Origin of the sequence: Pseudomonas sp. FW300-N2A2 (assembly GCF_017351735.1) — a bacterium.
In the GTDB taxonomy this organism is placed as follows: Bacteria; Pseudomonadota; Gammaproteobacteria; order Pseudomonadales; family Pseudomonadaceae; genus Aquipseudomonas; species Aquipseudomonas migulae.
In genome coordinates this window covers 57,672-113,773 of sequence record NZ_JACNDU010000017.1, presented here as the reverse complement: position 1 = coordinate 113,773, position 56,102 = coordinate 57,672, and the positions used below count along the sequence as shown (strand labels likewise).

The following is a 56,102-nucleotide window of genomic DNA, read 5'->3' as shown; positions in this document are numbered from 1 at the left end:
GCAGACTTCCGCACAAGGTGCGATCGGCCGAGCCGCCCAGCTCCAGCTGACGGGTCACCAGATGTACCCGCACTTCCTGGCAGGCGAACAGATCCAGCTGTTCGTCAGGCTCGATCAGTTGATAGGCAAAAAGTGACCAGGCGGGACGCGGCATCGGGGGCTCCAAATCGGGGGCGCCACCTTAGCCGAAACACCGCCGCTAGAAAAGCGTCAAAGCAGCGGTTTCAGTGTCGGCCAGACATTTTCCAGCAACTTGTCCTGAGCGCCCGCAGCCGGGTGCAGGCCGTCTGACTGCATCAGCTCAGGATGCCCGCCCACGCCCTCGAGGAAAAACGGCACCAGCGGGATTTTTTTCTCGGCGGCGACGTTGCTGAAAGCCTCAGCGAAGACCTTGTTGTAGCGCGCACCGTAGTTGGGTGGCAGTTGCATGCCGAGTAGTAGCACTTTGGCGCCACTGGCCTTGGAGCTGTTGATCATCGCTGCAAGGTTTTGTTGCAATTGTGTTGGCAGCATTCCGCGCAGCCCGTCATTGCCGCCCAACTCGAGGATCACCAACTCCGGTTTATGCTCTGCAAGCAGCGCAGGCAGGCGCGCCCGGCCTCCGGCGCTGGTGTCGCCGCTGATGGACGCATTGACCACCTTATCGTCGAAACCTTCGCGCTTGAGCCGTTGCTCAAGCAGCGACACCCACCCCTCGCGGGTATCCAGTCCGAAACCGGCGCTGATACTATCGCCAACGATCAGGACAGTACCCGCCGCTGCGTTCTGGGCCATGCACATCAAGGCCAGGCCAGCACTCAAAAACCACACTCGCATCGGATTCTCCATGGGCGCAAGCATTCTCACCGCGAAGGACCTCAGCAAAGTGGTTCCCAGCGCGGAAGGTGATCTGACTATCCTGCACGAACTCAGCCTGGAACTGAACAAGGGCGACAGCCTGGCCATCGTTGGCGCGTCCGGCTCGGGAAAATCCACCCTCCTCGGTCTGCTCGCCGGCCTCGACTTGCCGAGCAGCGGTGAAGTCACCCTCGCAGGCCAGGGCCTGAGCAATCTCGATGAAGACCAACGCGCACGCATTCGCGCCGAACACGTCGGTTTTGTCTTTCAATCATTCCAGCTGCTCGACAGCCTCAACGCCCTGGAAAACGTCATGCTGCCGCTGGAACTCGATGGCCGCAAAGACGCCCGTGAGCGCGCCACCGAATTGCTGCAACGGGTCGGTCTGGGCCAGCGCCTGACCCACTCGCCCCGCCAGCTCTCCGGTGGCGAGCAGCAACGTGTGGCGATTGCCCGTGCGTTTGCCGCCGAGCCCGACGTGCTGTTCGCCGACGAACCCACCGGCAACCTCGACAGCCACACCGGCGAGCGCATCAGCGATCTGTTGTTCGAACTGAACAAGGAACGCGGCACGACCCTGGTGCTGGTGACCCACGATGAACGCCTGGCACATCGTTGCCGGCGCCTGATCCGCCTTGAAGCCGGCCTGCTGGTCGCCCCTCTGGAGCCTTGATGGCACGCCTGCCGCTGTTGCGCCTGTTCAGTCTCGCCATCCGCCAACTGCTGCGCGACGCCCGCGCCGGTGAGCTGCGGGTGTTGTTCTTCGCTTTGCTGGTAGCGGTGGCGGCGAGTACCGCCATCGGTTACTTCGGCGCCCGCCTGAATGGCGCCATGATGCTGCGCGCCACCGAGTTTCTCGGCGCCGACCTGCTGCTCGAAGGCAGTTCGCCGGCGCGACCCGAACAGATCAAAAGCGGCGCGGATCTGGGCCTCGAACATGCGCAGGTGGTGGAGTTCTCCAGCGTAATCGCCACCGACAATGGCATTCAGCTGTCCAGCATCAAGGCCGCCGACGACGTCTATCCACTGCGCGGCGAGCTGAAAAGCGCCGCCGCGCCCTTCGCTGCGGAAGAATCCGGAGGCGGACCGAAACCCGGCGAAGCCTGGGTTGAAGCGCGACTGCTGACCGCGCTGGACTTGAAGATCGGCGACAGCATCGACGTCGGCATGCGCACCCTGAAACTTGCGCGTGTACTGACCTATGAACCGGATCGCGCCGGCAACTTCTACAGCCTGACGCCACGGGTGCTGATCAACCTCAGCGATCTCGCGGCGACCGGCGTGGTGCAGCCCGGCAGCCGCGTCAGCTACCGCGAACTCTGGCGCGGCAAGGCCGAAGCGCTGGAAACCTACCGTCAATTGATCAAACCCGGCCTCGCCGCCAATCAACGCATTCAAGACGCCCGCGATGGCAACCGGCAGATCGGCGGCGCACTCGGCAAAGCCGAGCGCTACTTGAACATGGCGAGTCTGGTCGCGGTGCTGTTGTCCGGTGTCGCGGTGGCGCTGTCGGCGACGCGCTTCGCCACCCGCCGCTTCGATGCCAGTGCACTGTTGCGCTGTCTCGGGCTGTCCCGTCGGGAAACCATGGTGCTGTTCAGTTTGCAGCTGACGGTTCTCGGACTGTTGGCCAGCATCAGCGGCGCCTTGCTCGGCTGGCTGGCGCAACTCGGGTTGTTCGCGCTGCTGCATGATTTGTTGCCGGCCGATGTTCCACCGGGCGGCCTGCTTCCGGCCATCGCCGGGATCGGCACCGGACTGGTGGCGCTGGCCGGTTTTGCCTTGCCGCCACTGGCTGCGTTGGGTCGGGTCCCACCTCTGCGCGTATTACGTCGCGACATGCTGCCGATTCCTTCCAGCACCTGGATGGTCTACGGCGCTGCACTGGGCGCTCTCGGGCTGATCATGTGGCGCCTGAGCCTGGATTTGGTACTGACCTTCGCCCTGCTCGGCGGCGGCGTGATCGCGGCGCTGGTGCTGGGCGGCCTGCTGTTGCTGCTACTGAAGAGCCTGCGCCGGATGCTCGCGCGCGCTTCGTTGCCGTGGCGTCTCGGCCTGGGTCAACTGCTGCGTCATCCACTGGCAGCAGCCGGCCAATCGCTGGCCTTCGGTCTGATCCTGCTGTCCATGGCGCTGATCGCTTTGCTGCGCGGCGAATTGCTGGACACCTGGCAAAACCAGTTGCCGAAAAACGCGCCGAATTACTTCGCGCTGAACATCCTGCCGGCGGAAAAACAGGCATTCACCGATCGCCTGATCGAACTGTCGGCACAATCGGCGCCGTTGTACCCGGTGGTGCCGGGGCGATTGATCAGCATCAATGGCGAACCGGTGCAGGACATCGTCAGCAAGGACTCGGCCGGTGATCGGGCGATTCAGCGCGACCTCAGCCTCACCTGGGCGGCAGACCTGCCGGCCGGCAACAATCTCACCGCCGGCAACTGGTGGGGCGATCAGGCGCCGGACGACGTTCCCGGCGTGTCGGTGGAAGGCAAAGTCGCCGAGAGCCTGAAGCTCAAGCTCGGCGATCACTTGGTCTTTACTGTCGGCGGGGTCAATCGCGAAGCGAAGGTCACCAGCCTGCGGGAGATCAACTGGGACAACTTCCAGCCGAACTTCTTCATGATTTTCCAGCCCGGCACATTGAAGGATCTGCCAGCGACCTACCTGACCAGTTTCTATCTGGCGGCGGGCCACGACCAGCAGATCGTCGACCTGTCCCGCGCCTTCCCGGCGGTGACCATTCTGCAAGTCGAAGCCTTGCTGGCGCAGCTGCGCAGCATCCTCGCCCAGGTCACCCTGGCGGTGGAGTACGTGTTGTTGTTTGTGTTGGCGGCGGGGATGGCGGTGTTGTTCTCGGGCCTGCAAGCCACGCTGGATGAACGCATTCGCCAGGGCGCATTGTTGCGGGCACTGGGGGCCGAGCGCCAGTTGCTGGTCAAGGCCCGACGGATCGAGTTCGGCCTGCTTGGCGCGGTCAGCGGGTTGCTGGCGGCACTGGGCTCGGAGCTGGTAAGCCTGGTGCTGTACCGTTACGCCTTCGACTTGCCGTGGCACCCGCATCCGTGGCTGTTGGTGTTGCCACTGATCGGCGCCTTGCTGATCGGCGGTGCCGGCGTGTTTGGCACCCGACGTGCCTTGAACGCCAGCCCCCTGACAGTCTTGCGCGAGGGTTGATAGACTCAACCCTTCTCAACCACAAGAAGTTGCCATGAGCCGTTATCGCCCTCCCCGCACCGCTGGCACCGCGCTGATCACCCCTGAAGGTGAAGCGCGGATGCGGGCCGAGTTCCATGAACTCTGGCATGTGCGCCGACCGCAGGTCACGCAATCGGTCAGCGAGGCCGCGGCGCAGGGTGATCGCTCCGAGAACGCCGAATACACCTACGGCAAAAAGATGCTGCGCGAAATCGACAGTCGCGTGCGCTTTCTCACCAAGCGCCTGGAAGCGCTCAAGGTGGTCAGCGAAAAACCCAGCGATCCGAACAAGGTCTACTTCGGGGCCTGGGTCACCATCGAAGACGAGGACGGCAAGGAGTCGCGCTACCGCATCGTCGGGCCGGATGAACTGGACTTGAAACTGGGCCTGATCAGCATCGACTCACCGCTGGCACGCGCCCTGATCGGCAAGGCACTGGACGCCGAAGTTCGGGTCCAGACGCCTACCGGCGAACAGTGCGTGTATATCGTGGCGATTGATTACCCATAAGCCTTAACGGCGGGTGATCAGCCCTTGCCGGGCGACGCGGGTCAGTTGCCTGATCATCTCTGGCGCGTCTTCGAGGGCGGGCGACTGAATCACCGCCAGGTCGAAACTGTCGCTGGCAAAACGCGCCAGTGACTCACCGTCTTCGACGAACTGGATCAGGAAAGCTGCGGGCCCACCGGTACGACGTGGCCAACCATCGAGGTAACGCAGGAGCGTCGGCTGATGTTTGCCGCCAAGCAGGATTTTTGGATTGCGCTGGGTCAGATGTGCCGTGATCGGCGCGGGGCGTACAACGGGGTTTAGTGCATTCATCGTGTCGTGTCTCTGCCTCAAAAGTCTGCATGGCAGGTGAGAGGCAACACCGAACCAGCGCTTTAGCGGTATTTCGAAGCCTGTTTCAAGCTTCTATCGGCAACTGAATGAGTCACCTGGCGCCCCGCAAGTAGCTGTTTAAATCGGCGCATGGCAGCATCCTAGAGAAGCTGACCGGACAGTGTCAAGAATGACGCACAACAAAAAAGGCCCGCGCAATGCGGGCCTTTTCGTTGAGCCAGAGCGATCAGCCAGCGATGGCACGATCAACCGACAGCTTGCCGGCGCCTTCGAACAGCACCGCGATGCTGCCACCCAGCAGGGCCAGGGCGAATTCATAACCGTTGTTGGCCATGAACAGACCGTTGCTGATATGCACGCTGAAAATCGCGACCAGCGACAGGAACGTCAGGCCAAGTGCCGCCGGGCGGACCAGCAAGCCGATGATCAAGGCCAGACCGGCGAAGAACTCGGTACCACCGGCCAACGTGGCCATCAGGTAACCCGGTGCCAGGCCGATGCTTTCCATGTACTGCGCGGTGCCCGCCAGACCGTAGCCGCCGAAAGCGCCGAAGAGTTTCTGCGAGCCGTGGGCAGCGAAGATGATGCCGACGAAGATCCGCAGGACAGTCAGGCCGTAGCCAGCGCGGGTAAACAGTACCTTGTTGATCAGTGAGCTCATGCTGTGTCATCCATTGTGTGTTTGTGTGTTGGTTGGCCGCTATATTAATCAATAAATTAAATGCTAAAAGCGCAAATTTTTCGCCATAACAATCAGTTTATTCGATCACTTCCTTAAGGCTACTTTCTGCCCCTGGGGCTCCAACGACTCCCGCTCCCGATCGAACGCCAAGTAATACTTGTTCACGCTATTAACATAGCTGACAGGCCCCATTCCCACCTGCTCCATGGCGATGCGCTCGACCTGGAAGAACCATTGATTGGGATTCAAGCCTCGCCGACGCGCCTCGGCGCGCATGCCCTGAACCCGCTCCGGCCCGATGTTGTAAGCCGCCAGCACGAACGCCATGCGCTCACGCTCGTTGAGTTTGGGGCTGGCAAAAAACTTGCGGCGGATCATCGCCAGGTATTTGGCCCCGGCCTGCACATTGGCATCGAGGTCCTGAATGTTGTTGACCCCTACCCGCTGGGCAGCGGACGGAGTGATCTGCATCAGGCCAGTAGGGCCACCGCCGCTTCGTGCGCTGGGTTGCAGCGCGGACTCCTTGAAGGCCAATGCCGCCAGATTCAACCAATCCATGCCTTGGGCATCGGCGTGTTTCTGCAATACCGGTCTGAGTTTTTCCAGGCGCTGGCGATCAGTCTTGGCCAGTGGGTAATGAACTTGATAGAGACGACGATAGATGCGCAGGAACGCCGCGTCCTGATCCGAAGGCTTTTTGTACCCGATCAGGAAGCGATCGATGCTCGCCCGCAGCATCGAGGCATCGCGACGTACGAACCAGAACTCTTCCCCCGGCTCGCTGATCAGCACCTGCCGATCGAAGCGCAACTTGGGCAGGATCTTGCCCCAGCGTTCGGCAATCGGCTGCTCGACGATGGTCAGGTGAAAAATCCCGCCCTGAACCATTTCCAGCACGTCTTCGACCGCCAGGCTCGGATCGACCCACTCGATCTTCACCGGTGCCAGTTTGTGCAAGGCAAGCTTTTGATTGATCTGATTGATCGCCTCCCCGGCGGCGCTGCCGGTGGGGAGCGCCAGGGTTTTACCGGACAGTTGCTCGAGGCGGGTGTAGCGTTTCTCGCCCTTGATTCCGACCAGGACCAGAGGAATGTCGCTGGCAATCGGTTCGCTGGTGCTGACGGCGTAGCCCGGTTGCAGATCGAGCAACTCGCCCGGCGCAACCAGATCACCCTCCCCGCGCTGCAACGCGCCGAGCAGTTGATCCTTGGCTTTGGGAATGATCTTGAGCGTCACTTCCTGACCGTCACGGGCATGGCCATTGAGGTATTGCTCGAAGGCACGCAAGCGATGGTATTCGACGCCGATGGCCTGGCCCTGGACTTCGCCGGAGCTGTTGCGGCTCTGGTTGACCAGCACCTTCAGCACACGGCTGCTGCGGATTTCCTGCAGGTCGCGCACCTGGGCCGCCGGCACGGCTTGCAGCGGGCCGGCCAGCCGCGCAACCGCCGGCATCGGCAGCAGCAACGAACCACACAGCAGTAACAAAATCGAGGGACGTGTCATCCACTCTCCGGAAAGAATACTGGGCCAATTTCAAAAAAATGTTTGAAATCGAACGACAGAAACAGAGCGCCTTGAGCGCTGGCAAAGTGCGAAAGACTGGCACAGTGATGGCATGCTGACCACCCCAGCTTGTCTCGCGGCATCAAAAGACAGCTTTAACTCGTTGTAGTTCTTGGCTTTTCTTATAAATCTACAGCTCTGATATGCTTTCCGGCCTTTGGTCCGAGGTAGCACCATGCAACTCATCGATATCGGCGTCAACCTGACCAACCCCAGTTTTGCCGACAAACACCAGGCTGTACTCGACCGCGCCTATGCCGCCGGAGTCTGCCAATTGGTGCTCACCGGCACCAATGTCGAAGGCAGCGAACAGGCGCTGGAGCTGTGCCGGCAATTGGATGACACGGCGCAACGGCTGTTCGCCACCGCCGGCATTCACCCTCACGCAGCCAGCGACTGGAACGCCGACAGCGCCCAGCGTCTGCGCAGTTTGCTCAAAGAGCCGAACGTAGTGGCGGTGGGTGAATGCGGGCTGGATTTCAATCGCGATTTCTCGCCGCGTCCGCAACAGGAAAAAGTCCTCGAAGAACACTTGGCGATGGCGGTCGATCTGCAACTGCCGGTGTTTCTCCACGAACGTGATGCCAGTCAGCGCTTGCTGGAAATCCTGCGCGATTACCGCGACCAATTGCCGGCCGCCGTGGTGCATTGCTTCACCGGCGAAAAGAAGGCGCTGTTCAGCTACCTCGACCTGGACTTGCACATCGGCATCACCGGCTGGATCTGCGACGAGCGTCGGGGCACGCATTTGCATCCGTTGGTGAAAGAAATCAAACGCGGGCGGTTGATGCTGGAGAGCGATGCACCGTATCTGCTGCCGCGCAGCTTGCGGCCCAAGCCGAAAAATGGTCGCAACGAACCGGCGTACCTGACTGAAGTGTTGCGGGAAGTGGCGTTGCATCGCGGGGAAAGCGAGGAAGAGCTGGCGGCCCACAGCACCGCGTGTGCGCGGGCTTTTTACGGACTGCCAGTGGTCGACTGAAACGCAATCAACTGTAGGAGCGAGCCCGCTCGCGATGGACTAATGAACACCGTGTTTATCCAATAAACACGCGTTATCGTTGGCGACCATCGCGAGCAGGCTCGCTCCTACAGAGGGGTGACACTCAGTGGCTGCTACGCATCATTTCCTTCGGCACATACTTGCCGATCTCGAACTTGCCGATCGCCGCGCGGTGCACTTCATCCGGGCCATCGGCCAGGCGCAGCGTGCGCTGCATCGCATACATGTAGGCCAGCGGGAAGTCGTTGGAAACCCCTGCGCCGCCATGGATCTGGATCGCCCGGTCGATGACGCGCAACGCCACGTTCGGGGCCACCACCTTGATCTGCGCGATTTCGCTTTTCGCCACTTTGTTGCCGACGGTGTCCATCATGTACGCCGCTTTCAAGGTCAGCAGGCGCGCCATGTCGATTTCCATCCGCGAGTCGGCGATTTTGTCGATGTTACCGCCCAGGCGCGCCAGGGGCTTGCCGAATGCGGTGCGATTCACCGAGCGTTTGCACATCAGTTCCAGCGCACGCTCAGCCATGCCGATCGAACGCATGCAGTGGTGAATCCGGCCCGGGCCAAGGCGACCCTGAGCGATTTCGAAGCCGCGTCCTTCGCCCAACAGGACGTTTTCGTACGGCACCCGGACGTTTTCGAACAGCACTTCGGCGTGACCGTGAGGCGCGTCGTCGTAACCGAATACCGGCAGCGGACGAACGATCTTCACGCCCGGTGCATCCACCGGCACCAGAATCATCGAGTGCTGGGCGTGGCGTGGCGCATCAGGATTGCTCAGGCCCATGAAGATCAGAATCTTGCAGCGTGGATCGCAGGCACCCGAGGTCCACCACTTTTTGCCGTTGATCACCCACTCATCACCGTCACGCACGGCGCGGGCGGCCATGTTGGTGGCGTCGGACGAAGCCACATCCGGTTCGGTCATGGCGAACGCCGAGCGAATCTCGCCGCGTAACAGCGGTTCGAGCCAGCGTTGCTTCTGTTCTTCGTTGGCGTAGCGCACCAGCACTTCCATGTTGCCGGTGTCGGGCGCCGAGCAGTTGAATGGCTCAGGCCCCAGCAGCGAGCGGCCCATGATTTCTGCCAATGGTGCGTATTCGAGGTTGGTCAGGCCGGCGCCGAGTTCGGACTCAGGCAGAAACAAATTCCACAGGCCTTCAGCCTTGGCCTTGAGTTTCAGTTCTTCCATGATCGCAGTCGGCTGCCAGCGGTCGCCCTCGGCAACCTGGCGCTCGAACACGGCTTCGGCGGGATAAACGTAGGTGTCCATGAACGCGGTCACGCGCTCACGCAGTTCTTGCACCTTGGGCGAATAAGCGAAATCCATGAGCAGCTACCTTCTGGGGGGAGGTTGTTTAGGTCATGCAATCGATGCTAGAACAGCTACGAAAATTTACCTAGCCTATTCTCGGCGTGTATTAACATTCATCACCGATATATGATCGGCTGATTGAGAACCAACAATAAGAGTGCAGCGCAATGAATCTGAGCAAGGTCGACCTCAACCTTTTCATCGTCTTCGACGCGATCTACACCGAAGCCAACCTGACCCGCGCCGGACAGATTGTCGGCATTACTCAACCGGCTGTTTCGAACGCTCTGGCCCGCCTGCGCGAGACGTTCAACGATCCTTTGTTCGTGCGTACGGCCCAAGGCATGGTGCCAACGCCGATGGCGCAAAACATCATCGGCCCGGTGCGCAACGCCCTCTCGCTGCTGCGGGTGTCGGTGCAGGAAAGCCGCATCTTCAACCCGTTGCAGGCGGTCAAGACGTACCGCATCAGCATGACCGACCTCACCGAAGCGGTGATCCTGCCGCCACTGTTCCAGCGCCTGCGCCGCCTGGCGCCAACGGTGATCATCGAAAGCTTTCTGTCCAAGCGCCGCGAGACCACCAAGGAACTGGCGGCCGGGCGACTCGACTTTGCGGTGGACGCGCCGCTCAACACCGACCCGCAAGTGCGTCACGTCAAGTTGATGGAAGACCGTTACGTGTGCGCCATGCGCAAGGGCCATCCGCTGGCGACCAAGGAGAAATTCACCCTCGATGACTATCTCTCACTGACGCACATCCATATTTCCAGCCGTCGCAGTGGTCTGGGTCATGTCGACCTGGCGCTGGGCAAGATGGGCATCCAGCGCAAGATTGCCCTGCGCTCCCAGCATTACCTGATGGCGTCGCAGGTGTTGCAGCAGACCGACATGGTCATGACCGTGCCGGAGCGCTTCGCCCGCCGCCATGATTTGTACTCGGTGAACCTGCCTGTCAACGATGTGCCGCCGGTGGAGACCCACCTCTATTGGCACGAAAGCACTGACCAGGACCCGGCCAACCGCTGGATGCGCGAGCAGATGATCGAGTTGTGCCAGCAGGTGACGGCGCATGAGAAGAAGCTCGATAAGGTGTAGGGCATTACACCGGGTTATCGTTCTTCGCGAGCAAGCTTCGCTCCTACAGGATTTACACAGTACCTGTAGGAGCGAGCGGTGCGGCGATCCGACTTGCCCGCGAAGAGGCCCGCAATGACGATGAAAAAACCCGCCCCTTGACGTAAACGTCAACCTGCCATTAGCTTAGCGCCATGACCTTTTTTTGAGCGCTTCCATGAGCAGCCAGACCTATAGCATTTCCGACCTCGCCCGCGAGCTCGACATCACCACGCGGGCCATTCGCTTCTATGAAGAGCAAGGCCTGCTCAGCCCCGAGCGACGCGGCCAGGAACGCATCTATTCGCCCCGTGACAAGGTCAGCCTGAAACTGATCCTGCGGGGCAAGCGCATTGGCTTCTCACTCGCCGAATGCCGCGAGCTGATCGAACTCTACGACCCCACCGGCGGCAATCAGAAACAGCTGCAAACCATGCTGAGCAAAATCGCCGAGCGCCGCGAACAGTTGGAGCAGCAGATGCTCGACATCGAGCAGATGAAGCTGGAACTGGACACCGCACAGGAGCGCTGCACCCAGGCGCTGGAACAAACGATGAAAAGCCAGCCGGTGGTTCAATAGGTTTACACCGTCCCCTGTAGGAGCGAGCCTGCTCGCGATGAGGGCGTGACATTCAATATGGATGTTGACTGATCGTCCGCCATCGCGAGCAGGCTCACTCCTACAGGGTTCCATGAACATTCAGACAGACAGCACAGGTCGATTCCCATGTCCCTTCCTTCCCACGTACGCCTGGTCGAAGTCGGCCCTCGCGACGGTCTGCAAAACGAAGCTCAACCGATCAGCGTTGCCGATAAGGTGCAACTGGTCGATGCACTCACGGCCGCGGGCCTCGGCTATATAGAAGTCGGCAGTTTCGTTTCACCCAAATGGGTGCCGCAGATGGCCGGATCCGCCGAAGTCTTCGCGCAAATCCAGCGCAAACCGGGCGTGACCTACGGCGCCCTCGCCCCCAACCTGCGCGGCTTCGAAGATGCGATCGCCGCCGGGGTCAAGGAAGTCGCAGTGTTCGCCGCAGCGTCCGAAGCGTTTTCCCAGCGCAACATCAATTGCTCGATCAGCGAAAGCCTGGAGCGTTTTGCGCCGATCATGGAAGCCGCCAGGCTGCACGGCGTCACCGTGCGCGGTTACGTGTCCTGTGTGCTGGGCTGTCCTTATGAAGGTCACGTCAAACCCGAACAAGTTGCCCTGGTCGCCCGCGAGCTCTATGCCATGGGCTGCTACGAAGTCTCGCTGGGGGACACCATCGGCACCGGCACGGCGGGCGCGACGCGCAAGATGTTCGAAGTGGTTTCGGCCGACGTGCCACGGGAGAAACTGGCCGGGCACTTCCACGATACCTACGGCCAGGCCATGGCCAACATCTATGCCAGCCTGCTCGAAGGCATCTCGGTGTTTGACAGCTCCATCGCCGGCCTCGGCGGCTGCCCCTACGCCAAAGGCGCCAGCGGTAACGTCGCCACCGAAGACGTGGTTTACCTGCTCAATGGCCTCGGCATCGAAACAGGTATCGACCTGGACGCCTTGATTCTCGCCGGTCAGCAGATTTGCACGGTGCTGGGGCGCCCCACCGGTTCGCGCGTGGCCAAGGCTCGCAGCGCGCAGTAAGTGCGCTGATGTGTCCAGGTGTTACCGCTGCGTCTGGAACGTGGGGGATAAGCGAGTAACACGGAAACAAATTGTAGGGGTTTACCTGAGCGAAAAATCCCACAAAAACTCAAGTCATTGATTTTAAAGGGTTTTTAAAAGTTGGCACGGCTTCTGCTATCTCTATGGCATAACAAGAATAAAAAGCAGCAAACCAATAAAAATAAGACGTAACGACTCTGACATAACAAGAACAACACGGCAGAGACGCAGCTAACAGATTTTTTTGGAGAAGGTGTGCTTTTCAGGGTGCTTTTCGGAGTAACCCGCAACCGGGCAGAGAACAATAAAACTACCTTCAGGTAGCTCCCGAACTGGTTGGATCGCTTAGCGAAAAAGTAGATCAGCGCTCAAAAAAATACGTTTGCTCTTGATCCCGGATGGGGATCGACAAAAACAGCGGTAAAGGGTCACGGTTGCCAAAAACAAAAACAGACCGCCCCTCAATAATAAAAAAAGAGCATGCGCAACGAAAAATTAAAGGGGAGCTTCGGCTCCCCTTTGTGCTTTCTGCGATTCAGGTTTTCCCCATCGCCCCTGTGGGAGCCAGCCTGCTGGCGATTGCGGTGGTTCAGACATAGGTATGTTGACTGACACTCCGCTATCGCCAGCAGGCTGGCTCCCACAAGGGGAAATTTGTCACGCCTTGTTGATGCGCAATTCCTCGATGCTGATCTCGCGCATCCGGAATTTCTGGATCTTGCCGGTCACCGTCATCGGAAACTCTTCCACAAACTTGAAGTAGCGCGGTGTCTTGAAGTGCGCGATGCGCTCCTTGCACCAGGTTTGCAGTTCTTGTTCGGTGGCACTGTGACCGGGGTGGAATTTGATCCAGGCGACGATCTCTTCGCCATAACGCGAACACGGGATGCCGATCACTTGCACGTCCGCCACGGCCGGGTGAGTGAAGAAGAACTCTTCCAGTTCCCGCGGGTAAATATTCTCACCGCCACGGATGATCATGTCCTTGTTGCGTCCGGCAATGCACACGTAGCCTTCATCATTCATGCTCGCCAGATCACCGGTGTGCATCCAGCCGGCCTGATCGATGGCTTCGGCGGTGCCTTGCGGGTTGTTCCAGTAGCCGAGCATCACGCTGTAGCCACGGGTGCAGAGTTCGCCGATGGTGCCGCGAGGTACCAGGTTGCCCGCCTCGTCGATGATTTTGCTTTCAAGCTGCGGTTGGGTGCGACCGACCGTGGTGACGCGCAATTCCAGTTCGTCTGAAGGACCGGTCTGCAACGACACCGGACTTGTTTCCGTCATGCCGTAGGCAATCTGCACTTCGTTCATGTGCATTTCGCTGATCACCCGACGCATCACTTCGATCGGACAGGTCGCGCCGGCCATGATCCCGGTACGCAGGCTCGACAGATCGAATTGCGCACGTTGCGGCTGATCGAGCATGGCGATGAACATGGTCGGCACGCCATACAGTGCGGTGGCCTTTTCTTCGGCGACGGTGGTCAGGGTCAGCAGCGGATCGAAGGCATCGTTAGGGTAAATCATGGTGCTGCCGTGGGTGATGCAGCCGAGGTTGCCCATGACCATGCCGAAGCAGTGATACAGCGGCACCGGGATCACCAGCCGATCATTGGCGGTCAGGCCGAGGCTTTCGCCCACCATGTAACCGTTGTTGAGAATGTTGTAGTGGCTGAGGGTCGCGCCCTTCGGAAAACCGGTGGTGCCGGAGGTGTACTGGATGTTCACGGCCTGGTCGAAATGCAGGCTGTCGCCCCGCTCGCGTAACTGCTCGCTGGATACACCCGCTGCGAGATCGCTCAGTTGCGACCACGGCAGAAAACCTGATGGCGGCTGCGCATCCAGGCTGATCACGCCGCGCAAGTCCGGCAGACGCTCGCTCTGCAACTGGCCGATGGATTGTTCTGCCAGCTCGGGCACCAGGCCTTGCAACATGCCGTGGTAGTTGGAGGTCTTGAACGCGCCCGCGCAGACCAGCCACTGGCAGCCTGACTGCTTCAGCACGTATTCGAGTTCCGAGCTGCGATACGCCGGGTTGATGTTGACCAGGATCACACCGATCTTCGCGCTGGCGAACTGGCTGATGCACCACTGTGCACAATTCGGCGCCCAGATGCCGAGGCGATCACCGGTCTGCAACCCCAGCGCGAGCAGCGCCCGGGCATGAAGGTCCACGGCGTCGGACAGTTGCTGCCAGGTGTAGCGCAACTGTTGATGGCGCACGACCAGCGCCTCGCCCGTCGGATACTGCGCGACGGTGTTATCAAATGCCTGACCGATGGTCATCGCCAACAAGGCTTTGTCCTGAGAACCACGGGTATAGCTGCGCTGCGGGCTTGCACTGGGTTGATCCATGACGACCCCTATTGTCTTTATTAATGGGCTACCAACGGATACCTGCAGGAGCGATGCTTGCTCGCGAAGAGGCCTCTACATTCAACATTTATGTCGACTGATCTGACGCTTTCGCGAGCAAGCATCGCTCCTACAAGTTGGGTCCGCTTTCTATCTTGAACTGGCTCTACTCTCGCTCAAGTTGACGTTAACGTAAAGGGTGATTGACAGCCTTTCGTCACAGGCTTACGTTAACGTAAAGGTGAGAGCCAAATCACGACCCTCCCCGCCCTACAAAAAAGCCAAAAGGTGACCCATGAGCTATCCATCCCTGAACTTTGCCCTCGGTGAAACCATCGACATGCTGCGCGATCAGGTCCAGTCCTTCGTCGCCAAAGAGATCGCCCCGCGCGCCGCTCAGATCGACATCGACAACCTGTTCCCCGCCGACCTGTGGCGCAAGTTCGGCGACATGGGCCTGCTCGGCATTACCGTCCCGGAAGAATACGGCGGTGCTGGCCTGGGTTACCTGGCGCACGTGGTGGCCATGGAAGAAATCAGCCGCGGTTCGGCGTCGGTCGCCCTGTCCTACGGCGCGCACTCCAACCTTTGCGTGAACCAGATCAACCGCAACGGCAATCACGAACAGAAAAGCAAATACCTGCCGAAGCTGATCAGCGGCGAGCACATCGGTGCCCTGGCCATGAGTGAACCGAATGCCGGTTCCGACGTGGTCTCGATGAAATTGCGCGCCGACAAACGTGGTGATCACTACGTGCTCAACGGCAGCAAAACCTGGATCACCAACGGTCCCGACGCCAACACCTATGTGATCTACGCCAAGACCGACCTGGAAAAAGGCCCGCACGGCATCACCGCGTTCATCGTCGAGCGCGACTGGAAAGGCTTCAGCCGCAGCAACAAGTTCGACAAGCTCGGCATGCGCGGCTCCAACACCTGCGAGCTGTTCTTCGATGACGTCGAAGTGCCGGAAGAAAACATCCTCGGCGTGCTCAACGGCGGCGTGAAAGTGCTGATGAGCGGCCTCGACTACGAACGTGTCGTTCTGTCCGGCGGCCCGACCGGGATCATGCAGGCGTGCATGGACCTGATCGTTCCGTACATCCACGACCGCAAGCAGTTCGGCCAAAGCATCGGCGAATTCCAGCTGATCCAGGGCAAAGTCGCCGACATGTACACCCAACTCAACGCCAGCCGCGCCTACCTTTATGCGGTGGCCCAGGCCTGTGAACGCGGCGAAACCACGCGCAAGGACGCTGCCGGCGTGATCCTCTACAGCGCCGAGCGCGCCACGCAAATGGCCCTCGACGCAATCCAGATTCTCGGCGGCAACGGTTACATCAACGAATTCCCGGCCGGTCGTCTGCTGCGTGACGCCAAGCTGTACGAAATCGGCGCCGGCACCAGTGAGATCCGTCGCATGCTGATCGGTCGCGAACTGTTCAACGAAACCCGCTAAACGGAGCTGTCCATGGCTATCCTGCATACCCAGCTCAACCCCCGTTCGGCGGAGTTTGCCGCGAACAGCGCGGCGATGCTCACCCAGGTCGACGCCTTGCATACCTTGCTCGCGCAAGTGCAGCAAGGTGGCGGTCCGAAAGCGCAAGAACGCCACACTTCGCGGGGCAAATTACTGCCCCGCGAGCGGATCAATCGCCTGCTCGATCCGGGCTCGCCGTTTCTCGAAATCAGCCAACTGGCGGCCTACGAGGTGTATGGCGAAGACGTGCCGGCCGCGGGCGTGATTGCCGGGATCGGTCGAGTGGAAGGCGTCGAGTGCATGATCGTGGCCAACGATGCCACGGTGAAAGGCGGCTCGTATTACCCGCTGACCGTGAAAAAACACCTGCGCGCCCAGACCATCGCTCAGCAGAACCGCTTGCCGTGCATTTATCTGGTGGACTCCGGCGGCGCCAACCTGCCGCGTCAGGATGAAGTGTTTCCGGACCGCGAGCACTTCGGGCGGATCTTTTTCAACCAGGCCAACATGAGCGCCATGGGCATTCCGCAAATCGCGGTGGTCATGGGCTCGTGCACTGCCGGCGGCGCCTACGTGCCGGCGATGGCCGACGAAGCGATCATGGTTCGCGAGCAGGCGACTATTTTCCTCGCCGGCCCACCGCTGGTGAAAGCCGCGACCGGTGAAGTGGTCAGCGCCGAAGATCTGGGCGGTGCCGACGTGCACTGCAAAATTTCCGGGGTCGCCGACCATTATGCCGAGAGCGATGAACACGCCTTGGCCATTGCCCGACGCAGCATCGCCAACCTCAACTGGCGCAAGCTCGGCGAACTGCAACAACGCACGCCCATCGCCCCGCTCTACAGCAGCGACGAGTTGTATGGCGTGGTCTCGGCCGACGCCAAGCAGCCGTTCGACGTGCGCGAAGTCATCGCGCGGCTGGTGGACGGTTCGGTGTTCGACGAATTCAAGGCGCTGTTCGGGACCACGCTGGTGTGCGGTTTTGCTCACTTGCACGGTTACCCGATCGCGATCCTCGCCAACAACGGCATCCTCTTCGCCGAGGCCGCGCAGAAAGGTGCGCACTTCATCGAACTGGCCTGTCAGCGCGGCATTCCATTGCTGTTCCTGCAAAACATCACCGGCTTCATGGTCGGCCAGAAGTACGAGGCCGGCGGCATTGCCAAGCACGGCGCAAAACTGGTGACCGCCGTGGCGTGTGCCAAGGTGCCGAAATTCACCGTGATCATTGGTGGCAGCTTCGGCGCTGGTAACTACGGCATGTGCGGGCGGGCCTACGATCCACGTTTCCTGTGGATGTGGCCGAATGCACGCATCGGCGTGATGGGCGCCGAGCAAGCGGCGGGCGTGTTGGTGCAGGTCAAGCGCGAGCAGGCTGAACGTGGCGGGCATAGTTTCAGCGCCGAGCAGGAAGCCGAAATCAAGCAACCGATCCTCGATCAATACGAAGAACAGGGCCACCCTTACTACTCCAGCGCACGGCTGTGGGACGACGGCGTCATTGACCCGGCGCAGACCCGCGATGTGTTGGCCCTGGCCTTGTCCGCGTCGCTGAACGCGCCAATCGAACCGAGCCGCTTCGGCGTGTTCCGGATGTGATCTGACTTTGTAGGAGCGAGCGGGCGGCGATCCGACTTGCCCGCGAAAGCGGTTTGTCAGTCACATCGATGCTGGATGTACCGACGCCTTCGCGGGCAAGCCTCGCTCCTACAAGTACCGTGGAGACGGATGAACATGAGCGACTTCAACACCCTCGAACTGCAGACCGACCCTCGTGGTTTCGCGACCCTGTGGCTCAGCCGGGAAGAAAAGAACAACGCGTTCAACGCCGAGATGATCCGTGAGCTGATCCTCGCGCTGGACAAGGTCTCGACCGACGCCAGCCTGCGCTTTTTGCTGGTGCGCGGACGTGGCAAGCATTTCAGCGCCGGCGCCGACCTGGCGTGGATGCAGCAATCGGCCGAGCTCGATTACCACACCAATCTGGACGACGCCCGGGAACTGGCGGAGTTGATGTACAACCTGGCCAAGCTGAAAGTTCCGACGCTGGCCGTGGTACAAGGCGCGGCTTTCGGCGGCGCACTGGGCCTGATCAGTTGCTGCGACATGGCCATCGGCGCCGACGACGCGCAGTTCTGCCTGTCGGAAGTACGCATCGGCCTCGCGCCCGCGGTGATCAGCCCGTTCGTGGTGCAAGCCATTGGCGAACGCGCGGCACGCCGTTATGCGCTGACCGCCGAGCGCTTCGGTGGACAACGCGCTCGGGAAATCGGCTTGTTGTCGGAGAGTTATCCGGGCAATGAGCTGGAGCAGAAAGTCGAGCAATGGATCGACAACCTGCTGCTCAACAGCCCCGCAGCCATGCGCGTCAGCAAGGATTTGCTGCGTGAAGTCGGCAACGGCGCGCTGACCCCGGCGCTGCGTCGCTACACCGAAAACTCCATCGCGCGCATCCGCGTCAGCCCCGAAGGCCAGGAAGGCCTGCGCGCCTTTCTGCAAAAACGTCCGCCGAGCTGGCAGGCTGAAACCACCCCCAAGGAGCCGCGTTGATGAGCGCACCTGTCATTACCTCTCTGCTGGTGGCCAACCGTGGCGAAATCGCGTGCCGGGTCATGCGCACCGCCAAGGCCCTGGGCCTGACCACCGTCGCCGTGCACAGCGCCACCGACCGCGAAGCGCGGCACAGCCGCGAAGCGGACATTCGCGTTGACCTCGGTGGCAGTAAAGCCGCCGACAGCTACCTGCAAATCGACAAACTGATCGCCGCCGCCAAGGCCAGCGGCGCGCAGGCGATCCATCCGGGTTATGGTTTTCTGTCCGAGAATGCCGGGTTCGCCCGCGCCATCGAACAAGCAGGCCTGATCTTCCTCGGTCCGCCCGCTTCGGCCATCGATGCCATGGGCAGCAAATCCGCCGCCAAGGCCTTGATGGAAACCGCTGGCGTGCCACTGGTGCCCGGTTATCACGGCGAAGCTCAAGACCTCGACACCTTCCGCGACGCTTGCGAACGCATCGGTTATCCGGTGCTGCTCAAGGCGACGGCGGGCGGTGGCGGCAAAGGCATGAAAGTGGTCGAGGACGTCAGCCAGCTGGCCGAAGCCCTCGCCTCGGCCCAGCGTGAAGCGCAATCCTCGTTCGGCGATTCGCGGATGCTGGTCGAAAAATATCTGCTGAAGCCGCGCCACGTGGAAATCCAGGTTTTCGCCGACCAGCACGGCAATTGCCTGTACCTCAACGAACGTGACTGCTCGATTCAGCGGCGGCACCAGAAAGTCGTCGAAGAAGCGCCCGCACCAGGCTTGAGCCCGGAACTGCGCCGCGCCATGGGCGAAGCGGCCGTGCGTTCGGCGCAGGCCATCGGTTATGTCGGCGCCGGCACCGTGGAGTTCTTGCTGGATGCGCGCGGCGAGTTCTTCTTCATGGAGATGAACACGCGCCTGCAGGTCGAACACCCGGTCACCGAAGCCATCACCGGCCTCGATCTGGTGGCCTGGCAGATTCGCGTGGCACGCGGTGAAGCGCTGCCGATGACTCAGGATCAAGTGCCCCTGATCGGCCATGCGATCGAAGTGCGGCTGTACGCCGAAGACCCGGGCAATGATTTCCTGCCAGCCACCGGGCGCCTGGAATTGTACCGTGAATCGGCTCAAGGTCCGGGACGTCGGGTCGACAGCGGCGTGGAAGAAGGCGACGAGATTTCGCCGTTCTATGACCCAATGCTCGGCAAGTTGATTGCCTGGGGCGAGGATCGCGAACAGGCGCGCCTGCGCTTGCTGAGCATGCTCGATGAGTTCGCGATTGGCGGTCTCAAGACCAACATCAACTTCTTGCGTAGAATCGTTGGTCATCCGGCGTTTGCGGCGGCTGAGCTGGATACCGGGTTCATTCCGCGTTACCAGGAGCAACTGCTGCCAGCGCCCTCGCCGCTCAGTGATGAGTTCTGGCAAGCCGCGGCGCAGGCGTTTTCCCAAAGCCAACCGGACACGACCCGCACTGATGACCTGAGTTCGCCTTGGGGGATCGGCACTGGGTTCCGTGCCGGATTGCCGACAGAAATCACCCTGCATTTGAGCTGCGAAGGTCAGGACCGTGCGCTGACGTTGGGCGCTACCCGATCGGCGCAACTCGCGGGCGAGCAACTGCTGACCGAACACAATGGCATGCGCCGCCAGCATCGGGCAATCCGTCGCGGCGGCGTTGTGTATCTGCAATGGGATGGTGAATTGCGCCGCATCGAGTCCTACGACCCGATCAGCGCCGTCGAAGCCAGTCACAGCCATCACGGCGGGCTCACTGCGCCCATGAACGGCAGCATCGTGCGGGTGCTGGTGGAGGCCGGGCAAACGGTCGAAGCCGGGGCGCAATTGGTGGTGCTGGAGGCGATGAAGATGGAGCACAGCATTCGTGCACCACACGCCGGGGTGATCAAGGCGCTGTATTGCCAGGAAGGCGAGATGGTCAGCGAAGGCAGTGCATTGGTCGAGCTGGAAGAAGCCTGAAATGCGGATCGGTCCTACGCCTTGCGAGGACCGATCTGATCAGAACCTGGCCGTTGCCTGAACCACTACGCCGATGATTCGGCAGGCTTCGGTGTAAAGGGCTTTCGGATACGTCGGATTGAGCGGGACCAGGTAACGCTGCCCGCCCTCTTCGATCAGTTTGCGAAACGTCGCTTCAGCGCTGTCCGGCCATTGGGCGATCACCAGTTTCCCGGGCTCCGGCACAATGGCCGGGTCCACCAGGATCATCATGCCCTCGGCGATACTGACGCCGCTCGGTGCCGTCATCGCATCGCCCACCACGGTCAACCAGAACGCCGCGCCCTGAGCGTGGTAGTCAGTCAGTTCGAAACGCGCCGTGTCATAGACCGTCGGCTCACCGTCGCGCACCTCGCAGGATTCACGCCAGTCACTGACCGGGTAACGGAAGTACGGGTTGTACTTGCGCACCAGATCCTGGCTTTCCTCCTTCGCAATGTCCGGCTCGCGGATCACCAGCGCCACCTCGAGAAACTCCATGCCCAGTGCATGCAGCACACGGTTCATGTCATCGATGCCCGGTTGGCGACGTTTGTTCAGCCAATGACCGACGCCGCCCTGGGACATCCCCAGGCGGTCGGCGAGTATTTCCTGAGTGACTTTGAGTTCACTCATCTTGGCCTTGACCAATTCAATCCATTTATCCATGTGCGGCACGATACGTGGGCGCCTCCGGCCAGCAAAACACAACTTGTAGTATTTAAATTCTCGTCACAAATACAGTTCGTACTACGATTGGATCACGGATTTGAATCTAACACGGAGCTTTGCCATCGCCATGACCATCCCCAGCAATGACTTGCCAGACATGCAGATCGACACCTCCCTCACCTCGCCAAAAGGCTCGGCCGCCGCGCAGCGCGCCCTGGACTATTACTTGAAACCAGCTGTGTCCGAAGCGGTGGAAGAGGAGCGTTTTTTTGATGTGAACCGCAATGTCAGCTGCGAGGAAGCACTGGTGCGAGCCTCAGACCTGTTGCGCTGCGCCGCCGCCACGGCGTACGAGTCGGCGAACAATCTGCAGGGCGTGCACCGGGACCTGGCGTTTTCGACGGTGCATATGATCGATATGGCCAAGGCGTTGCTGGACCGATCCCTCGACGGGGATCATCACGCATAAGGCAGGCAGGGATATTTCGCGGGGCGCGGGAAAGAATTTTCCAATCGCGCAGATAAAATCGTTTGACTTGCAAACGAGAATGATTATTATTGCATGCAGCTGGTCGCGAGATCAGTCGATTGTCCAAGTGACCTTAGGTCGGTCTCCTGGACTATCTCCTCATCAGGCTAATCACGGTTTTTGACCCGGCTTTTTGCCGGGTCTTTTTTTTGCCAGTTATTCTGGCTTTACCTTCAGGCTAATGAAGTCTTTGGGTGCTGCAAATTCGATGGCGCGGATAATATCAAAAGAATATCTGTTGGCAAGAGAAGCCCGGCAACATTGGGCCAAACTAATGGAAAATAGCACTTGAGAATCAATCGCACAGTCTCTAAGCTGCGACGGCGTCAAGGAGGACGCCCCCCTTTTACCCCCGCAATTTCCCCCGGTTTTTCCCTTCCCAGCGTGTAAAGTATCAGCCATAAAAATCATATTCAGGAATCGACTATGACCGTGGCTAGATCTTCTTTCGACATCAGCGCCAACTTCGACAGCGGCAACATTGAAGTGCTGGACATCAGCAATCCGTTGCAAGCCCTGCTGGCCATCAAGCCAGACACCCGCAGCCAGCATTTTCAGTGGTTTCACTTCAAGGCCAGCGGTTTGCACGTCGGACAGGAACACTGGTTTCGCCTGAACAATGCCAGCAAATCCTCGTACAACAAAGCCTGGGACGGCTATCAGGCAGTGGCGTCCTACGACCACGTCAACTGGTTCCGGGTGCCGACCATCTTCGAAGGCGACTGCCTGCGTTTCAGCCTCGAAGCCACGGCCACCCACGCCTGGTTTGCCTACTTCGAACCCTACAGCCGTGGCCGCCATGACTGGTTGATCGAACAGGCGCTGACCAAGGCCGGCACTGAACTGCTGGCCACCGGCAAGAGTGTCGAAGGTCGTGACATTCAGTTGCTGCGCAAAGGCACCGGCGCCGAAGGCCGGCGCAAGGTCTGGATGATTGCCCAGCAACACCCCGGCGAACACATGGCCGAGTGGTTCATGGAAGGTGTGATCGAACGCCTGGAAAGGCACGACGATCCAGTGCTGAACAAACTGCTGGCCAGCGCCGACCTGTATCTGGTGCCGAACATGAACCCGGACGGTGCCTTTCACGGTCACCTGCGCACCAACGCCATGGGCCAGGACCTCAACCGCGCCTGGCAGAGCGCCAGCCAGGAGATCAGTCCGGAAGTGCTGTTCGCTCAGCAACAGATGGAAAAGTACGGCGTCGACCTGTTCCTCGACATCCACGGCGATGAAGAAATCCCCTACGTGTTCACTGCCGGTTGCGAAGGCAACCCAGGCTACACGCCGCGGATCGAAAAACTCGAAGAGCATTTCCGCAGTCATCTGAAACACCTGACCAAGGACTTCCAGACCAAGCACGGCTACACCCGCGACGAGCCGGGCAAAGCTAACATGACCCTGGCGTGCAACAGCGTCGGTCAGAAATTCGACTGCCTGTCGTTGACCTTGGAGATGCCGTTCAAGGACAACAACGACAAACCGGATCCGTTGACTGGCTGGTCCGGTAAGCGTTCGAAGCAACTGGGCAAGGATGTGCTGACGACCGTGGCGGACATGGTCGATACCTTGCGCTGATCCTGCGCAATGGCTGCATGCCAAGCATGCAGCCACGCCTCATTCGGCCGCCACTCGCACACAATCCTCCGGCCGCAAAGCTTGATCTACAGCGTGCGCCCCAAAGCGCAAAGCTGGTTAACCGCGGTCCTTGCCCCGCAGCATGCTGTCGAGCACCTCATCACGCCGTACCCAACCGTGAAACAACGCCGCCGCCAGATGCAGCAGCACGGTCAGAAACAGCAGGTATGCCAGATACCCGTGCGCCTTGCGCAGGAACGCAAACACCTGCGCATTCGCCGGCACAATCGACGGTAACTGCAACGAACTGCTGAGCATCACCGGGTCGCCCGCCGCCGAAATCATCGCCCAGCCGAGCAGCGGCAGGATCAACATTAAGGCGTACAGCAAGACATGCGAAGCCTTGGCCGCCAGCGCTTGCCAGCCCGGCAAGTCTGCCGGCAAAGGAGGTTGCCGGGTGGAAAAGCGCACAGCGAGGCGCACGATCACCAGCAACAGAATGGCGATGCCCAACGGTTTGTGCAGATGGATCAGCCACTCGTGCCGCTCAGACACGGAAGCGACCATGCCCGCGCCGATAAACAGCATGGCAATGATCATCAGCGCCATCAGCCAGTGCAGCAGCCGCGCCAGCGGCGCGAAGTGGTTCGGTTGGTTGCTCATTGTTGAGCCTCCTGTTTGGCGGCGGGCAACTGGCTGACTTCACTGGTGCGGCGCAAGTAGGAACTGGCGTAACCGGCGGAGCGCGCGGCGAGCAACGGGTCGTCGGAACCTTCGATACCGGCGGGCAAGACCAGCGGGTCGTAGTTGATGTCCCGGCATTCGCCATTGAGCTGCGGCTGGGTGCTTTCGAGCACCAGCGTGCCGGCGTTCACCACTTTGCGACCGTCGGGCCAGGCCTTGCTGGCGTCGTTGACCGGATCACCGGGGTTGGCCAGCGTGATGTTCAACTGCCAACGCAACGGCCCCAAGGCAATCCGTTGAAGCAGGTCTTTCTCGAGAAAATCGCCACCCTCCGGCGCCGTGGCACCTGCCGCGTCCTGCACCAACGGCACCATGCTCCAGCGCACCGCTTGCTTTTGCCCGGCGGCGTTGACCAGGTAAAACGCATTGACGCTGTTATAGGTTTCCGTCACGTAACTGGCGGACGGCTTGGCGGTTTTGATCCAGGCCAGGAACGGCCCGGCCTCCGGGTGCGCCCCAAAGAACGCCGGCACCGCTGCCGGGTTCGGTTTGCCGGTGGCCGGGTCTGGCGACTGGGCTTGCTGCAATTGATAGAACGCTTCGGGCGTGCCCACCGGGAACACCGGCATGCTGTTCATCCCGGTGCGCCACTGTTGGCCGTTGGCCTGGGTGAAGCGCAGCGCCAGGCTGCGGATCGGCACGGCGCTGTCCGGCGCATAAGGGTTGCCGGCCGGCAAGGCAAAACGCCCGACCACCGGGGTCCGCGCCTCGTTGAACACCTGAGCGCTGGAATAGCTGCGCGCCTCGCCACTGCTTTCGAAATGCCCGATCACGCACACGCCTTTGGAGTGATTGCGCCGGAAGCCCGGGTGCACGCCGTTGTTGGTTTCCAGCACGTTGATCAGCTTTTTCGGGGTCAGTCGCTGTGGGTCAAAGGTGCCGTTGACGTAGGCAAATGCCCCGGCCACTGCAGCGACCACCACGGCAATACCGGCCAGACGCAACGTCAGGCTCGCGGCACTCAAGGGGGGCCGGGTGGGCGGTGATGAGCGATCTACCATGAAAGACTCCAGGGCCATCGGCCACAAGTGAGAAGGATCAAGCAGACGAACCCCGCGAACGTTTATTCCATCGTGCGGTATTTATTTTTTCAGGCGTGGAATAACCTTCAGTGCCGGGCGTCTCTCTAGTCCACAGCGTAGTGACTAGCCAGAACTTCATGAACGAGATCGACGAACAACTCAGAGAAATCATTCCCGGATTGCGCCGATTCGCCGTGTCGTTGACGCGCAACCCCAGCAGCGCCGACGATCTGGTGCAGTCGTGCCTGGAGCGGGCGCTGTCGAGTTGGGGCGACAAACGCCCCGAAGGCGACTTGCGCGCCTGGCTGTTTTCGATTCTGTATCGGCAATTTCTCGACGCTCACCGGCGCTCCCGGCGTTATGCGCGGATGCTCGAATTCTTTACCGGACGGGACGATACCCAACCGTCGGTGGAGCGCACCGTGATCGCCCAATCGACCCTGCAAGCCTTCGATCAGCTCGGCACCGAACAGCGTGCACTGCTGCTCTGGGTGTCGGTCGAAGGCCTGAGCTACAAGGAAGTCGCCGAGATTCTCGACGTCCCCGTCGGCACCGTCATGTCGCGCCTGTCCCGCGCCCGCCAGGCCCTGCGCCAACTCAGCGACGGCGAAATCACCCGCCCTTCCCTGCGGAGACTCAAATGATCAGCATGCCCCCGAGCGAGCGTGACCTGCACGCGTATGTGGACCACCAGCTCAATGATGACGACCGACGTCTGGTAGAGACTTTTCTGGCCGGCAACGTGGAAATCTCTGCACAGGTTCGCGCCTGGCAGCAGGACGCCCAGCAACTGCGCGCGGCCCTGAGCGGTGCGTTGCAGCAACCCGCCAACCCGGCCCTCGACCCGGCGCTGATTCGCCAGCGCCTCAAACGCCAATCACGCCGCCATCTGGCCAGCGCCGCGGTGTTGCTGATTGCCGTGAGCATCGGCGGCTTCAGCGGTTGGAAGGCGCGGGAGATGACCCTCCTCAGCGCGGCGGCGCCGATGGCCGACGCGATGCAGGCTTATCGGCTGTTTGCCCAGCAAGGCATGCTGCCGGCCGATTACAAGGTCAGCGATGACGGTGATATGCAGGGCTGGCTCGACCGCTATTTCACGCAGGCCCATCGCTTGCCGGACCTTTCCGGCGCGGGGTTCAAACCGGTCAGCGGGCGCTTGCTCAGCACTGAGCAAGGGCCGGCGGCGATGGTGGTTTATGAGGATCGTAGCGGGCACAAAGTCAGCTTCTACGTGCGCCCGCCGGGACCGAAAAACTTTCTGCTGCCGAGGGGTAGTCGCAGTGACGGCGGGTTGCAGGCTGAGTATTGGTCCGGCAGCGGCTACAACTACGCGATGGTCAGCCCGAGCGATACGCCGACGGCGCAGATGCTCAAGCAAACCGTGCAGTTCTAAGTCCCCCTGTAGGAGCCGGCTTGCCGGCGATAGCGGTGCATCAATCGATATTGATGTGACAGATAAACCGCTATCGCCGGCAAGCCGGCTCCTACAGGGATTTGCGGTGTGTTCAGCTTTGGCCGAAGACTTGGGACGGCCGCCGCAACAACGGATCAAACGGATTGATCCGCGGCCCGATCAGCGCTGCTTCGCGCTTGAGCATCTCCACCACTGTCGGCAAGCGATCCGGGCCCAATCGGTCACTCACAGTGGCCACGCTCAACGCCGCCACCGCTCGCCCCTCACGATCGAGAATCGGCACCGCCACGCCGGCCATGCCTTGCAGCACGCCGGTGTTGCGCCCGGCATAACCGAGGGCGCGCACGTTCTCGACTTCCGAACGCAGGAACACCTCGTCGTACAGGTGAAAATCCTTCAGCCGCGGCAGGTTGTAATGGATCACCGTGTCGCGCTCCTCTTCCGGCAGGAACGCCAGAATCGCCAGACTGCCCTGGCCCACGCCCAGCGCCACCCGCCCGCCAATGTCGCCGGTAAAGGTGCGAATCGGAAACGGCCCTTCACTGCGGTCCAGGCAGATCGCATCAAACCCGCTGCGCGCCAGTAGAAACAAAGAATCCCCCAGCGAAGCCGACAACCGCAGCAACGACGGCCGCACCAGTTCGCGCAGGTTTCCGGTATTGCCGGCACGCGCCGCCAGCGCAAAAAAATCCAGGCTCAGGCGATAGCGTTTGCTGCGCACGTCCTGCTCGACCATGCCCTCGTCCATCAGGCTGCGCAGCAAACGGTGCGTGGTCGGTTGCGACAAACCGATGCGCTGGGCCAGTTGCGTCACGCGCTCCCCGCCCTCGACGGTGTCACCCAGACTGCGCAGCACCGCAAACAGCCGGGAGACCGCACCGACGCCGACTTCATTTTTGTTTTCATTCCGCTCAATGGAATCAGTCATGCCATTTCTCGACAATTAATTTACTCACCGAATGAAACTGAAAATAGTCATCGCTTCAGTGAAATAGGCCATTGAGCCCATCCTAGTCTTCGTCCTAATCTGCGTCCACAGGGGCGATTCGAACAACAGCGGCAGCCGACCCAAGTCGAGCGCCAACGCACCCCGCAACACCCTTTCGTATCTGCCCATACAAAAAAGCGCGACCTCAGGCCGCGCATAACAATCTCAGGTGGAGCGCAGTTATGGCTTTTGTGCAACTTGAAGGACTCGGCAAACGTTACGGCGACATCGATGCCGTCGTCGCCACCCACCTCTCGGTCGAGAAAGGCGAGTTCGTGTCCCTGCTCGGCCCTTCCGGCTGTGGCAAAACCACCACCCTGCAAATGATCGCCGGCTTCGTCGAAGTCACCAGCGGGCGCATTCTGCTGGACGGTCGCGACATCACCCACGCCAAACCCGCCAGCCGTGGCTTGGGCGTGGTGTTCCAGAGTTATGCGTTGTTTCCGCACATGACCGTCAAAGACAACGTCGCCTTCGGCCTGCGCATGCGCAAAGTGCCCAACGGCGAGTTGCAGCAGCGCGTGGATCGGGTGTTGAAACTGGTGCGTCTGGACCAGCACGCAGAACGTTACCCACGAGAACTGTCCGGTGGTCAGCGCCAGCGTGTGGCGCTGGCCCGCGCCCTGGTGATCGAGCCGCCGGTGCTGTTGCTTGACGAGCCGCTGTCCAACCTCGACGCCAACCTGCGCGAAGAGATGCAATTCGAAATCCGCCGCATCCAGCGCGAAGTCGGGATCACCACGTTGATGGTCACCCACGACCAGTCCGAAGCGCTGTCCATCAGCGACCGCGTGGTGGTGATGCAGGCCGGGCGCATCACCCAGATCGACGCGCCCTACACCCTTTACGAACACCCGCGCACCGAGTTCATTTCCGGCTTCGTCGGCAAGGCCAATCTGCTGCCCGGCGAGCGTGACAGTGCAGGTGTGGTTCAGGTGCGCAGCGGCGGTGAACTGACCCTGAGCCTGCGTCCGGAAAAAATCGATCTGCGGGACAAAGATCACGGCCGCCTGCCAGGCAGGATCGTCAGCCGCTTCTTTCTCGGCAGCCAATGGTTGTACGGCGTTTCGACCAGCCTCGGCGAACTCAGCGTGGTGCGCCGCAACGACGGCTCGGCACCGCTGAACGAAGGCACACCGGTCGGCCTCGACTGGGACGCGGCGCTGCTGCGGGTGCTGAGTGTCGACGAGGTGTCGGCATGAGTACGCTCGTGGCTGTTCGCCAGGGACGTCAGGGCTATTTGTTGTCGGCACCGGCGCTGGCGTTGTACGTCTGCCTGCTGGTGATCCCGCTGCTGCTGACGCTGGTGTTGTCATTCAACGTCTTCGACTACAGCTCGGGCATCAACGGCGACGCCTACACCGTCGACCATTACAGCAGCCTGCTGGGTGATCCGTACTTCTACGAAATCTTTTTGCGCACGTTCTGGATCAGCGCCCTGACCACCCTGCTCTGCGTGGTGATCGGCGTGCCCGAGGCTTACATCCTCAGCCGCATGGGCGCGCCATGGCGTTCGATTTTCTTGATTCTGATCCTCACGCCGCTGCTGATTTCGGTGGTGGTGCGCGCCTTCGGCTGGAGCCTGTTGCTCGGCGCCGACGGCCTGGTCAACCAGACACTGCAAGCCTTCGGCGGCTCACCGATGAAGCTGTTGTACACGCCGTTCGCGGTGGTGATTGCACTGGTTCATGTGATGTTGCCGTTCATGATCATTCCGGTCTGGACCTCGCTGCAAAAACTCGACCCGGCCGCCGAACAAGCAGCGATGTCGCTGGGTGCCAGTCACTTCACGGTGATGCGCCAGGTGGTGTTGCCGCAAATCATGCCCGGTGTGTTGTCCGGCACGTTGATCGTGTTCGGCCTAGCGGCCAGCTCCTTTGCCATTCCCGGCCTGCTCGGCGGGCGGCGGATCAAGATGGTCGCCACGCTGATCTACGACCAGTACCTGTCGGAGCTCAACTGGCCGATGGGCGCCGCCATCGCCGTCGCGCTGCTGTTGCTCAACCTGCTGATCATGCTGTCGTGGAACCGGATGATCGAAGGCCGCTACAAGAAGTCATTGGGATAACTCGTCATGTCCAAGAACGGTCCTTTCGCCCTGCTGTTCCATACCCTGGTGGTGGTGTTCATGCTGGCGCCGCTGGTGGTGGTCTGCCTCGTGGCGTTCACCCCGGAAAACACCCTGAGCCTGCCGACCACGGAGTTTTCCCTGCGCTGGTTCCGTGCGGTGTTCGAGCGTGCCGACTTTGTCGATGCGTTTTACAACAGCCTGATCCTGGCGCTTAGCGCGGCCAGCCTGGCGACGTTGATTGCGGTGCCGGCGGCGCTGGCAATCACCCGTTTCGAGTTTCCCGGACGGGACTTTTTCAACGGCCTGTTTCTGTCGCCGATCATCATTCCGCATCTGGTGTTGGGCGTGGCACTGCTGCGCTTGTTTGCGCTGATGGGCGTCAACGGCAGCTTCGCCTGGCTGATTTTCGCTCACGTGCTGGTGATCACGCCGTATGTGCTGCGACTGGTGCTGGCCTCGGCCATTGGCCTGGATCGCAGTGCCGAACATGCGGCGCAATCGCTGGGTGCCGGGCGCTTCACGCTGTTTCGCCAAATCACCTTGCCGATGATTTTGCCGGGGGTCGCCGGGGGCTGGCTGCTGGCGTTCATCAACAGTTTTGACGAAGTCACGCTGTCGATCTTCGTCACCTCGCCGGCCACGCAAACCTTGCCGGTGCGTATGTACGTGTACGCCACTGAGTCCATCGATCCGATGATGGCGGCGGTGTCGGCCCTGGTGATCGCGCTGACCGCGCTGACGATGATTCTGCTTGATCGGGTCTACGGCCTGGATCGGGTTCTGGTGGGTAAACAATGAGGGCGCCATGGCTCTGCTGAAACGACTGGCCGAAGGCGACCGCCCGGCCGTGAACTTTACCCTCGACGGCGAACCGGCCAGCGGGCTGCTCGGCGACACCGTGCTGACCGCCGTGCTGACCTGCAGCGAACACTTGCGCGGCAGCGATTTCAGCGCACAGCCCCGCGCCGGGTTTTGCTTGATGGGCGCGTGCCAGGACTGCTGGGTTCGCCTGGGCGATGGCCGGCGAGTACGCGCGTGCTCGACGCTGCTAGAAGCCGGCGAGCAAATCAGCCGCGAACCGGGGCGATCGCTATGAACACACATTACATCTCCCCAACCCGGATCCCCTGTAGGAGCGAGCCTGCTCGCGATGGCGGCGTATCAGCCGACATCGATGTTGGATGCGAGGCCGCCATCGCCGGCAAGCCAGCTCCTACAAGGGATCTGTGTCTAGCACAAAATTCGCGACCAACCCCAATCAACTGTAGGAGCCGGCTTGCTGGCGATCGCGGTGCATCTGTCGACATGGATGTTGAATGTGAGGGCCTCATCGCCGGCAAGCCAGCTCCTACAGGGGAGCTGTGTCGAGCACAAAATTCGCGACCAACCCCAATCCACTGTAGGAGCCGGCTTGCTGGCGATCGCGGTGTGTCAGCCGACATGAATGTTGGATGTAAGGCCCCCATCGCCGGCAAGCCAGCTCCTACAGGGGAGCTGTGTCGAGCACAAAATTCGCGACCAACCCCAATCAACTGTAGGAGCCGGCTTGCTGGCGATCGCGGTGGGTCAGCTGACATGAATGTTGGATGTGAGGCCCCCATCGCTAGCAAGCCAGCTCCTACAGGGGATCTGTGCCGGGCACAAAATTCACGACCAACCCCAATCCACTGTAGGAGCCGGCTTGCTGGCGATCGCGGTGCATCTGTCGACATGAATGTTGAATGTGAGGGCCTCATCGCCGGCAAGCCAGCTCCTACAGGGGAGCTGTGTCGAGCACAAAATTCGCGACCAACCCCAATCAACTGTAGGAGCCGGCTTGCTGGCGATCGCGGTGTATCAGCCGACATGAATGTTGGATGTAAGGCCCCCATCGCCGGCAAGCCAGCTCCTACAGGGGAGCTGTGTCGAGCACAAAATTCGCGACCAACCCCAATCAACTGTAGGAGCCGGCTTGCTGGCGATCGCGGTGTATCAGCCGACATCGATGTTGGATGTGAGGGCCCCATCGCCGGCAAGCCAGCTCCTACAGGGGATCTGTGTCGAGCACAAAATTCGCGACCAACCCCAATCCACTGTAGGAGCCAGCTTGCTGGCGATGGCGGTGGGTCAGCCGACATGGGTGTTGGATGTGAGGCCGCCATCGCCGGCAAGCCGGCTCCTACAGGGAATCTGTGCCGGGCACAAAATTCGCGACCAACCCCAATCAACTGTAGGAGCCGGCTTGCTGGCGATGGCGGTGTGTCAGCCGTCATGGATGTTGAATGTGAGGGCCTCATCGCCGGCAAGCCAGCTCCTACAGGGGAGCTGTGTCGGGCACAAAATTCGCGACCAACCCCAATCAACTGTAGGAGCTGGCTTGCTGGCGATAGCGGTGGGTCAGCTGACATGGGTGTTGGATGTGAGGCCGCCATCGCCGGCAAGCCGGCTCCTACAGAGGATCTGCGTCGGGCACAAAATTCGCGACCAACCCCAATCAACTGTAGGAGCCGGCTTGCTGGCGATGGCGGTGTATCAGCCGACATCGATGTTGGATTTGAGGGCCTCATCGCCGGCAAGCCGGCTCCTACAGGGGGGTGGGTATGAAGTCGGTGGTTGTTGTGGGTGCCGGGCCGGCCGGGATTCGTGCGGCGCAGACGCTGGTGGCGCATGGTGTGCGCCCGGTTTTGCTGGACGAAGCCGCGCGCGGTGGCGGGCAGATTTATCGACGGCAGCCGGCGAACTTCAAGCGCTCGGCGGTCAAGCTGTATGGCTTCGAAGCGCGCAAGGCGAAGGCCTTGCACCAGACGATTGATGAGTTGCGCGAGCAGCTCGATTACCGTCCTGAAACCCTGGTGTGGAACGCCGAGGCCGGCGCGCTCGACACCTTGCACGAGCAGCGCGCCGCACGCTTGGAGTTCTCTCGGGTGATTGTCGCCACGGGCGCCACCGACCGGGTTTTGCCGGTGCAAGGCTGGACGCTGCCGGGCGTCTACAGCCTCGGCGCTGCGCAGATCGCCCTGAAATTCCAGGGCTGCGCCATCGGTGAGCGCGTGGTGTTCGCCGGCAGTGGACCGTTGCTGTATCTGGTGGCGTATCAATACGCCAAGGCCGGCGCGAACGTGGTCGCGGTGCTCGACAGCTCGCCGTTCAGCGCCCAGGCCCGCGCCCTGCCCGATCTGTTGGCGCAACCGGCCACATTGGCCAAAGGCATTTATTACCGTAGCTGGCTGACCGCTCACGGCATCCCGGTGCATCAGGGTGCAACCTTGAAACGCGTCGATGGCGAACACCGTGTGCAGTCGCTGCGTTGGGCCAACTCAAACGGTGAACATCAACTGGACTGCGACGCCGTGGCATTCGCCCATGGCCTGCGCAGTGAAACCCAACTCGCCGACTTGCTCGGCTGCGCATTCGCCTGGAACCCGCTCAACCGCGCCTGGCTGCCGCAGCGTGACAGCGCCGGTCGCAGCAGTGTCGCCGAGGTTTATCTGGCCGGCGACGGCGCCGGCATCATGGGCGCCGACGCGGCGGAAATGGCCGGCGAGCGGGCCGCCCTCGCCTTGCTCGAAGACATGGGTCACGTGGTTGCGCCCAAGCGTGGCGTGCAACTGGAGCAGGCACTTGAACGAATCGATAGCTTTCGCCAAGGCCTGGAACGCGCCTTCGTGTTTCCACAAAACTGGGCGGCCGACACGCCGGACGACGTGATGGTCTGCCGCTGCGAAGAAGTGCGCGCCGGTGACATCCGCGACGTCGTGCGCGAGGGCCATTGGGAAATCAACCGGGTCAAGGCCCATTGCCGGGTCGGCATGGGCCGCTGTCAGGGGCGCATGTGTGGCGCTGCCGCCGCAGAAATCATTGCCTGCGCCAGTCAGCGAAACGTCTCTGACATCGGCCGCCTGCGGGCGCAGGCACCGATCAAACCGTTGCCGTTTGGTCTGGAGGTCGAGCCATGATCGAGGTCGATGCAGTGATCATTGGCGGCGGCATTGTCGGTGCCTCCGCCGCGCTCTTCCTGAGCAAGGCCGGTCGTCGCGTGGCGCTACTGGAGCGCGACTTTTGCGGTTCGCACTCCAGCGGCGTGAACTACGGCGGCGTGCGGCGTCAGGGCCGACCGTTGTCGCAACTGCCGCTGTCGCAACAGGCTCACGAGATCTGGGGGCAGCTGCCGCAGTTGATCGGCATCGACGGTGAGTACCAGCGCAGCGGCCACTTGAAACTGGCGCGCAGCCTCAACGACCTGCGTGCATTGCAGGACTATGCCGCCAGCAGTCAGGGGTTCGGCCTCGATTTGCAGGTGCTTGATCGCCGTGAATTACGCGCGCGTTTTCCGTGGGTCGGCGACGTCGCGGTCGGCGCTTCGTTTTGCCCGGATGACGGCCACGCCAACCCACGACTGGTTTCACCCGCATTTGCCCGGGCCGCACAGCGCCACGGCGCGCAAGTCCACGAACAATGCGCGGTGAGCGCCGTGGAGCATGACGGTCAGCGCTTTCGGGTCAGCACGCAAAACGGTTTAGAGCTGCACTCCCCTTGGCTGCTGAACTGCGCTGGCGCATGGGCCGGCAGCCTTGCCGCGCAGTTCGACGAAGCGGTGCCGATGCACGCCGGGCACCCGGCGATGTTGGTCACCGAACCCTTGCCATGGGTGATGGATGCCAGCACCGGCGTCGAGGGCGGCGGTATTTATGCGCGTCAGGTCGCGCGCGGCAATTGCGTGTTGGGCGGCGGCCAGGGGTTTGCCCTCGACGGCGCGCGCGCCCGCCCCGGTCAACACGCGGTGATCGAAATCCTGCGCCAAGCCGTAGAGCTTTATCCGTTTCTTGAAGGCGCCCAGGCGATTCGTACCTGGAGCGGCACCGAAGGTTACTTGCCCGATCGCCAACCGGTGATCGGTCACAGTGGCACTCAACCCGGTCTGTTGCACGCGTTCGGCTTTGCCGGCGCAGGTTTCCAGATCGGTCCAGCGGTGGGCCAGGCGCTCACCGAGATCATCTGCAGCGGCGCCTCAACCACGTCGCTGGATGCGTTTTCCATCACCCGGTTTCACTCCATCTCCGTTGCTTGATAGAGGAAGGTCGCGCCAATGAATAACGTCAAACGCACTGCACTGCTCGGACTTTCATGCCTGAGCGCCCTGCTCACGGTCACCCAGGCCCAGGCCGAACCGACGCTTTACCTCGGCATGAACGGCGGGACCATGGAACGGCTCTACGCCGACAAGGTGCTGCCGGTTTTCGAGAAGGCTAACAACGTCAAAGTGGTGATCGTGCCCGGCACGTCCGCCGATATTCTGGCCAAGGTCCAGGCCAGCAAAGGCAACCCGCAAATGCACGTGATGTTCCTCGACGACGGCATCATGTACCGCGCCATCGCCATGGGCCTGTGCGACAAACTCGAAGACAGCCCGACCCTGGCGCAGATTCCGGCCAAGGGTCGTATCAAGGACCAGGCCGTGGCAGTCAGCCTCGGTGTCACGGGGCTGGCGTACAACACGCGGTTGTTCAAGGAAAAAGGCTGGGCGACACCGACCTCGTGGATGGACATGGCCGACCCGCGCTTCAAGGACAAACTGGTGTTCCAGTCGATGGCTTCTTCGACCTTTGGCCTGCACGGTTTCCTGATGTTCAACCGGATTCAGGGCGGCAGCGAAACCGACGTCGAGCCGGGCTTCAAGGCATGGCCGAACACCGTCGGGCGCAACGTGCTGGAATACATTCCGAGCTCGGCGAAGATTTCCGAAATGCTCCAGACCGACGAAGCGGCACTATTCCCGCTGACACCAACCCAGGTCACCGCGCTGAAACTCAAAGGCATGCCGGTCGAATATGCGCAACCGAAGGAAGGCGCAGTGGTGCTCAACGTTGCCGAATGCGCCATCGCCAACAATACCCAACCGGAACTGGCGCAGAAACTCGCCGCGTTTCTGCTGACCCCCGAGGCGCAAGCCGCTGCACTTGAAGATGGCGATCAGATCCCGTCCAACCCGAACACCCCGACCACGGACAAGACACGGGGCCAGGTCGAGGCGATGAAGCAGTATCTGACGACGGCGATTGCCATCGACTGGGACCAGGTCAACGAACAACGCCCGGCGTGGAATGCGCGGTGGAATCGTAGTATCGAGCGGTAGTTCACTGATCGTTCAAACATCGTAAATCCCCTGTGGGAGCGGCGGTGCGACGATTCGACTTGCTCGCGAAAGCGGAGTATCAGTCACATCTATACCGTCTGACACACCGCTTTCGCGAGCAAGCCCGCTCCCACAGGTTCTGCGTTTGGTCAAAGGCAATTGTTAAAACCCCACATCCAGAATCACACTGTCCTGATACGTGCCCGCCGGCGGTGTGGTCTGGTCGGTGTAGATTTTCGCGTTGTAATTGAAGATCTGGCTCCCGGAGCCCAAACCGTTACCGGGATTGACCTCGGCATCGGAGCTGGCCCGGCGAGCACTGCCGACACTGCCCCAGCGGGTGGTGCCGGCGCTTTTGAAGATGTCATACGCCAGGTAATTACCGCCGAAAGCCATCCGTCGTCGCCCGCCAACACTGGCTGCCTGCAGACCGTCGCCCAGGCCTACGGTGTAAGCGCTGCCCTTGGTGCAGGCGAGGCTGATGGTCTGGCCGGTAACCGGCGCAAAGGCACTGACGACCGGCGCGCTGCCGAAACTGATGTTCGGGGCGGTGATGGTGCAGTCATTGGCGACCGTCAGGGTGACGGTCATGCTGGTGGTGCCGCTGCTGATATCGCGCCCCAGGCAAACACTGCCGGCGCCAATGCCGGAGCAATAATTCCAGCTCCAGGCAATGCTCAGGGTCTCGGTATAGATACCCGCCGCCACGTTACTGCCCGTGATTGTCCCCAGATAAATCGGTGCGGTTTTCGGCACCACGCTGCCCAGTAGCCCCAGCGCATCAATGATCCCGTTGCGCGCGAAGTCGAAGGGCGTGCCACGTTCGATCGGGTAACTGGTGGTGTTGTTGGCATACAGCGTGTAACCGATGACGTCTCCGGTCGGCCCGAGCAGTCCGGTTTGAGTCGAGGTAATCGTGGCGTAGAAATGGTCATTGTTGGTCAGCAACGAGACCAATGAGCCGGTGCAACTCAAACCGGCGTTGAGGCTTGAACTGTTCTGCACGGCGGTACGCAGCGCAATCGAGCTCACCGAACCGAATGCCACCGCCGTGGCAGGGACCACCACCGAACACAACGCCCATGCCGAGCCTGGCAACCAGATCGCCAGCAGCACCAGCCATTTCACGGCACTCATTGACACACCAACGGCCCGATCAGCGGAATCTGATCCTGATTCATGTCCACCGCGAACTGGACGCGGCAGGCTTTCCCGTCGGCCAGCGTCACCTGCAATGTGTTCTGCGCCTGTAGATTTTCCAGGTACACCAGACCGTCCCATCCGACCACTGTTTGCGTGCCGCTCTGCTCATGCACGACACCACTGCCCAGAGACAGCTCTCGCTGCTGCGCATCCACCAGGACGATGCTCGCGGCGATCACCCGGCTCAATGGAAACGTCAGCAAATAACCGCTGCCACGGCGCACGGCAATCCGCTGTTCGACGTTCGGGCTGCGCACGTTGGCCGGCAGGTTCAGTGGATCGATCTCGTACTTGCCGCGGTAATAGGCGCTGCTCCACGGCACCAGCAGGTGGCCATTGCGATCAGTCTGGCCGACCTGCTGGTTTTCGTAGCGCACCGGAATGTCGGCGTAGCCATCGGTGCTGACCACCACAAAGGCATCGTCGATGCGGTTGGCGGCGAACACCTGGCGGTCCATCCACACCAGCGATCCGCTGGCATCGGCCCAACGGGTTTCGGCGTCGCTGTTGCCGTACACACCGGCCTGCAATTGCACCGACTGCAAGCGCCAGGTCAGGTCGGCCTGACGATAGGCCGGACCGTCGCCGTGGGCGTAACCGAGGTTGAACCCCACACCGCCTTCAGTCGGCACGGCGCGACTGTAATTGACCCGCTGCTGGCTCTGCCCGGTCTTGCTGCGTTCACTGCTGAGCGCGAGGCTGCCGCGCAAGTCGAACGGGATCACCAGTTGCGCCTGCACCGCCCAGTTGCTGTCGCCGATTTCGCGGTTGGCCGACAGGTAGAAACTGCTGTTGTGCCATAGCGGCTTACTCCAGGTCAGGTTGAGCAAACGGGTGCGAGAATCATCCGCCGCGCGCACGTCGAAATACCCGACGCCAAGGCTGCCCCAGGTATTGAGATTCAGGCTCAGGGTCGCCTGTTCGCTGCGTTTGCTGAGGGTGGTGAAAGGACTGTCGACCACGGTCAGATCGGCGTATTGGTCGCGACGTTGCAGGCGTTGATAAGAGAAGCTGTAGCGCTGGCTGCTGTATTGATAACCCAGGCTCAGTTGTTGACCGCTGTCGCCATCGAACCGGCTCTGGCTGAGTGCGGTATTGAGCACGCCGAAATTGCCCAGGCGCAGGTTGCCACCGACACCGCCGAGGGTCAGTGAGTCCGACGCTTCGGCGTGGCTTTCCAGGGTGAAGTTGTCGCTCAGGCCGTAGCGCAGACTGCCCGATGAGACACCGGGACCGTAACCGAAATCGCTGATGCCGTAATCGCGGCGCAAGGTACCGGCCGCCACGGAAAAGTCGCTCAGGCCCTTTTGCAGCAAACTGCTGGTGACATAAAACGGCACGGTGGTCGAGACCTGCCGACCGAGGGCATCGGTGGTGACCACCACGGCTTCGCCGGCGCCGTTGATGAACGGAATATTGGTCAGCGTGTAGGGGCCGGGTTGCAGGTCGGCGCTGCTGGATTTGTAGCCGTTGATGAACAGGTCGACCGAGGATGGCACTGCCGCTTCCCCGGCAAACTGCGGCAACGGATAAGTCACCAGGTCCGGGCGCACGCCGAAATCCCGCGACAGCTGCACCCCGCCCAGGCGCACCGAACTGCTCCAGGGCAATGCGCCGCTGACCAGGTCACCGGCCTCGTAGGTCAGCAATCGCTCGTCATCGGAGTAGCGCCAGGTGGTGTCGTAACGCAGGTAGCCATTGTTCAGCGTACTGACCGAATCGCCGGACAACGTGCGCCGGTATTGCCCGGTGTTGGACAGCGTGCCCCAGCTGTCGAACAGTCGCACTTCGTTCCAGGCCGCGAGGTAAGTGCCGGCATCATCGGTGTCGTTGAGGTACAGGTCGTAGTTGAACAAGGCACCGAAACTGCTCAGGGCCGGAGTGCGCGGGTAGGCGTCGCGATTGCCGACGAATTGCTCCGGCAACCAGCTGGGCGGTACGTCGAGCAGCAGGCGCTGACCGGCGCTGTCGTACTCGCTGTGCAGGCCCGACAGGCTGTCGAGGTCGACTTCGGCGCCGAGGGTGTCCGGCAGTTTCATACCGGTGTCACGCAACGCGTTGGCCGACAGGAAAAACCGCCCGTTGCGTTGTTCCACCGCCACGACGTGTCCGGTATTCATCTGATTGACCACCAATTCCAGAAACAACTGCGCATCAGCCACGGCCTCCATGCTGCCGGGTGGCGGCGGCAAATCACCGGCCAGGGACGGGTGAGCAAACGCCAGGCAACCCACACAGCTCATGGCGCAGATCAACGGACGCTGGAAACTGCGGGCCCGATGCGGGCTCATTACCGCTTTACGTCCGTCGATGGACCCTGCCTCCCTTTCCCGTCAGTTGCAGATCAGCGCGCGGGCGTAATGCTTTGTACCTGCGGCGAACCATTCACCCGCACCTGCAACGCCGGGTCTTGCGCCATCGGACCGGGCGCCGGCCAGCGCATGATCGCGCCCGGCAGCACATAACCGAGCAGGCCTTCCACCAGAGGTTTTGTCTGGCCTCCCTGCTTCAGCGCAACGTCCGTCAACCGCGCATGCACCGCCCCCTGATTGCGCACCTCCACATAAGGGCGACCGTCCACCGCCACCGTGCGCCAGCTCAAATCCGGCAGCCCCGCGCCTTTGGGATCACGCTTGCGACTGGTGTCTTCCTTGCTCCACAACCCCGCGCCGTAAGCAAACAACGGCACCGAATAACGCATCTGGAACCGAATGGCCGCCGCCGTCTTGCCACTTTCGCCGGAGGGCGGGGTGGCCGAAGGGATTTCATCGATGATGATGCGATAAGCCAGTTCCTGCCCCGGTGGGATCTCCCGGGTACGGGTCAGGCGCACCAGTTGTTTCTGGCCCGGTTCGATTTTCGCCACCGGCGGGCTGCCGATCACGTCGCGCTGGTTCTGGTATTGGTCGTTGAAACCGCTTTGGCTCCAGGCGAACACCCGGATCTGCAAATTCGCAGTCTCGTTGCCTCGGTTTTCCAGCCACAAGGCACTGGCCTGCTGATCGGCCTCCAGCACGGGATCGATCGGCCAGATCAGCACCGAACTGGCCGCCTGCACCTTGACCGCCCCCAACAGCAGCATCGCCAACACTGCCTGACGCACAACAGAATGCCGCCGCGCGGGTAAATCCATTTGCCTACTCCTTGTGCCTGTCAGGCCCGATCAAAAACGCCGCGTTACCACGACAGCTGCACTTGCAGCACATCGCTGTAGGTCCCCCCAGGCTGATTGCCCGGTAACAGCACCTGACCGTAAATCGGCAGGCGGATGTTGTTTGCGTCCGTGTACGCCACCGCGACGCTCTGGCCGATCCCCAGGCTTTGGCTGTAAGCCGCGTCGCGAAACAGCTGGTACGAAACGCGGTTGCTGCCGGTGGTCAGCTGCAGGTGTCGCCCGCTGCTGTTGTACTGGCCGCCATCGACGGTCATGTTCATGGTCACGCCCGGTGTGCATTGCAGCTGTACATCCCCCGTCAGGGCCACTTGCACCGTGCCGGTGGCCAGCGCCGATTGGCTGCCGTAATTCAGGCTGCCGTAGTTCGAGACCCCGCCGACCACCAGGCAACCCGCAGTGACCGTGGCGCTGACCAGGAAACTCTGGCTGGTCACCGCTGCCAGCGGCAACGGCACACCGGCCGCGCACAACAGCGCCATCGCTGCCCATCCATGGCGGTTCATCGCCCTAGAACGTCAGTTCGACGGAAATCGTGTCGCTGTAAGTACCGGCCGGCAGCCCGGCCTTGCCCTTCGCCTGACCGTAGATGTTCACGGTCTGCGCCACGCCGGTGCTGGGATCAAGGTTGATCACCCCGTCAATGGCTAAAAGCTGCGAGTGCCCGGAATCGGTGTACAAGTCGTACGGCACGTAGTTGGCGACACCGTCGTACAGCGCGCGAGAACCGCCCGCCGACAGTCCGTCATGGGCACCGGCACGCACCTTGACCGTTGGCGTGGTGCCGCTGGAGCAAAGGATCGACAGCGCCACACCACCGCCCATGACTTGTGCATCTTTCGTGGTGAACAGGCTGTTGTCGGTGCCGAAGTTCAAGGCACCAAAGTTCAGCCCGCTGGAGCCACCCGCACCATTTACCTGACAGCTGCTGATCAGAATCAGGCTGGCAGAGATCTGGCCGGTGACCGTGGTGGCCGCCTGCGCGCCGGACACCAGCGTCAGGCCAAGCAGTGACAAAACTATCCTTGATACGAGCATGCGCATGGTGTCCGTCCTCTACGGGTTTACCAATCGAGCGTCACGGTCAGGGTGTCGGTATAGACCCCGGCCGGTATCGCGCGGGTATTCGCCACCACCGAGCCAAACACCGGAATCGGTATCTGGGCCCCGCTGGTGACGGCGAAGTTGTGTTGTTGGCCGATGCTGTAGCTCTGGCTTCCGGATGCATCGAGGAACAATTGATAAGGCAGGGTCTGGCTGCCGTTGCTCAGGCGCCGGGTGGTGCCGTCACCATGGGTGCCGCCATCGATGGTGACGGTGAAGCCGGTGACCGAAGGGGTGCAGGCGACGTTCAACCTGCCGCGACCGTCAGCACCGAGGCGGGCTTTGATCGGGTTGGTCCAGGTCGGGCCTTGCTGGCCGAAATCCAGCGTGCCGAAATCACTGACCGGGCTGCCGCCATTGGTCACTTCACAACCGGCGATGATGGTCAGTCGCGCATGGATCTGCCCGCTGATCGCCGCCTGCGCGCCCCCCGTCAGCAATACCCCTGCACCCACGGCCATCAATATCCAGAGTTTGCTTGTCATAACGCCAATCCCAATTCCATCAGGACTCCAGAACCCAGGCGCACAACGAGGAGCGCCCCCTTCCCTGCGCCAGCCGAATCCATTGGCGGCAGTTACACAGTTGCCGCTACCAGGTGACGGTCACTTTCAACAGGTCGGAATAGCGACTGACCCGGGGAATTTCCGCCAGCGGTTCGATGCGTGCATACAACGGTAAATCGACTGAACCGGTATCCGGCACACGGCCGCTCACCGGGACGTCCACCGCCAGCGGGATCAACCGCGCGGGGTCCTGATAGAGCCGATAGGGAATGGGTTTGCTGCCGGCGGAACCGGCCATGTAGCGCGTGTCACCGACGCCACCGTGCAGGCCGCCGTCGACCCGGAGTTGATAAGGGGTGTCGGGATTGCATTCGAGACGGGGCAGGCGCTCGTTCATCAGCGCCGCCGCCAATGGCCCGGCGGGGTCATCCAAGCGCGCGGTATTGCCGAAGTCCAGCACCCCCAGTTGCTCGATGCCCGCTGTGCGTTGCTGGCCAACCACCTGACAACCGCGCAGCACGTCGACACGCACGTGCACCTGTAGTTCTGCGGCCGACACTTGCGCACTGAGCATCACGCCCAAGACTGCACATGCAATGATTCCATTCACGGCCGATTCCTTGTGGGGGGGCTTCTAAAAATGCAGGTTAGCAACGCCCCGAGGATTTTCCAGTGGCCCGAAAAAAATTGGATCCGCCGAAGGAATGAGCTTTTATGTCGAATTGCTGGCAAAACCCCACAACCCCTACGCCCTACAAGCTGTACACACCGCACAATTCTGTCCAATTACACCCCACGCCCGTCGACACAACTGGAAGCAAATTTCCCCATTTGGTTACACTAGGCCGCCGCAGCTCGGGGAGCCTGCCTGACGATTACGGGGTGACACAGTGGCCGTTCGACCGCCCAACCGTTCGCGATTCACACCACGCTGGCCCGCGCTGCGCCGTCTCTTCGGCAAGGCATCGACCACCTCCGCCGCTCATTCAGCGATGGGGCGCGTGGTCCACGACTATTTCCGGCACAAGGCCCACGCACAGGGTTACACCCTCAGCCACAGCCAGCAGCGCGTGGTCGACTGCATGGCGCAGCACGCCGCGGCACTGCTCGGCACTTCGGCGAAAACGCTGCCGGGCCTGTATCTGTACGGCGCCGTGGGGCGTGGCAAGAGCTGGTTGCTCGACGGCTTTTTCCAGGCGCTGCCGATCGCGGAAAAACAGCGCCTGCACTTCCACGAGTTTTTCGCTCGACTGCACCAAGGCATGTTCAGTCATCGCGATCACCCGGATGCGCTGGCGACGACGCTCGACGACTTGCTGAACGATTGCCGGGTGCTGTGTTTCGACGAGTTTCACGTCCACGACATCGGCGACGCGATGCTCATCGCGCGGCTGTTCAAGGCTCTGTTTCGCCGAGGCATTCTGCTGCTGGTGACCTCCAATTACCCGCCTGAGGGCTTGCTGCCAAACCCGCTCTACCACGCGCGCTTCAAACCGGTGATCGACCTGATCAATGCGCGCATGCAAGTCATGGAAGTCGGCGGCCCGCACGACTATCGCAGTCAGGCGAGAACCCACGCCCAGCAGTTGTTTACCCAGGGTCACTACGTCTGGCCGGCTACGCTGGCGCAACGTCAGGCACTGAACCTGCCCGAGCCCGATGCGCCGTCCATTCCTTTGCCCGTCGGCAACCGGCATCTCCCAGCCCGATATTGCGCAGGACGCACCATCGGTTTCACCTTCGGCGATCTGTGCGACCACCCAACGGCGGTCATGGATTACCTGGAGCTGTGCCGACGTTTCGACCACTGGATCATCGACAAACTGCCCAACCTCGCCGACTGCTCGATTGCCGCGCAGCAGCGTTTCATCAATCTGGTGGACGTTCTGTACGACCAGGACAAGCACCTGATCCTGCTCGGCCACCGCTCGTTGCGCGAAAGCCTGGGCGGCGATGCCATCGACCTGGCGCGCACCCGCAGTCGATTGGGACAGTTGATGGAAGTCAGAGAACCGGCCTGAAAACCGGATTGGCGGTGCAGCATCTATCGCTTTCGTCGGATCGCCGCCATCGCGAGCAGGCTCGCTCCCACAGTTGACCGCGTACATCCAGATAACTTGGTCTAATGTGGGAGTGAGCCGGCTCCGGGCGGCGTTCCGACGATGGCGGTCTGACAGCCACCCGGGTTTTACCGCTATCATGTCGCCCTTCATCGGGCCTCGCGCCCTACCTTCGATCAATGGCGAATCTGATCATGGATACCCTTGCCCAACTGCGCGCCGGCCTGCTGGCTGGCACCACTCGCCTGGACCTGGCCGCCGACCTGACGGAGTTCCCCCGGGAAATCCTCGACCTGGCGGATTCGCTGGAGGTGCTCAACCTCAGTGGCAACGCGTTGCGCAGCCTGCCGGACGACTTTCATCGCCTGACCCGTTTGCGCGTGTTGTTCTGCGACCGCAACCAGTTCAGCGAACTGCCCGCCTGCCTCGGCCAGTGCCCGGCACTGACCATGGTCGGTTTCAAGGCCAACCGCATCGAAACCGTACCGGGCGCCGCGCTGCCGCCGTTGTTGCGCTGGTTGATCCTGACCGACAACCGCATCAGCGAATTGCCGACCGAACTGGGCGAACGCCCGTATCTGCAAAAACTGATGCTGGCCGGTAACCGCCTGCGGTGCTTGCCCCAGAGCCTGAGCAATTGCCATCGCCTCGAGCTGACCCGCATCGCCGCCAACCAGTTGACCGAGTTGCCCTCCTGGTTGCTGACCCTGCCGAGCCTGACCTGGCTGGCCTATGCCGGCAATCCGCTGGAAACCGAAGCCGATGCCGCCGCGCTCGATGCCACGCCGACGATTCCCTGGTCTCAGTTGAGCCTTGAACAGAAGCTGGGCGAAGGCGCTTCCGGCGTCATTCATCAGGCGTTGTGGAAGCAGGCAACGCCGGTCGCGGTCAAACTCTACAAGGGCGAAATGACCAGCGATGGCTCGCCGCTGCATGAAATGAACGCCTGCATCACCGCCGGCCTTCACCCTAACCTGATCCGGGTCGAAGGACGGATTGTCGAGCATCCGCAGGCCCAGGCCGGGTTGGTCATGGAGTTGATCGACCCGAGCTATCGCAACCTCGCCGGGTTGCCGAGCCTGGAATCCTGTAGCCGCGATGTCTACGCCAGCGATACCCGGTTCAGCGCCGACGTGGCCTTGCGAATCGCCTGTGGCATCGCGTCGGTGGCCGAGCATCTGCACCGCCAGGGCATCACCCACGGCGACCTCTATGGCCACAATATTCTATGGAACGAGCACGGCGATTGCCTGTTGGGGGACTTTGGCGCAGCGTCTTTCCACGCGACCGAGGACAGCCTTGAAACCCGTGCATTGCAGCGGATCGAGGTGCGCGCGTTTGGCGTTCTGTTGGGGGAGTTGCTGGAGCGGATCGACTCGGGGTTGAGTGATCAGGCGCGTGTGAAGCTGGAGGATTTGCAGCAGCGTTGCTGTCAGCCGAAAGTGCTGGCGCGGCCGGGGTTCAGCGAGATTGTGCGGGAATTGAACAATCGGTGACCGCTGCGCGGTCAATCGCTAGCAGGCTAGCTCCCACAATTGACCGGTGTTCACAATCCAGTGTGGGAGCTAGCCTGCTAGCGAAGGCGGTATCACTGAAGAAGCAAATTACCCAGCCAGACCGACAAACATGTCCTGCACATCATCGTGGTTGTCGAGGCCTTCCAGGAACGCTTCAACCTCAGCCATCTGCTCGTCGCTCAGGCCGCTGACCGGGTTCTTCGGCTTGTAGCCCAACTTCGCCGACAACACGGTGAAACCCTGCTCAGGCAAGGCTTTCTGCACCGAATCCAGATCGGTCGCTTCGGTGATGAACAGAGTAGCGCCGTCATCGGCAGGTTCAAAATCCTGCGCGCCGGCTTCGATAGCGGCCATTTCCGGATCGGCATCCGGGCTGTCCGGGGACGCCTCGATCATGCCCACATGGTCAAAGTCCCACGCAACGGAACCGGAGGCGCCGAGCTGGCCCTTGCGGAACGCGACGCGGATTTCAGCGACGGTGCGGTTGATGTTGTCGGTCACGCATTCAACGATCAGCGGCACCTGGTGCGGCGCGAACCCTTCGTAAGTCACGCGATGGTATTGCACGGTTTCGCCGAGCTGGCCGGAGCCCTTCTTGATCGCACGTTCCAGGGTTTCGCGGGGCATCGACGCCTTTTTTGCCTGTTCGACCACCAGACGCAGGTGTGCGTTGGTGGCGGTATCGGCACCGTTACGCGCAGCAATGGTGATTTCTTTCACCAGTTTGCCGAAGATCTTGCCCTTGGCGTTGGCTGCCGCTTCTTTGTGTTTAACCTTCCACTGTGCGCCCATTACTCACTCTCTTATCTATGGCGCCGAGACATCTATTGGCCGACGCTTTGCGCAAGTTTATACGGCCTAAAGTTGGCAATCGACCAAAAAATCCATCCTGTCGAATCGACTTCTTCACCGCTGGTTGTAGGGCGATTCTGAAACGTCGATTTGCGGTGACCATAAAGGGCCACGGTTTCGTACCCTCTGTACCCGTACTCCCTGGCAGAAGCGCGATCGATGCACAACGACAAGGAAAGTCCCTTCACCCTGACACTGCTGGACGCCGATTTCAGTTGGCAGGTGGTTCAGTTCAGTGGCCATGAAGCGCTCAACCAGCCCTATCGATTCGATATCGAAGTGATCGGCCTGTCACCGGCGATGAGCCCGGATCGCCTGTTGCAACAACCGGTGTTCCTCAGTCTGACGCAAGGCCTTGGTATTCATGGCATCGTCCACAGCGCCAGCCACGAACATCGCGGCCCGCACTGGATCGGGTACAGGCTGGTGGTGGTGCCCTGGCTGCAAAACCTCGACCGGCAGCGTTGCCGCCGGGTGTTTCATCAACTCAATGTGCCAGCGATCCTGCGCCAGTTACTCGCAGAAAACTCAGTGCCCGAAGACAGCTATCGTTTTGAGCTGCCGAACGGACGTTATCCCGCCAGGCCGTTTTGCATTCAGTTTGACGAGAGCGACCTGACGTTCCTGCAACGCCTCTGCGAAGAAGAAGGCATCCACTATCACTTCGAACATCAATGCGACGGCCATGTGCTGGTGCTCGCGGATGACTGCCTGAGTTTCCCCCAGGAACCGCTGCTGACGCCGTTTCATGGCGACACACCCGGGCACGCGAGCGGGCCGGTGATCAACGAACTGTTCCAGCGGCACACCTCGCCGCCACTCTGCGCGCACCCCGCCCCGCCACCGCTCGATCGCGAACGGCTCAGCCGCCGAATACTCGAGCGCTTGCGCTGTCTGCATCGGCAGATACAGGGTCAAAGCAATCACAGCGAATTGCGCAGCGGACGCATCGTGCAAGTGTCGGAACATCCGTTGCAGAACTTCAACGATCAATGGCTGCTGACCGAGCTCCGTCATCAGGGACAGCAACCGTCGATTCTCGCCCCGGCCACCAGCGACATGAGCCGGCGTTACAGCAATCAGTTCACCGCAATCCCGTGGTCAACGGTGTTCCGCCCCGCGCTGACACACGCCAGGCCCGGCATTCCGGGCTTCCAGACCGCGCGGGTGCTCGGCCCGGTCGGCCAGCCTGCGGTGCTGGATGAACAAGGCCGGATACAGGTCAGGTTGTGGCCCACCCCGGAGTCCGATGACGATGAATCCCCCGGCCTTTGGCTGCCCCTGGCTCTCGCCACAGCGGACGGTCGGATCGATCCGTCGAAGCTGCCGGTCGCCGGCACCGAGGTGCTCATCAGTTTTCTCGACAGCGATCCAGACCGCCCGGTGTTGTGCGCGACAGCGAGCCATCCGCCAACGCCTCGAACCACCCGCCAACCACGCGGCGATGACCGGCTGCTGCTTGATTGGCTGATCAACCGTCAGGCCTGATCAGCCCTTGTCCGCCTTGCCCGCTGCCGCCGCGAATTTCGCCAGGCGCACGTCCAGATGCCGTGGCCGACGCCCGTGATCTTCGGCGCGCTCCTTGCGGCGGATGGCGTTGCGCACCATCAGCGAACCGAGGTAGCGAATCGGCTCCGGCGGAAAGAATCCCAACGGACCGTTGACCAGCGGTGAACGGGTCCAGGCATTGTCGAGCCCCTGAACCATCGAAGCGAGAATCTGCCCGCCCATGTGACAGGGCCCGACCCCGCTGCCGGAATAACCGAAGCCGTAGAACACATTCCCGTGGGCGCTCATCTGGCCGAAGAACGGTAAACCGGTGACCGAGCGATCCGATGGTCCGTTCCACGTCGCTTCGACTTTGACCTCGGCAAACGCCGGAAAAAACTCGCTGAGACTGTGCTGCAACAGGCCTGCATAGGGCGACGGCTGATCGAACACCGGCAGCATCCGGCCACCGTAGGCGAACGTGTTGCCGCCCTTGCCGAGCATGATCCGGCCGTCCGGGGTGTTGTGGTAGTAGTGCACGAAAATCCGTGAATCGAGCACCGTGACACCGCTGGTCAAACCGATCTGGTCGAGCAGGTCCGGCCGTGGTTCGGTGATCAGCATGTCACTGGAGACAATCGCCACACTGCGCTCGAACTGCGGGAACGCGCGGGCCATCCACGCGTTCATCGCCAGCACCACCCGGTCCGCACGGACAGTGCCGTGCGGGGTCTGGATCCCTGCCGGTTTGCCCTCCTCCAGTCCGGTCATCGCGGTGTTCTCATGAATCCTCACGCCCAACTGCAACGCCACCCGGCGCAAACCACGCACCAGTTTGCCCGGTTGCACGCTGGCGGCGGCCGGTGAAAACCAGCCTTCCAGGTGTTTTCGGGAACCGGCCATGCGCTGCACATCCGCCACCGGCCGTTGCGTGAACGAGTTGATGCCGTGGCGTTCGAGCGCTGCGATCACCGCGTCGGTCGAGCCGCATTGGGCGCGGTTGGTCGCGGTGTAGAGCGTGCCGTCGAGGCGGTAATCGGCGTCCACGCCGTACTGTTCGCAGAAGGTGCCGATCGCATGAATACTGCGCTCGGATTCCTTGACCAGCCGCACCGCCTCTTCGACACCGAACAACCTTTCCAGGGTGAAATACTTGGCCGACCACGACAGCGCACAACCGCCGTTGCGGCCGCTGGCGCCAGCACCGCAGATGTCGGCTTCGATCAGCAACACATCCAGTTCCGGGTTCTGCTCCTTGAGCATGATCGCGGTCCACAAACCGGTGTAGCCACCGCCGACGATGCAGACATCGGCGCGGGTGTCGCCGGGTAAAGGTTCGCACGGCGCGCACAACTCAGCCGCCAGCGCCTGTTCCAGCCAGAAAGGTCTCATCGGTATTTCCTCAGGTACGCAGGGGTTTGACGCTCATCGGCCGGTTCGGCACGAATGCAGTTTCGCCACGCAGGCCAGCCGGGCGGCTATTCCAGTAGGGGATCAGCACCAGCGCTGAAAACAAGGCGCAGCCGGCGAAGATAATGAACACGGTGACCGAGTCGAAGTAGCCCGGCAGCAAACCGCCGAGAATCGCCCCGACCGAGCCGCAACCGTTGACGAAGCCCGCCGACGTGGCGCCGGCCTTGGCGGTGCCGAAATCGATGGCCGCCGCGCCGCTGATCATCGAATCCGGTCCGTACAGGGTCAGGCCCATCACGAACAGCAGCGCCACCACCAGCATCACACTGCCGGTGTGCAAGGCGCCCATGAACAACGCCAGCGAAACGGTCAATGCAAGCAAACTGATCACGCAGGCCGGCATGCGTCGGGCGCCGAACAGTTTGTCCGAGGCCAGCCCGAGCAGGATCGGCCCGAGCAACCCGGCCAGTTCGAACGCCGTCGGGATGATCGCCGCACCGACCTTGCCCACGGTCGGCATCTGCTCGAAAACGATCACCGGCCCCCACAACAGAATCGCGTAGCGCGCCGGTTTCAGCAGGAAGTACGCGAGCCCGAGAACCAGCACCGTGCGGTTGCGCAGGATTTCCTTCAGCGGTTCCAGCACGCTGATCTTGCTTTGCGCATGCGCCTCTTCGGCGGTCATCTCTGGTTCCGGTTCGATCGCTGGCAAGCCAACGTCTTGCGGTTTGTTGCGTTGCAAAATAAAAAACAGCACGGCGACCAGCCCAACCACCGCCGCACTGGAAAAGAACGCCGCATGCCAGCTGCCGATGAGCGTGTACGCCCACCAACCGGCAAACGGCGACGCCACGAGCCCGCCAAAGGCATAGCAGGAACTCCATAAACCCAGCACTCGCCCGCGCTGTTCGGCGGGGAAGAAACTGCCGATGTTCTTGCACAGCCCCGACCATCCGGTGGACTGGGCCAGCCCTTGAATCAGCATGCAGGTAGCGAAAATCGGTAACGTTGCGAAGCTGCCCATCACCAGCGCAGCCGCAGCGGAAATCAGCAAGCCGCCGAGCACCACGACCCTTGGGCCAAAGCGGTCGGCGAGGATGCCCCAGGTGAATTGGCCGATGGCGTAGGCCGCGAGATAGATGGCGTCGAGGTTGGCCATGGCCATTTTGTCGAGCATGAAGGTGGGGTCTTCGGCGATCCCCAGTTTGGCCACGGAAAAGGCTTTGCGGGTGAAGTAGAAAGCGGCGTAGGCGAGCCAGGTGATCGCGAAGATCTGCACGCGCCAACGCTTGATGGTGCCGATGTGCTTGTTCATTGTGGTTCTGACCTCAGGGTGTGAGTGTGCCGGCAGAATTGGAAGAAAACGCCTGTGTTTTTTATTGTTGAGCACTGCGATATCGCTGCGTCCCTTTGGCGATACCGGTCAGATGAGTCCTGCAATTGCACGCGCAGGCTCATGGTCACGGAGGCTGTTCGACTGACCAGTCACCGCGACTGGAGCCGATAAAAACAATTACTGATTAATAAGTGAAATCGATTTATCGTATTTCCAATATAAGCTCAGCTTGTTACTGGAGGTTTCGATGTCGGTTTCCCACGCCCAGCTCAAAGCCTTCCATGCCGTGGCTGTTCACGGAAGCTTCACCAAAGCCGCCGAGCGGCTTTTTCTCACGCAACCGGCGATTTCCGACCAGGTGCGCAAACTCGAAGAACGCTTCGGGGTATTGCTGTTCCACCGCAACAAACGGTCGGTGCGCCTGACCGATCTGGGTGAGCGCTTGTTGAGCATTACCCAACGATTGTTCGTCATCGAAGCCGAGGCGCAGGAGTTGCTTCACGACTCGCAGGCGTTGCAGACCGGCAGCCTGATTCTGGCGGTGGACGCCCCGGTGCACGTGCTGCCGCAGATCGCGCGGTTCTGCGAGCGCTACCCCGGCATCAGCGTGAAGATCGAAACCGGCAACACTGATGAATCGCTGTTTCGGCTGTTCAACTATCAGGCTGACCTGGCGTTGCTCGGGCGCGATGTCAGCGATGAACGATTGATCTCGCTGCCGCTGCGCAATGACCCGATGGTGGCGTTTGTTTCGCGCAATCACCCATGGGCCGACCGCGAGTCGATCTGCCTCGCGGACCTCGACGATACGCCACTGGTGCTGCGGGAAATCGGCTCGGTGACGCGTCAGACGCTGGAGGAGGAAATGGCCGGCGCCGGGTTTCGGATTCGCCCGGCGATTCAGGTCGAAGGCCGGGAGGCGGCGCGTGAGGCGGTGGTCGTGGGGATTGGGGTGGGCGTGGTCTCGGCGGCGGAGTTTGGTGCGGATTCGCGGGTGTGTGCGCTGCCGATTACCGACTGCAAGCGGCGGTTGACGGAAACGCTGGTGTGTTTGCGCGAGCAGAGTTCGCGGCGGGTGGTGGCGACGTTTCTGGAGATGGTGCGCGAGAGTCTGGTGTAGGCCCATCTGCCCCCATCGCGAGCAGGCTCGCTCCCACAGGATCTATGGCGACCACTGATTTTGTGTACGGCGCAAATTTCTGTGGGAGCGAGCCTGCTCGCGATGGCCGCGCCGCGGTCTAACTGACCGGCGCCAAATCGAAAAACGCCTGAATCAAGCGCAAATCCCGCCGCCGCTCCATGCACCCGATCATGTGCCGGTTCACCAACCCCTCGCCAATAATCGGCACCGCCGCCACTCGCGGGTCATGGCTGACCTCCACCGACGACACCACGCCAACCCCCAACTGCGCCGCGACGGCCTCGGTCACCGCCTCGCGACTGTCCAGTTCCAGCAACACCCGAGGGCTCACCTTCGCCTGGGCGCAAGCGTCATCGAACGTGCGTCGGGTAATCGAACTCGGTTCGCGCAACACCATGATGACCTGATCCAGTTCCTTCAGCGGCACCCCTTTCGAACGCTGCGCCCAAGGATGCCCCTCAGGCACCAGCGCACAAATCCGCGACTCGCTCAGCGCCTGCAAATGCAAACCCTTGCGCGGCTCAACCTCGGTCAGCACCGCCACATCGGCATGCTCCGACAACAGCGCCGCCAGGGTTTCCTGCGCATTGCCCAGGCGCAGGTTCACGGTGATCCCCGGATACCGCGCGCGCAGGCTCGCGAGCATCGGCATGACCATGTGCGGCCCGTCCGCCGCCACTTCCAGACGCCCGGTGAGCAATTGCCGATTGGCCTCCAGCATCACTTGCGCTTCTTCGGCCAGACCAAACATCGCCCGGGTGATCGCAGCGAGTTTGGTGCCCTCCTCCGTCAGTTCGACCCGCCGCGCGGTGCGCCGCAGCAAGGTGATCTGGTAGTGCTCCTCCAACGCCTTGATGTGCCCGGTGACCGCCGGCTGGCTGATGAACAGCCGCGTGGCGGCCCGGGTAAAGCTGCCCTCGCGGGCCACCGCATCGAAGGCGCGGAGCTGGAACAGGTTCATGAATAAACCTCACTGATGGCTGGCATAACAACAAACAATTTGATTGATAGCACGGCAAATTGCAATTTAAGCCCCGTAGCTTCATCCCATCGATTGCGAGGACACGAGAATGAGTACTGCCGAACCCATCCTGCTCACCCCCGGCCCGTTGACGACGTCGGCCCGCACCCGTCAGGCGATGATGGTCGACTGGGGTTCATGGGATGACCGCTTCAATCAACTGACCGCCAGCCTCTGCGAGCAACTGCTGGCGATCATCAACGGCGGCGACAGTCACCACTGCGTGCCCCTGCAAGGCAGCGGCACCTTCGCCGTCGAAGCGGCAATCGGCACGCTGGTGCCTCGCGACGGCAAAGTCCTGGTGCTGATCAACGGCGCCTATGGCAAACGCCTGGCGAAAATCTGCGAAGTGCTCGGCCGTTCCTTCAGCACCTTTGAAACCGCCGAAGACGAACCGACCACCGCCGCCGACGTAGACCGTCTGCTGCGGGCCGATGCCAGCATCACCCACGTTGCGCTGATCCACTGCGAAACCAGTACCGGCATCCTCAACCCGCTGCCGGAAATCGCCCAGGTCATTGCGCAACACGGCAAACGCCTGATCATCGACGCCATGAGTTCCTTCGGTGCGCTGCCGGTGGATGCGCAACAGGTGCCGTTCGACGCGCTGATCGCCGCCTCGGGCAAATGCCTGGAAGGCGTGCCGGGGATGGGGTTTGTCTTCGCTCGCAAAGACGCGCTGGCAAATGCCGCCGGCAACTCGCATTCGCTGGCGATGGACCTGTTCGACCAGCACACCTACATGGCCAAGACCGGCCAATGGCGCTTCACCCCGCCAACCCACGTGGTCGCGGCGCTGCACGAAGCCCTGCTGCAATACAACGAAGAAGGCGGTTTGCCGGCGCGGCATCAGCGTTACGCCGACAACTGCAAAGTGTTGCTCGATGACATGGCCAGGCTCGGCTTGCGCAGCTTCCTGCCCGCCGCGATCCAGGCGCCGATCATCGTCACTTTCCACGCACCGAAAGACCCGCGTTACCAGTTCAAGGAGTTCTACGAACGCGTCAAGGCCAAGGGTTTCATCCTCTATCCCGGCAAATTGACCCAGGTCGAAACCTTCCGCGTCGGCTGCATCGGCCACGTCAACCAGGCCGAGATGCACGCGGCGGTGGCGGCGATTGCCGAAGTGCTGCGCGAGATGGAAGTGCTCGAAATCTGAACCACAGACACCGCCGTCCCTGTAGGAGCGAGGCTTGCCCGCGAACACAGGCGACGCGGTCTGTCCGACAAACCTCGTCATCGTTCTTCGCGGGCAAGCCTCGCTCCTACAGGATCAAAAAAATGAACTATGCAAACCCAACCAAACTGCAAGCCGCCATCCTCGACTGGGCCGGCACCGTGGTCGACTTCGGCTCCTTCGCCCCAACCCAGATTTTTGTCGAAGCCTTCGCCGAATTCGACGTCCAGGTGTCCATCGAAGAAGCCCGTGGCCCGATGGGCATGGGCAAGTGGGATCACATCCGCACCCTGTGCGATCAGCCGGCCGTCGCCGAACGTTATCGCAAGGCCTTCGGCCGCACGCCGACCGACGATGACGTCACTGCGATTTACCAACGTTTCATGCCGCTGCAAATCGAAAAAATCGCCGAGCACTCGGCGCTGATCCCCGGCGCGCTGGAGACCATCGCCAACCTGCGTGCGCAAGGGATCAAGATCGGCTCCTGCTCCGGCTACCCGAAACAGGTCATGGACAAAGTGGTCGAGCTCGCCGCCACCAATGGCTACGTCGCCGATCACGTGGTTGCCACCGACGAAGTGCCCAACGGCCGTCCATGGCCGGCTCAGGCACTGGCCAACGTGATCGCCCTGGGCATCGACGATGTCGCCGCGTGCGTGAAGATCGACGACACCGTGCCAGGCATTCTTGAAGGTCGTCGCGCCGGCATGTGGACCGTGGCGCTGATCTGCTCGGGCAACGCGCTGGGCCTGGACTACGAAGGTTATCGCGCCCTCGGCAGTGACGAGCTGGACAGCGAACGCAAGCGTATCCACGCACTGTTCGAAGGCTCGCGCCCGCACTACATGATCGACACCATCACCGATTTGCCGGCCGTGATCGCCGACATCAACCAGCGCCTGGCCAACGGCGAGATGCCGCAAACCAACTGATTCACCGCATTCCCCTGTAGGAGCCAGCTTGCTGGCGATAGCGGTCTTCCATTCAGCAGTCATGTTGACTGATCAGACCTCATCGCCAGCAAGCTGGCTCCTACAGGGGGAATTGTGTTTTTTTGCTCAATCACCTGACTTAGAGCATTGAACCGCCAATGGCTTGAGGCAAACCGTGCGAAACAGGCTTACAGTTAACGCACACCGTCGACCAAGAACGGTGGCCTGACCCGACCTGTGAGGAACGCCGTATGCCCTGGAAGAACTCCGACTCACGCTACAGCACCGTGTCGATCACGCTGCATTGGTTGATGCTGGTGTTGCTCGCGGTGGTTTACGCCAGCATCGAATTTCGCGGAATCTTTCCCAAAGGCAGTGGTGGCCGAACGCTGATCGTTGAAGCGCATTTCATGCTCGGTCTGACGGTGTTTGTGCTGGTGTGGTTGCGGCTGTTCGCGCGCAGCCTCGGCCCGGCGCCGCAGATCTTCCCCGCTTCGCCGCACTGGCAGACCGTGCTGGCCAGATTGATGCACTGGGCGCTGTACTTGTTCATGATCGCCATGCCGATTCTGGGTTGGCTGGTCACCAGCGCCAAGGGGCATCAGGTGATGTTCTATGGCATTGATCTGCCGATGCTGCTGTCAGAGGACAAGGAGTTGGCCAAGCAAATCGAAGGCTGGCATGTACTCGGCGGCACCATCGGTTACTGGCTGATCGGGCTGCACGCCGTCGCGGGGATTTATCACCACTATGTGGTGGGCGACAACACCCTGCTGCGGATGATGCCCAAACGCGTAAACCGCAATTCCTGAAAACAACGCCCCCCCCTGTAGGAGCGAGGCTTGCCCGCGAAGAACGATGACGAGGTTTGTCGGACAGACCGCGTCGCCTGTGTTCGCGGGCAAGCCTCGCTCCTACAGGGGTATGAGTTGCGACGAAAATCCGCGGCGGCCCTGCAAGCCGCCGGTGTGGATGAAGATCAGTCGCGTACCCTGTGCGAATCGTCCGGCTTCGATTTGCTGCTTGAGCGCCAGCAGCGCTTTGCCGGTGTACAACGGTTCAAGGGGAATGCCACTGGCCTGTTCGGTTTGCGCGATGAAATCCAGTAACAGCGGATCAACTTTGGCGAAACCGCCGCGACTGGCGTCGAACAGTTCGTAGACCGGATGATGCAAGCCCGCTTCCTGCACAATCGATGCGATTTGCTGCGCCACGCCATGATCATCGGGCACCGCCAGCGCGCCATAAACCGGATGATCCCCCGCTTCAGCCAACGCCAGGCCGGCCAGCGTGGTGCCCGTTCCGCAGGCCAGCCACCAGCCGTCGTAGTCGCTCCAGCCCACACCGTTCAGTTGCGCGCCGACCATCGACTTCAGTTGCATGCAGCCCTTCGCACCCGACAAACCGCCGCCACCTTCCGGCACCGCAAACAGCTCAGGGTATTGCGCCTGCCAGGGTTCCCAGAAACCCGCATCGTGCCGCGCGCG

The 56,102-nt window shown here is 61.4% G+C and carries 53 protein-coding genes (2 of these 53 cut by a window edge); 30 read left to right on the top strand and 23 right to left on the bottom strand.

Annotated elements, in window-relative coordinates; all coding sequences use genetic code 11:
* Nucleotides 1-154, bottom strand: the 5' portion of a protein-coding gene (locus tag J4E42_RS20185) for a hypothetical protein (protein WP_003226812.1). It extends 140 nt beyond the left edge of the window; the window shows 154 of its 294 coding nt (coding positions 1-154); its start codon is at nt 152-154; its stop codon lies beyond the left edge, outside the window.
* A 56-nt stretch (nt 155-210) separates the two neighbouring features.
* A complete protein-coding gene (locus tag J4E42_RS20180; protein ID WP_008041183.1) occupies nt 211-816 on the bottom strand; it encodes an arylesterase in 606 nt (201 codons plus the stop codon).
* A gap of 10 nt (nt 817-826) precedes the next feature.
* On the opposite strand from J4E42_RS20180, the gene J4E42_RS20175 reads away from it, so the two are divergent.
* From J4E42_RS20175 to greB, 3 genes are read left to right on the top strand one after another with little or no spacing between them, the layout of a single operon-like run.
* The gene (locus J4E42_RS20175; RefSeq protein ID WP_008041184.1) at nt 827-1,510 is read left to right on the top strand and encodes an ABC transporter ATP-binding protein; all 684 of its coding nucleotides are present in this window, start codon (nt 827-829) and stop codon (nt 1,508-1,510) included.
* Nucleotides 1,510-4,014: an ABC transporter permease gene (locus J4E42_RS20170; protein WP_207285997.1), complete on the top strand. Its 2,505-nt coding sequence runs from the start codon at nt 1,510-1,512 to the stop codon at nt 4,012-4,014. The genes J4E42_RS20175 and J4E42_RS20170 overlap by 1 nt, the downstream gene beginning before the upstream one ends.
* A gap of 34 nt (nt 4,015-4,048) precedes the next feature.
* Nucleotides 4,049-4,546, top strand: a complete 498-nt coding sequence (gene greB / locus J4E42_RS20165; RefSeq protein ID WP_008031876.1) for a transcription elongation factor GreB — start codon at nt 4,049-4,051, stop codon at nt 4,544-4,546.
* 3 nt (nt 4,547-4,549) lie between these two features.
* On the opposite strand, the gene J4E42_RS20160 is transcribed toward greB, so the two are convergent.
* The 3 genes from J4E42_RS20160 to J4E42_RS20150 form a co-directional block, all read right to left on the bottom strand.
* Nucleotides 4,550-4,858, bottom strand: coding sequence for a hypothetical protein (locus J4E42_RS20160; RefSeq protein WP_008031878.1), 309 nt, complete (start codon nt 4,856-4,858; stop codon nt 4,550-4,552).
* 247 nt (nt 4,859-5,105) lie between these two features.
* Nucleotides 5,106-5,540: a DoxX family protein gene (locus J4E42_RS20155; protein ID WP_008031879.1), complete on the bottom strand. Its 435-nt coding sequence runs from the start codon at nt 5,538-5,540 to the stop codon at nt 5,106-5,108.
* A 105-nt stretch (nt 5,541-5,645) separates the two neighbouring features.
* Nucleotides 5,646-7,067 carry a transglycosylase SLT domain-containing protein gene (locus tag J4E42_RS20150; protein WP_207285996.1) on the bottom strand — a complete coding sequence of 474 codons (1,422 nt, stop codon included), beginning with the start codon at nt 7,065-7,067 and terminating at the stop codon, nt 5,646-5,648.
* Nucleotides 7,068-7,302: 235 nt separating this feature from the next.
* Here J4E42_RS20150 and J4E42_RS20145 point away from each other — a divergent pair, with 235 nt between their 5' ends.
* Nucleotides 7,303-8,109, top strand: a complete 807-nt coding sequence (locus J4E42_RS20145) for a TatD family hydrolase (protein ID WP_207285995.1) — start codon at nt 7,303-7,305, stop codon at nt 8,107-8,109.
* Between the two features lie 124 nt (nt 8,110-8,233).
* Here the strand turns inward: J4E42_RS20145 and J4E42_RS20140 are convergent, their stop codons facing one another.
* The gene (locus J4E42_RS20140) at nt 8,234-9,463 is read right to left on the bottom strand and encodes an acyl-CoA dehydrogenase (RefSeq protein ID WP_008031886.1); all 1,230 of its coding nucleotides are present in this window, start codon (nt 9,461-9,463) and stop codon (nt 8,234-8,236) included.
* 152 nt (nt 9,464-9,615) lie between these two features.
* On the opposite strand from J4E42_RS20140, the gene J4E42_RS20135 reads away from it, so the two are divergent.
* From J4E42_RS20135 to J4E42_RS20120, 4 genes are all read left to right on the top strand, one after another.
* Nucleotides 9,616-10,545 (top strand): LysR family transcriptional regulator, encoded by a 930-nt coding sequence (locus tag J4E42_RS20135; RefSeq protein WP_008031887.1) that lies wholly within the window; start codon nt 9,616-9,618, stop codon nt 10,543-10,545.
* A gap of 196 nt (nt 10,546-10,741) precedes the next feature.
* On the top strand, nt 10,742-11,143 hold the full coding sequence (locus J4E42_RS20130; RefSeq protein ID WP_192229215.1) for a MerR family DNA-binding transcriptional regulator: 402 nt from the start codon (nt 10,742-10,744) through the stop codon (nt 11,141-11,143).
* Nucleotides 11,144-11,290: 147 nt separating this feature from the next.
* Nucleotides 11,291-12,190, top strand: a complete 900-nt coding sequence (locus J4E42_RS20125) for a hydroxymethylglutaryl-CoA lyase (RefSeq protein WP_008041198.1) — start codon at nt 11,291-11,293, stop codon at nt 12,188-12,190.
* A gap of 419 nt (nt 12,191-12,609) precedes the next feature.
* Nucleotides 12,610-12,810 (top strand): hypothetical protein, encoded by a 201-nt coding sequence (locus J4E42_RS20120; RefSeq protein ID WP_032832611.1) that lies wholly within the window; start codon nt 12,610-12,612, stop codon nt 12,808-12,810.
* Nucleotides 12,811-12,868: 58 nt separating this feature from the next.
* On the opposite strand, the gene J4E42_RS20115 is transcribed toward J4E42_RS20120, so the two are convergent.
* Nucleotides 12,869-14,566 (bottom strand): AMP-binding protein, encoded by a 1,698-nt coding sequence (locus J4E42_RS20115; protein WP_207285994.1) that lies wholly within the window; start codon nt 14,564-14,566, stop codon nt 12,869-12,871.
* 295 nt (nt 14,567-14,861) lie between these two features.
* Here J4E42_RS20115 and J4E42_RS20110 point away from each other — a divergent pair, with 295 nt between their 5' ends.
* The 4 genes from J4E42_RS20110 to J4E42_RS20095 all read left to right on the top strand — a co-directional run bounded on the left by J4E42_RS20110 (nt 14,862) and on the right by J4E42_RS20095 (nt 20,545).
* Nucleotides 14,862-16,025 carry an isovaleryl-CoA dehydrogenase gene (locus J4E42_RS20110; RefSeq protein WP_008031893.1) on the top strand — a complete coding sequence of 388 codons (1,164 nt, stop codon included), beginning with the start codon at nt 14,862-14,864 and terminating at the stop codon, nt 16,023-16,025.
* Nucleotides 16,026-16,037: 12 nt separating this feature from the next.
* On the top strand, nt 16,038-17,645 hold the full coding sequence (locus tag J4E42_RS20105) for a carboxyl transferase domain-containing protein (RefSeq protein ID WP_008041204.1): 1,608 nt from the start codon (nt 16,038-16,040) through the stop codon (nt 17,643-17,645).
* Nucleotides 17,646-17,780: 135 nt separating this feature from the next.
* On the top strand, nt 17,781-18,596 hold the full coding sequence (locus tag J4E42_RS20100; protein WP_207285993.1) for a gamma-carboxygeranoyl-CoA hydratase: 816 nt from the start codon (nt 17,781-17,783) through the stop codon (nt 18,594-18,596).
* Nucleotides 18,596-20,545, top strand: coding sequence for an acetyl/propionyl/methylcrotonyl-CoA carboxylase subunit alpha (locus tag J4E42_RS20095; protein WP_008041209.1), 1,950 nt, complete (start codon nt 18,596-18,598; stop codon nt 20,543-20,545). Before J4E42_RS20100 ends, J4E42_RS20095 begins: the two co-directional genes overlap by 1 nt.
* 39 nt (nt 20,546-20,584) lie before the next feature.
* Here J4E42_RS20095 and J4E42_RS20090 read toward each other — a convergent pair whose 3' ends face one another.
* A complete protein-coding gene (locus J4E42_RS20090; protein ID WP_008041211.1) occupies nt 20,585-21,232 on the bottom strand; it encodes a LexA family transcriptional regulator in 648 nt (215 codons plus the stop codon).
* Nucleotides 21,233-21,362: 130 nt separating this feature from the next.
* On the opposite strand from J4E42_RS20090, the gene J4E42_RS20085 reads away from it, so the two are divergent.
* Entirely contained in the window at nt 21,363-21,704 is a 342-nt protein-coding gene (locus J4E42_RS20085) for a DUF6124 family protein (RefSeq protein WP_008041212.1), read from the top strand.
* Between the two features lie 486 nt (nt 21,705-22,190).
* Complete coding sequence (locus J4E42_RS20080; RefSeq protein WP_008031906.1) at nt 22,191-23,342, top strand: M14-type cytosolic carboxypeptidase; 1,152 nt, start codon at nt 22,191-22,193, stop codon at nt 23,340-23,342.
* A gap of 117 nt (nt 23,343-23,459) precedes the next feature.
* On the opposite strand, the gene J4E42_RS20075 is transcribed toward J4E42_RS20080, so the two are convergent.
* Nucleotides 23,460-24,005 carry a cytochrome b gene (locus J4E42_RS20075; RefSeq protein WP_207285992.1) on the bottom strand — a complete coding sequence of 182 codons (546 nt, stop codon included), beginning with the start codon at nt 24,003-24,005 and terminating at the stop codon, nt 23,460-23,462.
* The gene (locus J4E42_RS20070) at nt 24,002-25,087 is read right to left on the bottom strand and encodes a catalase family peroxidase (RefSeq protein WP_192229207.1); all 1,086 of its coding nucleotides are present in this window, start codon (nt 25,085-25,087) and stop codon (nt 24,002-24,004) included. Before J4E42_RS20070 ends, J4E42_RS20075 begins: the two co-directional genes overlap by 4 nt.
* A 158-nt stretch (nt 25,088-25,245) precedes the next feature.
* Between J4E42_RS20070 and J4E42_RS20065 the strand changes: the two genes are divergently transcribed.
* Both J4E42_RS20065 and J4E42_RS20060 read left to right on the top strand, forming a co-directional pair.
* Complete coding sequence (locus J4E42_RS20065; RefSeq protein ID WP_032832617.1) at nt 25,246-25,752, top strand: sigma-70 family RNA polymerase sigma factor; 507 nt, start codon at nt 25,246-25,248, stop codon at nt 25,750-25,752.
* Nucleotides 25,749-26,501, top strand: a complete 753-nt coding sequence (locus tag J4E42_RS20060; RefSeq protein ID WP_192229206.1) for an anti-sigma factor — start codon at nt 25,749-25,751, stop codon at nt 26,499-26,501. Before J4E42_RS20065 ends, J4E42_RS20060 begins: the two co-directional genes overlap by 4 nt.
* Nucleotides 26,502-26,613: 112 nt before the next feature.
* On the opposite strand, the gene J4E42_RS20055 is transcribed toward J4E42_RS20060, so the two are convergent.
* The gene (locus J4E42_RS20055) at nt 26,614-27,450 is read right to left on the bottom strand and encodes an IclR family transcriptional regulator (protein WP_008031920.1); all 837 of its coding nucleotides are present in this window, start codon (nt 27,448-27,450) and stop codon (nt 26,614-26,616) included.
* A gap of 242 nt (nt 27,451-27,692) precedes the next feature.
* Between J4E42_RS20055 and J4E42_RS20050 the strand changes: the two genes are divergently transcribed.
* From J4E42_RS20050 to J4E42_RS20020, 7 genes are all read left to right on the top strand, one after another.
* Nucleotides 27,693-28,712 (top strand): ABC transporter ATP-binding protein, encoded by a 1,020-nt coding sequence (locus J4E42_RS20050; RefSeq protein WP_008041220.1) that lies wholly within the window; start codon nt 27,693-27,695, stop codon nt 28,710-28,712.
* Nucleotides 28,709-29,578, top strand: coding sequence for an ABC transporter permease (locus J4E42_RS20045; RefSeq protein WP_008041222.1), 870 nt, complete (start codon nt 28,709-28,711; stop codon nt 29,576-29,578). Before J4E42_RS20050 ends, J4E42_RS20045 begins: the two co-directional genes overlap by 4 nt.
* 6 nt (nt 29,579-29,584) lie before the next feature.
* Nucleotides 29,585-30,379, top strand: coding sequence for an ABC transporter permease (locus J4E42_RS20040; RefSeq protein ID WP_207285991.1), 795 nt, complete (start codon nt 29,585-29,587; stop codon nt 30,377-30,379).
* A gap of 7 nt (nt 30,380-30,386) precedes the next feature.
* Entirely contained in the window at nt 30,387-30,677 is a 291-nt protein-coding gene (locus J4E42_RS20035; protein ID WP_207285990.1) for a (2Fe-2S)-binding protein, read from the top strand.
* A gap of 1,483 nt (nt 30,678-32,160) precedes the next feature.
* The gene (locus J4E42_RS20030; RefSeq protein ID WP_207285989.1) at nt 32,161-33,516 is read left to right on the top strand and encodes an NAD(P)/FAD-dependent oxidoreductase; all 1,356 of its coding nucleotides are present in this window, start codon (nt 32,161-32,163) and stop codon (nt 33,514-33,516) included.
* Nucleotides 33,513-34,628 (top strand): FAD-binding oxidoreductase, encoded by a 1,116-nt coding sequence (locus J4E42_RS20025; RefSeq protein WP_008040458.1) that lies wholly within the window; start codon nt 33,513-33,515, stop codon nt 34,626-34,628. The genes J4E42_RS20030 and J4E42_RS20025 overlap by 4 nt, the downstream gene beginning before the upstream one ends.
* A gap of 18 nt (nt 34,629-34,646) precedes the next feature.
* A complete protein-coding gene (locus J4E42_RS20020; protein ID WP_008029601.1) occupies nt 34,647-35,693 on the top strand; it encodes an ABC transporter substrate-binding protein in 1,047 nt (348 codons plus the stop codon).
* A gap of 162 nt (nt 35,694-35,855) precedes the next feature.
* Here J4E42_RS20020 and J4E42_RS20015 read toward each other — a convergent pair whose 3' ends face one another.
* From J4E42_RS20015 to J4E42_RS19985, 7 genes are all read right to left on the bottom strand, one after another.
* Complete coding sequence (locus J4E42_RS20015) at nt 35,856-36,830, bottom strand: spore coat U domain-containing protein (RefSeq protein WP_207285988.1); 975 nt, start codon at nt 36,828-36,830, stop codon at nt 35,856-35,858.
* Nucleotides 36,827-39,187, bottom strand: a complete 2,361-nt coding sequence (locus J4E42_RS20010) for a fimbria/pilus outer membrane usher protein (RefSeq protein WP_207285987.1) — start codon at nt 39,185-39,187, stop codon at nt 36,827-36,829. The genes J4E42_RS20015 and J4E42_RS20010 overlap by 4 nt, the downstream gene beginning before the upstream one ends.
* Before the next feature lie 53 nt (nt 39,188-39,240).
* Nucleotides 39,241-40,029, bottom strand: coding sequence for a molecular chaperone (locus tag J4E42_RS20005; RefSeq protein WP_008040464.1), 789 nt, complete (start codon nt 40,027-40,029; stop codon nt 39,241-39,243).
* A 44-nt stretch (nt 40,030-40,073) separates the two neighbouring features.
* On the bottom strand, nt 40,074-40,574 hold the full coding sequence (locus tag J4E42_RS20000) for a spore coat U domain-containing protein (protein WP_032832536.1): 501 nt from the start codon (nt 40,572-40,574) through the stop codon (nt 40,074-40,076).
* Between the two features lie 4 nt (nt 40,575-40,578).
* Complete coding sequence (locus J4E42_RS19995; RefSeq protein WP_008040468.1) at nt 40,579-41,112, bottom strand: spore coat U domain-containing protein; 534 nt, start codon at nt 41,110-41,112, stop codon at nt 40,579-40,581.
* A 20-nt stretch (nt 41,113-41,132) separates the two neighbouring features.
* On the bottom strand, nt 41,133-41,657 hold the full coding sequence (locus J4E42_RS19990; RefSeq protein WP_008029609.1) for a spore coat U domain-containing protein: 525 nt from the start codon (nt 41,655-41,657) through the stop codon (nt 41,133-41,135).
* A 106-nt stretch (nt 41,658-41,763) separates the two neighbouring features.
* On the bottom strand, nt 41,764-42,252 hold the full coding sequence (locus tag J4E42_RS19985) for a spore coat U domain-containing protein (protein ID WP_192229221.1): 489 nt from the start codon (nt 42,250-42,252) through the stop codon (nt 41,764-41,766).
* Nucleotides 42,253-42,568: 316 nt separating this feature from the next.
* On the opposite strand from J4E42_RS19985, the gene zapE reads away from it, so the two are divergent.
* Nucleotides 42,569-43,699 carry a cell division protein ZapE gene (gene zapE / locus J4E42_RS19980; protein WP_032832538.1) on the top strand — a complete coding sequence of 377 codons (1,131 nt, stop codon included), beginning with the start codon at nt 42,569-42,571 and terminating at the stop codon, nt 43,697-43,699.
* 233 nt (nt 43,700-43,932) lie between these two features.
* On the top strand, nt 43,933-45,234 hold the full coding sequence (locus tag J4E42_RS19975) for a protein kinase (RefSeq protein WP_008040475.1): 1,302 nt from the start codon (nt 43,933-43,935) through the stop codon (nt 45,232-45,234).
* A 108-nt stretch (nt 45,235-45,342) separates the two neighbouring features.
* On the opposite strand, the gene J4E42_RS19970 is transcribed toward J4E42_RS19975, so the two are convergent.
* A complete protein-coding gene (locus tag J4E42_RS19970; protein WP_008029612.1) occupies nt 45,343-46,047 on the bottom strand; it encodes a YebC/PmpR family DNA-binding transcriptional regulator in 705 nt (234 codons plus the stop codon).
* A gap of 219 nt (nt 46,048-46,266) precedes the next feature.
* Between J4E42_RS19970 and J4E42_RS19965 the strand changes: the two genes are divergently transcribed.
* Complete coding sequence (locus J4E42_RS19965) at nt 46,267-47,595, top strand: type VI secretion system Vgr family protein (RefSeq protein ID WP_207285986.1); 1,329 nt, start codon at nt 46,267-46,269, stop codon at nt 47,593-47,595.
* Here J4E42_RS19965 and J4E42_RS19960 read toward each other — a convergent pair whose 3' ends face one another.
* Entirely contained in the window at nt 47,596-48,993 is a 1,398-nt protein-coding gene (locus tag J4E42_RS19960) for an FAD-dependent oxidoreductase (protein WP_207285998.1), read from the bottom strand.
* 4 nt (nt 48,994-48,997) lie between these two features.
* Nucleotides 48,998-50,323, bottom strand: a complete 1,326-nt coding sequence (locus tag J4E42_RS19955; protein WP_008040481.1) for an MFS transporter — start codon at nt 50,321-50,323, stop codon at nt 48,998-49,000.
* Nucleotides 50,324-50,591: 268 nt separating this feature from the next.
* Between J4E42_RS19955 and J4E42_RS19950 the strand changes: the two genes are divergently transcribed.
* The gene (locus J4E42_RS19950; protein WP_008040483.1) at nt 50,592-51,464 is read left to right on the top strand and encodes a LysR family transcriptional regulator; all 873 of its coding nucleotides are present in this window, start codon (nt 50,592-50,594) and stop codon (nt 51,462-51,464) included.
* Nucleotides 51,465-51,582: 118 nt separating this feature from the next.
* Here the strand turns inward: J4E42_RS19950 and J4E42_RS19945 are convergent, their stop codons facing one another.
* A complete protein-coding gene (locus J4E42_RS19945) occupies nt 51,583-52,446 on the bottom strand; it encodes a LysR substrate-binding domain-containing protein (RefSeq protein WP_207285985.1) in 864 nt (287 codons plus the stop codon).
* A 109-nt stretch (nt 52,447-52,555) separates the two neighbouring features.
* On the opposite strand from J4E42_RS19945, the gene J4E42_RS19940 reads away from it, so the two are divergent.
* The 3 genes from J4E42_RS19940 to J4E42_RS19930 all read left to right on the top strand — a co-directional run bounded on the left by J4E42_RS19940 (nt 52,556) and on the right by J4E42_RS19930 (nt 55,427).
* On the top strand, nt 52,556-53,665 hold the full coding sequence (locus J4E42_RS19940) for a 2-aminoethylphosphonate--pyruvate transaminase (protein WP_207285984.1): 1,110 nt from the start codon (nt 52,556-52,558) through the stop codon (nt 53,663-53,665).
* 122 nt (nt 53,666-53,787) lie between these two features.
* Nucleotides 53,788-54,615 (top strand): phosphonoacetaldehyde hydrolase, encoded by an 828-nt coding sequence (gene phnX / locus J4E42_RS19935; protein WP_008040487.1) that lies wholly within the window; start codon nt 53,788-53,790, stop codon nt 54,613-54,615.
* Between the two features lie 251 nt (nt 54,616-54,866).
* Nucleotides 54,867-55,427 carry a cytochrome b gene (locus tag J4E42_RS19930; protein WP_008040489.1) on the top strand — a complete coding sequence of 187 codons (561 nt, stop codon included), beginning with the start codon at nt 54,867-54,869 and terminating at the stop codon, nt 55,425-55,427.
* Between the two features lie 102 nt (nt 55,428-55,529).
* Here the strand turns inward: J4E42_RS19930 and J4E42_RS19925 are convergent, their stop codons facing one another.
* A protein-coding gene (locus J4E42_RS19925; protein WP_207285983.1) for a 1-aminocyclopropane-1-carboxylate deaminase/D-cysteine desulfhydrase crosses the window boundary here: on the bottom strand, nt 55,530-56,102 show its 3' portion. It continues 363 nt past the right edge of the window; only the last 573 of its 936 coding nucleotides appear in the window; its start codon lies off the right edge, out of view — the gene reads right to left on this strand; it ends in the stop codon at nt 55,530-55,532.

Excerpts from the sequence above, each read along its gene's own strand:
- J4E42_RS20180 (WP_008041183.1), bottom strand. The coding sequence starts at position 816 with ATGCGAGTGTGGTTTTTGAGTGCTGGCCTGGCCTTGATGTGCATGGCC.
- J4E42_RS20175 (WP_008041184.1), top strand. The coding sequence starts at position 827 with ATGGGCGCAAGCATTCTCACCGCGAAGGACCTCAGCAAAGTGGTTCCC.
- J4E42_RS20170 (WP_207285997.1), top strand. The coding sequence starts at position 1,510 with ATGGCACGCCTGCCGCTGTTGCGCCTGTTCAGTCTCGCCATCCGCCAA.
- greB (WP_008031876.1), top strand. The coding sequence starts at position 4,049 with ATGAGCCGTTATCGCCCTCCCCGCACCGCTGGCACCGCGCTGATCACC.
- J4E42_RS20160 (WP_008031878.1), bottom strand. The coding sequence starts at position 4,858 with ATGAATGCACTAAACCCCGTTGTACGCCCCGCGCCGATCACGGCACAT.
- J4E42_RS20155 (WP_008031879.1), bottom strand. The coding sequence starts at position 5,540 with ATGAGCTCACTGATCAACAAGGTACTGTTTACCCGCGCTGGCTACGGC.
- J4E42_RS20150 (WP_207285996.1), bottom strand. The coding sequence starts at position 7,067 with ATGACACGTCCCTCGATTTTGTTACTGCTGTGTGGTTCGTTGCTGCTG.
- J4E42_RS20145 (WP_207285995.1), top strand. The coding sequence starts at position 7,303 with ATGCAACTCATCGATATCGGCGTCAACCTGACCAACCCCAGTTTTGCC.
- J4E42_RS20140 (WP_008031886.1), bottom strand. The coding sequence starts at position 9,463 with ATGGATTTCGCTTATTCGCCCAAGGTGCAAGAACTGCGTGAGCGCGTG.
- J4E42_RS20135 (WP_008031887.1), top strand. The coding sequence starts at position 9,616 with ATGAATCTGAGCAAGGTCGACCTCAACCTTTTCATCGTCTTCGACGCG.
- J4E42_RS20130 (WP_192229215.1), top strand. The coding sequence starts at position 10,742 with ATGAGCAGCCAGACCTATAGCATTTCCGACCTCGCCCGCGAGCTCGAC.
- J4E42_RS20125 (WP_008041198.1), top strand. The coding sequence starts at position 11,291 with ATGTCCCTTCCTTCCCACGTACGCCTGGTCGAAGTCGGCCCTCGCGAC.
- J4E42_RS20120 (WP_032832611.1), top strand. The coding sequence starts at position 12,610 with ATGGGGATCGACAAAAACAGCGGTAAAGGGTCACGGTTGCCAAAAACA.
- J4E42_RS20115 (WP_207285994.1), bottom strand. The coding sequence starts at position 14,566 with ATGGATCAACCCAGTGCAAGCCCGCAGCGCAGCTATACCCGTGGTTCT.
- J4E42_RS20110 (WP_008031893.1), top strand. The coding sequence starts at position 14,862 with ATGAGCTATCCATCCCTGAACTTTGCCCTCGGTGAAACCATCGACATG.
- J4E42_RS20105 (WP_008041204.1), top strand. The coding sequence starts at position 16,038 with ATGGCTATCCTGCATACCCAGCTCAACCCCCGTTCGGCGGAGTTTGCC.
- J4E42_RS20100 (WP_207285993.1), top strand. The coding sequence starts at position 17,781 with ATGAGCGACTTCAACACCCTCGAACTGCAGACCGACCCTCGTGGTTTC.
- J4E42_RS20095 (WP_008041209.1), top strand. The coding sequence starts at position 18,596 with ATGAGCGCACCTGTCATTACCTCTCTGCTGGTGGCCAACCGTGGCGAA.
- J4E42_RS20090 (WP_008041211.1), bottom strand. The coding sequence starts at position 21,232 with ATGGATAAATGGATTGAATTGGTCAAGGCCAAGATGAGTGAACTCAAA.
- J4E42_RS20085 (WP_008041212.1), top strand. The coding sequence starts at position 21,363 with ATGACCATCCCCAGCAATGACTTGCCAGACATGCAGATCGACACCTCC.
- J4E42_RS20080 (WP_008031906.1), top strand. The coding sequence starts at position 22,191 with ATGACCGTGGCTAGATCTTCTTTCGACATCAGCGCCAACTTCGACAGC.
- J4E42_RS20075 (WP_207285992.1), bottom strand. The coding sequence starts at position 24,005 with ATGAGCAACCAACCGAACCACTTCGCGCCGCTGGCGCGGCTGCTGCAC.
- J4E42_RS20070 (WP_192229207.1), bottom strand. The coding sequence starts at position 25,087 with ATGGTAGATCGCTCATCACCGCCCACCCGGCCCCCCTTGAGTGCCGCG.
- J4E42_RS20065 (WP_032832617.1), top strand. The coding sequence starts at position 25,246 with ATGAACGAGATCGACGAACAACTCAGAGAAATCATTCCCGGATTGCGC.
- J4E42_RS20060 (WP_192229206.1), top strand. The coding sequence starts at position 25,749 with ATGATCAGCATGCCCCCGAGCGAGCGTGACCTGCACGCGTATGTGGAC.
- J4E42_RS20055 (WP_008031920.1), bottom strand. The coding sequence starts at position 27,450 with ATGACTGATTCCATTGAGCGGAATGAAAACAAAAATGAAGTCGGCGTC.
- J4E42_RS20050 (WP_008041220.1), top strand. The coding sequence starts at position 27,693 with ATGGCTTTTGTGCAACTTGAAGGACTCGGCAAACGTTACGGCGACATC.
- J4E42_RS20045 (WP_008041222.1), top strand. The coding sequence starts at position 28,709 with ATGAGTACGCTCGTGGCTGTTCGCCAGGGACGTCAGGGCTATTTGTTG.
- J4E42_RS20040 (WP_207285991.1), top strand. The coding sequence starts at position 29,585 with ATGTCCAAGAACGGTCCTTTCGCCCTGCTGTTCCATACCCTGGTGGTG.
- J4E42_RS20035 (WP_207285990.1), top strand. The coding sequence starts at position 30,387 with ATGGCTCTGCTGAAACGACTGGCCGAAGGCGACCGCCCGGCCGTGAAC.
- J4E42_RS20030 (WP_207285989.1), top strand. The coding sequence starts at position 32,161 with ATGAAGTCGGTGGTTGTTGTGGGTGCCGGGCCGGCCGGGATTCGTGCG.
- J4E42_RS20025 (WP_008040458.1), top strand. The coding sequence starts at position 33,513 with ATGATCGAGGTCGATGCAGTGATCATTGGCGGCGGCATTGTCGGTGCC.
- J4E42_RS20020 (WP_008029601.1), top strand. The coding sequence starts at position 34,647 with ATGAATAACGTCAAACGCACTGCACTGCTCGGACTTTCATGCCTGAGC.
- J4E42_RS20015 (WP_207285988.1), bottom strand. The coding sequence starts at position 36,830 with ATGAGTGCCGTGAAATGGCTGGTGCTGCTGGCGATCTGGTTGCCAGGC.
- J4E42_RS20010 (WP_207285987.1), bottom strand. The coding sequence starts at position 39,187 with ATGAGCCCGCATCGGGCCCGCAGTTTCCAGCGTCCGTTGATCTGCGCC.
- J4E42_RS20005 (WP_008040464.1), bottom strand. The coding sequence starts at position 40,029 with ATGGATTTACCCGCGCGGCGGCATTCTGTTGTGCGTCAGGCAGTGTTG.
- J4E42_RS20000 (WP_032832536.1), bottom strand. The coding sequence starts at position 40,574 with ATGAACCGCCATGGATGGGCAGCGATGGCGCTGTTGTGCGCGGCCGGT.
- J4E42_RS19995 (WP_008040468.1), bottom strand. The coding sequence starts at position 41,112 with ATGCGCATGCTCGTATCAAGGATAGTTTTGTCACTGCTTGGCCTGACG.
- J4E42_RS19990 (WP_008029609.1), bottom strand. The coding sequence starts at position 41,657 with ATGACAAGCAAACTCTGGATATTGATGGCCGTGGGTGCAGGGGTATTG.
- J4E42_RS19985 (WP_192229221.1), bottom strand. The coding sequence starts at position 42,252 with ATGCTCAGTGCGCAAGTGTCGGCCGCAGAACTACAGGTGCACGTGCGT.
- J4E42_RS19975 (WP_008040475.1), top strand. The coding sequence starts at position 43,933 with ATGGATACCCTTGCCCAACTGCGCGCCGGCCTGCTGGCTGGCACCACT.
- J4E42_RS19970 (WP_008029612.1), bottom strand. The coding sequence starts at position 46,047 with ATGGGCGCACAGTGGAAGGTTAAACACAAAGAAGCGGCAGCCAACGCC.
- J4E42_RS19965 (WP_207285986.1), top strand. The coding sequence starts at position 46,267 with ATGCACAACGACAAGGAAAGTCCCTTCACCCTGACACTGCTGGACGCC.
- J4E42_RS19955 (WP_008040481.1), bottom strand. The coding sequence starts at position 50,323 with ATGAACAAGCACATCGGCACCATCAAGCGTTGGCGCGTGCAGATCTTC.
- J4E42_RS19950 (WP_008040483.1), top strand. The coding sequence starts at position 50,592 with ATGTCGGTTTCCCACGCCCAGCTCAAAGCCTTCCATGCCGTGGCTGTT.
- J4E42_RS19945 (WP_207285985.1), bottom strand. The coding sequence starts at position 52,446 with ATGAACCTGTTCCAGCTCCGCGCCTTCGATGCGGTGGCCCGCGAGGGC.
- J4E42_RS19940 (WP_207285984.1), top strand. The coding sequence starts at position 52,556 with ATGAGTACTGCCGAACCCATCCTGCTCACCCCCGGCCCGTTGACGACG.
- phnX (WP_008040487.1), top strand. The coding sequence starts at position 53,788 with ATGAACTATGCAAACCCAACCAAACTGCAAGCCGCCATCCTCGACTGG.
- J4E42_RS19930 (WP_008040489.1), top strand. The coding sequence starts at position 54,867 with ATGCCCTGGAAGAACTCCGACTCACGCTACAGCACCGTGTCGATCACG.